Below are 56014 nucleotides of genomic sequence, written 5' to 3'. Positions count from 1 at the left end.
TATCGCATCCGATGACGCGCGCCCTGCTGCAGCCGGGCGCGCGGTCCTTCCGGGGTCCGCATCGGTTCCTCCCTGGCGGCACCGCCCGCATGACCCGATGCGAGACGGCGGCGCTATTTGGTTTCCATGTATTTCACCGCGCTTTCCATGAACATCGCGCGCGCGGCGATCTGCTTCATCGTGCAATTGGCAGCGGCGGTCATCCGGTAGGGCGTGCCGCGGCGCATCATCGCCTCGACCCAGCAGCGGGTCTTCTGCCAGGTATCCCATTGCTCCTGCTCGTTCTTCAGGTCGTTGACCATGGTCGCATGCAGCGGTTCGTTCTGGGTTTTCGCAAAGTCCTTGTCGGCGGTCTCGGCCAGGCCGAGCAGTTTCTCGAAGGCACTGTCCATGCGCGCCTTCCAGTATTCGCCTTCAGCCTGCTGGCAGGCGGCGATGTCGCTGACAGCGGGCGACTTCATCTTCTGAAAACAGGCGCGCGCGGATTCGCCCACGCAGGCGATGTCGGCGCCGGGCATCTTCTGCTTGTCCATGCAGGCCAGCGTCGCATCGGGCTTGAAGTCGTATTGCTGGGCCAGCGCGGGGGTGGCCGCGGCCAGCGCGGCGGCGAGGATCAGGGACAGTCGCATCTGCGTCACCTTCTAAAGTTGAGTCTATGACTCGCATTTAGTCCATCGCCTTCATCAATTCACGCCCCACCAGCATCCGCCGGATCTCGGATGTGCCTGCGCCGATCTCCATCAGCTTGGCGTCCCGGAACAGCCGCGCGACCGCGCTGTCGGCCAAAAATCCAGCACCGCCCATGGCTTGCACGGCCTGGTGCGCCTGTTTCATGGCCTCCTCGGACGCATAGAGAACGCAAGCCGCCGCATCCTGCCGCGTCACCTGGCCGCGATCACAAGACCGTGCGACGGCATAGACATAGGCGCGTGCCGAATTCATCGCCGTGTACATGTCGGCAATCTTGCCCTGCATCAGCTGAAAGCTTCCGATTGGCTGGCCGAACTGCTGGCGGTCGCGCAGATAGGGCATGATCTCGTCGAGACAGGCCGCCATGATGCCGGTGCCGATCCCCGCCAGCACCACGCGCTCGTAATCGAGCCCTGACATCAGAACCCGGACGCCCTTGCCCTCTTCGCCAAGGACATTCTCGAAGGGCACCTCGACATCCTCGAAGATCAGCTCGGCCGTGTTCGACCCGCGCATGCCGAGCTTGTCAAAATGGCGCGAGGTCGAAAACCCGGTCATGGTCTTCTCGACGATGAAGGCGGTGATGCCCTTGGGGCCGGCCTCGGGGTCGGTCTTGGCATAGACGACCAGCGTGTTGGCATCGGGGCCGTTGGTAATCCAGTATTTGGTGCCGTTGAGGCTGTAATAGCCGTTCCGTTTCTCGGCCCGCAGCTTCATCGAGACCACATCCGATCCGGCGCCCGCTTCGGACATCGCCAGCGCGCCGACCTGCGCGCCGGAAATCAGCCCAGGCAGGTATTTGCGCTTTTGCGCATCGGTGCCGTTCAGCTTGATCTGGTTCACGCAGAGGTTCGAATGGGCGCCATAGCTCAGCGAGACGCTGGCGGAGGCGCGGGCGATTTCCTCGACCGCGATGGTATGGGCCAGATAGCTCATGCCCGCGCCGCCGTATTCCTCTGGCACGGTGATGCCCAGAAGGCCCAGATCGCCCATCTCGCGCCAAAGCTCGGCCGGAAAGACATTGTCGCGGTCGATCGCGGCGGCCATCGGCCGGACCCGTTCCTGCGCCCAGCGGTGCACCATGTCGCGCAGCGCGCGGGTCTCGTCGTCTAGATCGAAGTCCATTGTCGCGGTGAACATCGCCCGGGCTCCTCCTCCCCAGCTTATTGAACGCTTGTTCATTTCCTAGCATCGACAGGGGTGCGGCGTCAATCGCCGTGGCAATGGGCGCGCCGATGCCTACGTTTAACCGGTAGTCAGACATGAGGACCGTCCGATGACCCGCCCTGCCCTTCTTGCCCTGCTTGTCGCAGTCCTGCCCATAACCGTTCCGCTTGCCGCCCCGGCCGATGAGGTCGGACGCGTGGGGGTGGACTGGACCGGCAACGATATCGTGATCGAGGCGATCCAGGACCCCGAAGTGAAGGGCGTGACCTGCCATGTCGCCTATTTCTCGCGCTCGATGCTGGACCGGTTGAGCCAGGGCAACTGGTTCGAGGACCCCTCGAACGCCTCGATCGCCTGTCGCCAGACCGGACCGATCGAGATCGGCGATATCGACCGCAGCCCGGAGGGCGAGGAGGTCTTTCGCCAAAACCGATCGCTGGTTCTGAAATCCCTGCGGATCAAGCGGATCTTCGACGAAGCGAACCAGACGCTGATCTATCTGGCCCATGCCCGCGAGCTGACGCAGGGGTCGGCCAAGATGTCGATCTCGACAGTGCCTCTGTTCAATTCCGGCGCGAACTAGGCCGGGGCGCAGACTATGGCTGGAGCGTTGCGGCCAAGACCCGACCCCGCATTGACAGGGTTGGGCGCGATCTGAACGGTGCATTTCGAAGGCGAACCGGTGGTCGCCATGACACCGCCTCGGGGAAACGCGAGGCCGGACCGTTTTCGCTTCCTCGCAGCTCGAAAGGTGGCGGGCGGTGCTCGATTCCGTTTGTCTCGCAGATCGGATCGAAACGCATCTGCGTGTAGGAGCAGGAAGCGGACCTGTTCCTTGGCGGCAAGCCGCACTGGAGACCTCTCGCCATTGTGGCTCGAACTGATGGCGTTCCGATGGCTCTGTCGGTCGGGATGGCGTGGATCTGAGAGCGAGCCACCACCAGCAGGTGATCCAGGAGCGCCCACGCCGTCCGCCTGTCGGCCTTTTCACCCCGTCGAGTGACGGCGCGGTCCGGTCGATGGCAACGAAGAGGTTCGCCATGGTGCCCCCATTGGTCCGAGTGCAAAGGCGGACGCTTGCCCGCGACGGACTGCGCCATCTGTCCGCGGACACAGGCGAGGGCCGATGGAAAAGCGCTTGAAACGCTGACGCTTGGGCTTGTCCTTTTGGGCATCCGGTTCCCGAGAGCTGCATGCGCCATGGAGCTTGAACCAGTGGCACATCATGGCTCATCGCCGAAGACAGCGCTGAAGCGGGGCAGTTGATGGATCGGGAGTTCGAAAGCCTGGCGGCAATCGTCCAGGGGCAGCACTGTGTGCCGACGGACCGCACCCGCCCTCGCCTCCTCGGCCTCACGGAGAACGGTTGAGCGCGAGTCCTTCGGCCCGGTCTTGCGATCCTCTGCCGTTTCGCGCGTGCTCCACTTCGCGACGGTCTGCGGGAAACCGATTCACCGGATCGTTTTCCGCTCCTCCTAACGACCCATCTCCCGGCTCAGCGCCGCAGTCGAAGCTTGCAGATAGCTGTATTGCTGCTCTGACCGCGTGCGTGGTCGAGGCGCAGCCGTGAACAACCTGTGCCATGGTGCGACTTTCCATTCCAACGAATGGACCGAACCATCAAACCGTCGGCTGAAACACCAAAGCGGACACAGCGAGCGAGGGTGCATCCGCCCCCATCCACGAGGCGGTAGTGGCCTCCTCCTGAGTCCCCTGACCGCGCCTTAGCGGTAGAGCGAGGCCATCAACCGTTCGGGCGCGTCGATCGGACCCTCGCCGGTCAGCAGCTGCGCATAGGTCGGATTGCTCAGAAGGCTGGCCAGCGACACCGGGCGGCCGTTCAGGAACGCCGTCTGGCTGACCAGCCGCACGCCATGGCTGTAGTCGGAGTAATAGGCGCCATGCACGGTGCTGAGCGGCTGGATCGGACTGCCGTCGCGCTTGTGCCAGCCATAAATTGCCACGCGACCCGGATGGCTGCGCAGGCGGTTGGTCAGCACCAAATCCTTCTTCTGCCCGGCCGTCAGCTGGCCCTCGCGACCGCCGGTCTGTCCTTCGACGGTCCGGTTATGCTGCAGGAAATAGCCGGTCGAGCTCATCTGCGCCCCGGCCGCCATCGGACGGGGGTCGAGCCGAAGCCCGGCCTGCGAATAGATCGCATCGACCATCCGGGTCGTCGGCAGCAGGAAGCCGAACCGGTCGGCGATCCGCGCCGCGGCGGGCAGGCCCATGGGGACGCGCACGAAATCGGCATCGCTGCCCAAGGCCAGATAGTCGGGTGTCACGCAGATCGTCACGTCGGCGCGTCCCCCGCCGGACAGCGTGCCCGAGACTTTGACCGGGGTCAGTTCGCGGAGGAAATGCGGGATATTCCCGGCCAGCGCCTGTTGCACGATCAGCGAGTCGCGATCACCGCCATGCAGCCCGTTCATCCGCGAGCCGACCTCGCGCCCGTCGAGCGCGCCGCGCCCACGGTTCGGGATGCCCCGCGCCAGCCGCATCGAGCAGCCATTCGCGCCGCGGGCGATGTCGGTATGGGCGAACGGTTCGGCCCGGGGGGCCGTGCCGCGGCGCTCCTCGGGAAAAAGGGTGCCGCGCGCCAGACGGGCCAGCGCCGCCGGACGGGTCTGGGGCCGCAGCGAGGCTTTCAGCCCCTGTTCGGCCCCGGCGGCCGGCGCGGCATCGGGCACCGCCGCGTCCTCCGGTGCGGTCTCGGGTGGGACAGGGGCGGCTGCAAGCGCAATCCCGGCGGCGGGCATGAGACTGGCGGCATAGGCCGCCGCGGCCGGCGGGATCGGACGCGCCTGGGGACGAACGCTGTCGACCGCGACCGTCTGCGCGACAGCCAGGAGGACGGGCCCGGCCGGGGGACTTTGCGGATCGGTGCCGGTCGCCTCCGGCAGAGCGGTGGCCGCAGTGCCTGCGGCGGCCCGGGGACGGGCATGGGGGCGCGGTGCGGCCTCATCCGTCAGGCTTGCGACGACATCGGTCGTGGCGGCCGGGGCCTCGGCGGTGGGACGCGGACGCGGGCGCCGGGCATCGCCCAGGGGTCCCGCGTCGCCGCCCTCGGCCAGAGGGCGCGGATGCGGCCGAAGCTGCGCCAGCTGATCCTCGGGTGTCTCGGGATCGGCACCGGGTCTGGCCGGAGGCGCGACGTCGGGCGCGCCCGCATAGACATGAAGACCGTTCGGCAAGGCGGTTCCCCCGGGTGTCGCCGGATAGGCGGCCAGCATCAGCCGTGCGGCCTGTTGGCCTTGCGCGGCGCGGGCCTCGGCCACGGGATCGAGCCCATCCTCGGCGGCGCCCATCAGCGGGACCAGCGGCGCGGGCCGGGTGACCGGCGCCAGAGGCTCGGCGCGGGTGGCATCGGACCCGACCAGAAGCACCGAGCCCTCGACCGGCGTCGCATCGCGGCCCAAAGCCAGAGCCGCCTCGGGAGCCCGGCCTTGCGCGGGGGGCACAGCGGTCACGGCCAGAACCGAAACCAGCGCGGTCAGCGCGGCCCCTGCAACGGCCAGGGCAGGGAACACGCGGACCCGCGCCCGGACGCCGGGCGCCAGACGCGAGAATGACAGGGCCACATCCGAAGCGCGTCGGTGGATCGACGGTTCGGCCTTGCCCTTCTGGGTGTGATCGGGGGTCATGGCGATTCCCTAGCCGCAGTCTGGTTCACCGACAAGCTGGCCCATTGACCTTGAAACAGGGTAAACGGCTTCCGCGGCGAAAAACCGCCAAGATGGCTTGCCACCGACCCCATGACTGGCAGAAACGCGCCTGTTTTCCTGGGAAATTCCGGATCGGCGGGCCCCCGCCGACAGACGCCGATACGGACACGACGATTTACCAGACCTCAACCGGGCCAAGCTGCCGCCCGGTTCGGGGCTCGAAATTGCCCCTTCGCGGCCCTTGTTGCTCTGCGGATAAAGGGCGCGACCGCCGGGACGGACCTCAGAACTCGAAATCGGGCAGGCTGTCGAGCGCCGATTTCAGCTCTTCGCCCCAGCCGGTCGAGATCTGCTCGAAATAGGGGTCATGGGCACGGATGCGGATGCGGCGGCCCAGTTGCAGGCTGTCGGCCTCATAGACCTGCAGATCGAAGGGCATGCCGACCGACAGATTGGCCTTGAGGGTGGAGTCGAAACTGACCAGCATCAGCTTGACCGCCTTCTCGAAGCTCATCGCCGGGTCATAGGCACGCACCAGGATCGGGCGGCCATATTTGGTCTCGCCGATCTGGAAGAAGGGCGTGTCGTCGCCGGCCTCGATGAAATTGCCTTCGGGATAGATCAGGAACAACCGCGGCGCGCCGCCCTTGATCTGGCCGCCAAGGATCAGCGTCGCGTTGAAAGCGGCATCGGCGCGCTGGCCGACATCGGCATGGGCCGCAATCACATCCTTCAGCGTCCGCGCCACCAGCCGCGCCGCCTGAAACATCGAAGGCACCTCGAAAAGCGACGGATCGCGCTCGCCATGCGCCTTGGTGCGTTCGTCGAGGATCGAGACCACCGACTGCGTGGTGGCCAGATTGCCCGCCGTCATCAGCACCAGCGCGCGGTCGCCGGGCTTTTCCCAGGTGAACATCTTGCGGAAGGTCGAGATGTTGTCGACGCCGGCATTGGTGCGGGTGTCCGACATCATCACCAGCCCGCGCTCGAGCATCAAGCCCACACAATAGGTCATCGCCGTCCCAGCCCCCGCACCGGCGCGCCAGCGCTATTGCTGGGCCACCTCGATCTCGACCGACAGCGCCTCTCCGGTGCCGCCCATGCGCGACCCGGTCACCGGCGCGGCCTCGGCATAGTCGAGGCCGGTCGCGACGCGGACATAGCGCCCGTCCGGCGACATCTCGTTCGACACGTCGAACCCGACCCAGCCCAGACCTTCGACATGCGCTTCGGCCCAGGCATGACTCGCCTCGTGCTGAACGCGGTCGCCGGTCATCAGATAGCCCGAGACATAGCGGGCGGGAAAGCCCATCTCGCGGGCGCAGGCCACAAAGACATGCGCGTGATCCTGACACACCCCCTTGCCCGCCGCGACGGCATCCTCGGCGGTCCAGTCCGGACGCGATACCCCGATTTCATAACCGACAGCCTCGTGCACCACCCGCAAAAGCGCGTGCAAACGGTCCAGATCGCCCTCGCCCCTGACCTCGCGCAGCAGCGCCCGGCACCCCTGCCCGGCCCGGGTCCGGGGCGTCACCCGGCGGAAGAGCCACAGCGGCGAGGGCCCGCGATGCGGTCCGATCACGCCCGAGGTATCCAGCACCTCGACCTCGCCCTCGCAGCGTACGACCAGCTCGGTCACGTCCTTCTCGAAGCTGATCAGCTCGACCGTATTGCGGTGATGGTCCTCGAAGCTCAGTTCCTTGCGCCCGCCCTCGACGGTGGTCCTCCAAGCGATCACCCGCTGTTCGGGACCGTTCTTGGGGGTCTTGCGCAACTGCTGAAGCCCGTAGATCACCGGGTCGTCGAAGGCGTAGCGCGTGGTATGCCGGATCTTCAGCCGCATCGGATCACTCGTAGAATCTGTAGTCTTTCTCGATCTGCTGGCCCAGCTCGTTCAGCGAGCCCAGCACGTCCTGCAGGAATTCATGCAGACCGTAATCGAAGATGGCGTCGATGTCGTGGGCGGTAAAGCGCTGCTTCAGCGACTCGGCCAGCTCGTGCGAGCGGTGCCGTTCGCCATAATCGAGCGCGAGGTATTCGAGGTTGTCGCGGATCTTGGTGACCGAGAATTCGAGGCTTCGCGGCATCTTGCGGTCGAGCACCAGGAACTGGGCGATGTCGCGCGGGCTGGCCTGGCTGCCATGCACCATCCGGTAGCCGCCCCGCGCCGACACCGCGCGCAGGATCGTCTCCCACTGCACGTTGTCGATCGAGGACCCCACCGAATAGACCGAGGGCAGCAGCACGTAATACTTGACGTCGAGAATGCGCGCGATGTTGTCGGCGCGTTCGAGGAAGGTGCCGATCCGCGCGAAATTGAAGATGTCGTTTCGCAGCAGCGTGCCCTGGGTCGTGCCCCGGACCAGCGCGGTGCGCTCCTTGATCAGGTCGATCACGGCCGGAAGGTCGCGTTCGTTCACGCGCCGGGCCAGTACGTCCTTCAACGCCATGTAGCAGCCGTTCATCGCCTCCCAGACATCGTGGGTCAGCGCGGTCCTGACCACACGGGCATTCTGGCGGGCCGAGGAAATCGCCGACAGCACCGAAGAGGGGTTCTCCTTCGCGCGCAGCATCCAGTCGATGGCGGCTTCCTTGGTGACGGCGTCATGGCTGCGGTTATAGGCCTTGGCCACGCCCGCGGTCTGCATCACCGAATGCCATTCGTCATCGGGGCTGTCGAGCCGGGTCAGCGCGATGCGCTGGCCGGTCTCGACCAGGCGCGAGGTGTTTTCGGCCCGCTCGATGTAGCGGTACATCCAGAAGAGCCCGTTTGCGGTCTTGCCCAGCATCGCGTCAGTCCTCGAGCACCCAGGTGTCCTTGGTGCCCCCGCCCTGCGACGAGTTCACCACGAGCGAGCCTTTCTTCAGCGCCACCCGCGTCAGCCCTCCGGGGGTGATCTTGATGCCCGCGGGGCTGACCAGCACGAAGGGACGCAGATCCACATGCCGGGGCGCCAGACCCTTCTGGGTGAAGATCGGCACCGTCGACAGCGACAGCGTCGGCTGGGCGATGTAGTTGCCGGGCTTGGCCTTCAGCTTGTCCCGGAAGGCCGCGATCTCCTTCTTCGAGGAGGTCGGCCCGATCAGCATGCCGTAACCGCCCGAGCCATGCACCTCCTTCACGACGAGGTCGTGCAGGTTGTCCAGCACATAGGCCAGCGCCTCGGGTTCGGAACAGCGCCAGGTCGGCACGTTTTCCAGGATCGCCTTCTCGCCCGTATAGAATTCGACGATATCCGGCATGTAGCTGTAGATCGCCTTGTCGTCGGCGATCCCGGTTCCGGGCGCATTGGCGATGGTGATCCGGCCCGCGCGATAGACATCCATGATGCCCGGAATGCCCAGCGCGCTGTCGGGATTGAAATTCAGCGGATCGAGGAAATCGTCGTCGACCCGGCGATACAGCACGTCGATCGGCCGGTAGCCTTCGGTCGTGCGCATCGCGACCTTGCCGCCGACGATCCTGAGATCCTGCCCCTCGACCAGTTCGACCCCCATCTGGTCGGCCAGGAAGGCATGTTCGAAATAGGCCGAGTTGTGGATGCCGGGGGTCAGAACCGCGATGGTCGGTTTCTCGTCCACATCGCCTGGCGCGCAGGCCGCCAGCGACCGGCGCAGGTCCAGCGGATAGGTCTGCACCGGCTGGACACGGTTCCGCGAAAACAGCTCGGGGAACATCTGCAGCATGGTCTCGCGGTTCTCCAGCATGTAGCTGACGCCGCTGGGCGTGCGGGCATTGTCCTCTAGCACGTAGAATTCGTTGTCGTCGGTGCGCACCAGGTCGATGCCCACGATATGGGTATAGACGCCGCCCGGCGGCTTGACCCCGATCATCTGCGGCAGGAAGGCGTCGTTGCGCGAGATCATCTCTTGGGGGATGCGCCCCGCCTTCACGATCTCCTGCCGGTGGTAGATGTCATAGAGAAAGGCGTTGATCGCCTGCACCCGCTGCTCGATGCCCCGCGACAGCTTCTGCCATTCGCGCCCCGAAATGATCCTCGGGATGATGTCGAAGGGGATCAGACGCTCCTCGGCCTCGGCCCGTCCATAGACGTTGAAGGTGATGCCTGTCAGCCGGAACACCTCTTCGGCCTCGCGCTGCTTGGCGCGCAACCGGGCGATATCCTCGCCCTCGAACCACTCGTGAAACCGCTCGTAGGGGGAGCGCAGGACCTGTTCGCGGCCCCACATCTCGTCGAAGGTCTGGCTCTCGTTCATGGCCTTACGCTATTTCCGCCCCGTGGCAGCGGCAATGGTTTCCCATCATCGAACGCGCAACAGAAATGCGGATGCCCAAAATTTATGCAACAACATGAGCCGTTTTTCCCGGCTCTCAAGGACATAGCCGGGAAAAACGGGTTGTAAAAGGTGGAACAGGACACCCTCAGGGTGCCCTGCCCCGGTTCGAGGATCGCGTCAGTCGCGCCCGAGGCTGCCCAGACCGTGGCCCGAAAGCCCGCCCGACACTTCTTCGGTTGCCTCCGAGGCAAGCTCCTCGGGCAGGATCAGGTTCAGCACGATGGCGATCAGCGCCGCCGGCAGCAGCCCGCTCGTCATCAGGATCTGCACCGACTCGGGCAGGTATTGCACCGCCTTCGGTTCCAGTTGCAGGCCCAGCCCCACCGACAGCGCGATGGCGAAGATCACCATGTTGCGGCGGTTCCAGTTCACGTCCGACAGCATCGAGATGCCCGCGGCCACGACCATGCCGAACATGACGATCACCCCGCCGCCCAGCACCTCGATCGGGATCGTCGAGATCACCGCCCCAACCTTGGGCACCAGCCCGCAGAGGATCAGGAAGATCGCACCGATGGTCACGACATGCCGGCTCATGACGCCGGTCATCGCGATCAGCCCCACATTCTGGCTGAACGACGTGTTGGGCAGCGCCCCAAAGGCCCCCGCGATGGCGGTGCCCAGACCGTCGGCATAGGTGGCGCCCGCGATTTCCTTGTCGGTCGCCTCGCGGCCCGCGCCGCCCTTGGTGATCCCGGACACATCGCCCACGGTCTCGACCGCCGAGACGAAGGCCATCAGGCAGAAGCCGACGACGGCCGCGAGGCTGAAATCGAAGCCGTATTTGAAGGGCAGCGGCACCTCCAGAACAGCGGCGCGGTCCCAGCTGGTCTCGATCCCGCCGAAGGTCACCATGCCGGTCGCGAGCGCAAAGAGATAGCCCGCGACGATCCCGACCGCGACGGCTGACACCGACAGCAGGCCGCGCGCGAAGAACTTCAGCCCGAGCGTGACGAAGATCACGACCAGCGCCGCCGACCAGTTCAGCAGGCTGCCATATTCGGGCGTATTCATCGCCGGGACGCCGCCCGCCGCATACTGGATGCCGACCTTGACCAGCGCGAGCCCGATCATCGTCACCACGAGCCCGGTGACCAGCGGCGGCAAGGCAAAGCGGATCTTGCCGATCACCGTGCCCAGCGTCGCGTGGAAGAGCCCGCCGACGAACACCCCGGTGAACAGCATCGGCAGAGCCTCCACCCCCTTGCCCGCCACCAGCGGGATCATGATCGGGATGAAGGCGAAACTGGTGCCCTGCACGATCGGCAGCCGCGCGCCCACCGGACCGAAGCCGATGGTCTGGAAAAGCGTGGCGATGCCGGCAAACAGCATCGACATCTGGATCATGTATTTCATGTCCGGAAAGCCCTGCGCCCCAGCCTCGGACCCGAAGCCGAAGCCCGCCGCGCCCGCAACGATGATCGCGGGCGTCACGTTCGAGACGAACATCGCCAGAACATGCTGGATGCCCAGCGGCACCGCCTTGTGAAGCGCAGGTGTATAGTTCGGATCGCGCAGCTGCTCTGGCGTCCCGATGGAGCTGTCTACAGCCATCGTTCCATTCTCCCTGTTGTTTTTCTTCGCCTACCCCCCGGGGGCGAGCGTAACCGTCACCGGCTCGGGCAGCCGGACTTCTTCAAGATTGGCACCCGGTCCGATGCGGTCGACGACCGCGAACAGCCCGGACCCGGAAATCGGGCACAGGACCCCGTGCCAGACATTCCGGCCGATATTGACTCCTTGCCCCGACCCCGCAACGAAGGCCCGGGGCGCACCCGGCCGACCGCCTGCATCTGGTGCAACAATGACCAGAAATTCAGCATTCTGCATGGGAATAAAGCATTGCGAGCCCAGCGGATGCCGTTCCAGCAGGCCGCAGTCATAGGGAAGGCTGCGGATTTCGGCGTTGAAAAGGCTGATGCCGGGTTGCCCGTCGACGATGTCGAGCGTCGCGAGGTCGCTATAGCGGCGGCAGAAGCCGTCGTTGATGATCTTGAACGCGCCGCCCAGCTCGACGACCTCGCCGAAGGGGGCGAAGTCCTCGGCGGTGATCGGTGCCGCCGTCAGCATCACAGGGCGCCCAGCGTCAGGGCCGGATGCCGGTTGACGTCCTTGTACAGCAGATAGCGGAACCGGCCCGGACCGCCCGCATAGCAGGCCTGCGGGCAGAAGGCGCGCAACCACATGAAATCGCCCGCCTCGACCTCGACCCAGTCTCGGTTCAGCTTGTAGACCGCCTTGCCCTCCAGCACGTAAAGCCCGTGCTCCATCACATGGGTTTCCTCGAAGGGGATCAGCCCGCCCGGCTCGAAACTGACGATGTTCACATGCATGTCATGGCGCAGGTCGGTCGGGTCGACAAAGCGCGTCGTCGCCCAGCGCCCCTCGGTCCCTGCCATCGCCACCGGCGCGATGTCGGCCTCGTTGACAAAGAAGGCCTCGGGCGTATCGATGCCTTCGACTGCGGCATACCGCTTGCGCACCCAGTGAAAGCGCGCGGACGACTCGCCGGGGTTCAGCACCGTCCAGTCAGCCCCCGGCGGCAGATAGGCATAGCCCCCCGCCGTCATCAGATGCGGCAGGCCGTCGAGCCTGAGATCGAGCGCACCGTCGGTGACGAAGATCACCCCTTCGGCGCCCGGATCGGGCTCGGGCCGGTCCGATCCGCCGCCGGGACCCACCTCCATCACATATTGCGCGAAGGTCTCGGCAAAGCCTGTCAGCGGCCGCGCGATGATCCAGGCGCGGGTGCCCGTCCAGTGCGGCAGGTTGCTGGTCACGATGTCCCGCATCACGCCCCTGGGGATCACCGCATAGGCCTCGGTAAAGACAGCGCGACCGGTATGCAGCATGTCCTGCCCGGGATGGCCGCCGAGGTTCGAGAAATATCCGGTCATTGCGGCAGCATCTCCTTCAGGCGCAAAAGCGCGATCCGTTCCACCTGGGCGCAGGCCTCGGCAAATTCGGCCTCGGCGGAGTTTTCCAGCCGCCGCTCGAACGCCGCCATGATGCCCGCCTTGTCGTGATCCTTCACCGCGATGATGAAGGGAAAGCCGAAGCGGTCGGCATAGCGGCGGTTCAGGTCCTCGAACCGCGCCCGCTCGGCGTCGCTCAGAGTGTCGAGCCCGGCCGAGGCCTGTTCGGCCGTCGACGCCTCGGTCAGCCGTTTCGCGGCCGCAAGCTTGCCCGCCAGATCCGGGTGCGCCTTCAGCACCTCCAGCCGCTTTTCGGCATCGGCCGACCGGAAAACGCGCGCCAGCGCGTTGTGCAGCCCGACCGCGCTGTCATGGACCGGCCCAAGCTCCAGATCGAAGGCGCCGTCGGCAATCCAGGGCGAATGCTCGAAAACGCCGCCGAACCGCGCGACGAAGGTGTCACGGCCCATCTCGGTGGGCCGGTCCCAATCCACCGGCGGGTTGACCCGGGCCCAGTGTTCGGCGATGTCGAGCCGCCGCGCGACCCAGACCCCGTCGAAGCCCGAGATATAGTCGAGGAACCGTTTCAGCGCCGCCAGCCGCCCCGGACGCCCGGCCAGACGGCAATGCAGCCCGACCGACATCATCTTCGGCGCCCCCTCCAGCCCCTCAGCATAAAGCGTGTCGAAGCTGTCGCGCAGATAGGCGTAGAACTCGTCGCCGGACCCGTAGCCTGCCGCCACCGAAAACCGCATGTCGTTGGCATCGAGCGTGTAGGGGATCACCAGCTGCTGCCGGTCGCCTACCTTCTTCCAGTAGGGCAGATCGTCGTCATAAGTGTCCGAAACATAGGCAAACCCGCCCTCCTCGGCCGCCAGCTGCACGGTCTGCGCCGAACAGCGCCCCGTATACCAGCCGCGCGGCCGCGCGCCGGTGACCTCTTGATGCAGCCGGATCGCCTCGGCCATATGGGCGCGCTCGTCGGTCTCGGCATAGTCCTTGTATTCGATCCATTTCAGGCCGTGGCTGGCGATCTCCCAGCCTGCCTCCTGCATCGCGGCGACCTGTTCGGGCCCGCGCGCCAGCGCCGTCGCGACCCCGTAGACCGTGACCGGCATGTTTCGCGAGGTGAACAGCCGGTGCAACCGCCAGAACCCGGCCCGCGCGCCATATTCGTACATCGTCTCGATGTTCCAGTGCCGCTGGCCCGGCCAGGGCACCGCGCCCACGACCTCGGACAGGAAGGCTTCGGAGGCCGCATCGCCATGAAGGATGCAGTTTTCGCCGCCTTCCTCGTAATTGATGACGAACTGCACGGCGATCTTGGCGCCGTTCGGCCAGTGCGGGTGGGGCGGCGTCGCGCCATGGCCCCGGAGGTCGCGCGGATAGCGGGTCAAGGTGTCCTCCTTCGGAATACTTTCGCATAAACCAGGATGAACATGCCGTCTTTCAAGAATTGCCTGAAAGTCTTTCGGGGTCTTCCGTGGTTCCGGCCTTTCGGGCCATAAGTGATCTATCGGCCCGAAGCAGCGCGAGGACAAGATGCCCGGATATCTGACCACCCACGTCCTGGACACCGCCACCGGCGCCCCGGCCGCGGGGCTGAAGATCGCCCTTTACCGCGTCTCGGGCAATTCGCATTGCAAGATCGCCGAGACCGTGACCAATGCCGACGGCCGCACCGACGCCCCGATCCTGCCGCAGGACAGCTTCAAGGCCGGCACCTATGAACTGGTCTTCTTCGCGGGCGACTACCTGAAACGCGCGGGCCTCGCGGGGGGCGAGGTGCTTTTCCTCGACCAGATCCCGATCCGCTTCGGCATGGACGACCCGGAGGCGCATTACCATGTGCCGCTGCTGCTGTCGCCCTATGGCTATTCGACCTATCGCGGCAGCTGATAGATCCGGTTGCGGGCGCGCAGCGCCGTCTTGATCCGCCCGGCCATGAACTCGATGAACAGCCGGCTTTTCGGGTCCTGATTGCGCTTGTGCGGAAAAAGGCAGGCAAGCCGCGCATCGGGCGGCGGGGTCTCTTCGCAGACCGGGATCAGCGCGCCCGAGGCCAGATGCTCGGCCACGTCGAAGACGGGTTTCAGCACCACGCCGCGCCCGTCCAGCGCCCAGGCAGTCAGCACATCGCCGTCATCGCAGGCATAGGGCCCCTTGACGTTGAAGGCCTGCGGCCCCTCGGGCGTCTGCAACGTCCAGCGAAACTCGCGCGAGCCGGGAAAGCGCAGCAGCAGGCAGTCATGGCCCTGCCCGATCAGGTCGGCCCCGGTCCGCGGCAGACCCCGCCGCGCGATATAGGTGGGCGCCGCGCACAGCACCCGCGGGCAATCGCCAAGCGACCGGACCTTCAGCCCCGAATCCGGCAGATCGCCCAGCAGAAAACCGATATCGAGCCCTTCTCCCGTCAGATCGACCCGCCGGTCCGAAAGCCTTAGCCGCACATGGATGTCCGGGTACTGGTCCTGAAACAGTACCACATTGGGCGCGATCAGCCGCCGCCCAACCCCCAAAGGCGCCGAGACGTACAGCGAGCCCCGCGGGTGATGGGTGATTTCCTGCACCGCGGCCTCGGCCTCTTCCAGCGCCTCGAGCACCTGCACCGCCTTGGGATAGTAGATCCGCCCCTGTTCGGTCGGCTGGATCGAGCGCGTGGTCCGGGTGAACAGACGAATGCCCAGATGCCGTTCCAGATCCGCGACCCTGGAGGACGCCACCGCCGCCGAAACCTGCAGATCGCGCGCGGCCGCCGACATGTTGCCCAATTCGTAGACACGAACGAACATGCGGATATTGTTGATGCCGGCCACGCTCTATTCTTCGGGATTTCTTGAAACTGCTCGGGATAATCGGGAATTATCAGAAAGCCGGTCCCGCGTATAGCCTGCGGCCAACTCAGGGAGAACACCCATGTTCGACATCGCGCTGGTCTGGGACTGGCTGGAATTTGCCGTGCGCTGGCTGCATGTCATCGCCGGAATCGCCTGGATCGGATCGTCCTTCTACTTCATCGCGCTCGATCTGGGTCTGACGAAGGACCGCCCCCTGCCCGAGGGCGTTCTGGGCGAGGAATGGCAGGTTCATGGTGGCGGTTTCTACCATATCCAGAAATACACGGTCGCGCCCGCGCATATGCCCGAGCATCTGACCTGGTTCAAATGGGAGGCCTACTGGACGTTCCTGTCCGGGCTGATGCTGCTGGCGCTGGTCTACTGGATGGGGGCAGACCTCTTCCTGATCGACTATGACAAGATCCAGTGGGCGCCCTGGCAGGCCATCGCGCTGTCGGCTGGCTCGCTGACCATCGGCTGGATCTGCTACGACCTGCTCTGCCGCAGCCCGCTGGGCGGGCGGCCCACGGTGCTGATGCTGATCCTCTTCGCGATCATCGTGGCGATGGCCTGGGGCTACACCCAGATCTTCACCGGCCGCGCGGCGCTGCTGCATCTGGGCGCCTTCACCGGCACGATCATGGTGGCCAACGTCTTTCTGGTCATCATGCCGAACCAGCGCGTGGTGGTGGCCGATCTCAAGGCTGGCCGCACCCCCGACCCGAAATACGGCAAGATCGCCAAGCTGCGCTCGACCCACAACAACTACCTGACGCTTCCGGTCCTCTTCCTGATGCTGTCGACCCATTACCCGCTGGCCTTCGCAAGCGCCTATAACTGGCTGATCGCAAGCCTTGTCTTCCTGATGGGAGTCACGATCCGGCATTTCTTCAACACCAAGCATGCCCGGAAGGGCCGCCCCTGGTGGACCTGGGCCGCGACCGCCGCGATATTCCTTGCCATCGTGGCGCTGTCCCTGGTGCCGACAAGGACCGCGTCCGACGCCCCCGAAACCGCCACCCTTCCCGCGCCGCTGGCACGCGTTGCGGCGGCCGAAGGCTTCGACGAGGTCCGCGACATCGTCGAAAGCCGGTGTTCGATGTGCCATACGGCCGAGCCGCTCTGGCCCGGGCTCGGTCAGGCCCCGAAGGGGGTGCGGCTCGACAGCACTGGCGGGATCGCGCTCCATGCCCGCGACATCTACCGGCAAGCAGGGCTGACCCGGGCGATGCCGCCCGGCAACGTGATGATGATGGCCCCCGAGGAACGGGCCAGGATCGTCGCATGGTACCAGGGAATCGACCGGACACCCCGCTGACGCGACCGGTCTTTGACACCTCTCCACGCCACGCGCTTTGGCCTTGCGGCGCGCACACGACCGGACAGTCCGGCCCGGGAAGCCCGGGCCTAGAAGAACACGTCTTCCCCGCCGCTGGCCTGGGCGACGGCACAATCGGGCGGCGGGGCCCAGCACAACCGTTCGCATAAGTCGCGATGCAGCACGCGTTCCTCGTCCATCGTGTAAAGCTCCCAGGCAGTGCGCAGCACCTCGGGGTCAGGACTGGCCAGAGGTGCGGCCGCCTCGGCATCGGGCAGAGAGGCGGCGATCCGGCCTAGGACCGACTGCAGATCCTCACAGGTCTCGGGAATCTTGTCCCGCAGCGAGGTCAGCAAATGGCCCGTGCCCCGGCTGACAGCCTGCCCCGCGCTGAAGACCTCTTCCAGTTCGATGGCCATCTGAGAGCCGGAACTCTCGATCTCGGCGATGGCGGTCGCAAGCCGCGACCGGATCCCGTCAACCAACGCCGAAATCCGCTTGTCGGTCGCGGCAAGCGACTTCCAGACCATCCCGAATTCGCCAGCCGCCCCGGCGGCGAGATGACGCAACTGCGTCGCGATCTCGCGAAGCGCATCGCCGTCATCGCCCAGTTCGCCACAGGCCAGCACCGCATTGGTGCCCACCAGACGCAGATCCTCGGCCAGCGACGAGATGTCGTTCAGGACTTTTCGCAGCCGCTCCATCTCGGACAAGAGAAGCTCGGATGCCTCAAGCATGACCGTGCGCCGGTGGCGGATCTCGTCGACACGCGCCTCGACGGACCGGACCCGGTCGTGCATCATCCCGAACAGGTTCAGTCGATGCCGTTCCGAACCGGCACCGGAACTGCCGGCAATATCCTCGAAACGCGAGACCCCGTCGCGCAGGCCCAGCAGAATGCTGGCGGTTTCGGTCGCAAGGTCGGCATGAGCCCCGACAAGCTGAGCGCGCGCCAGTGGCGCCAGCGCCGGGTCGCCGCCCGGACCGTTGGCCATCTCGAGGATCTGGCCGGCGTGGTCGATCCGCTGACTGGCACGATCACCCGCCTGAAGGCTGACGATCAACTGGCCGAAATCGTCCTTCAGCCGCTCCATGGTCAGGGCCAGCGGACGCCCGAAAGCCGTTTCGTTGCGCCTTTCGCCCCGGAAGGCAGAGACCATCTGCCCGACCTCGACAAACTTTGGCAAAAGCGTCGCCACCTCGCGCCGAAGGCTGGGCAGGTCGCTATGGCCGAGAACCGCCAGACAGACCGAAATACGTTCGGTGACGGCCGCAACGTCGGAGACGATCGCGTCGGAATGACCCACAAGATCGCGGGCGCTTTCCGCAAAGGCTTCCAGACGCATATGCCGCGTGCTCAGCGAAAACACATAGATCCGCGCATTGGTGGCCACGAACTTCATCGTCTTCAGCTTGCGAGCTATGTCAGTGATCGTGGCGCCCAGCTTCTCGATCATGGAACGAAGTTCGGTCACGTTCCGGGCGCCGGCCAGCAGGTCGGCATCGAGGGCTCCGGCCGAGGTCTGCAGCCGGTCTGCATAGACTCCGACCGCGTCCAGCACGTCCGGAGCCCGGTTCACCAGATCGCCCAACGGCGCGGTCAGGGCCTCGATCTGTTCGTCCATCGACACCAGCGACCGGCCAGCCGCCAGAAACGCCGCCTCGACCTCGCGGCGCAGCACATGCACCTCGGCGCCGCCAGTATGGCGGGCCCCATGCTGGGAAAGAGTTCGCGAATGGGCAGTCACGGCAAGGCCTTTCTGTCTTCCCGGGTCACGCGGGCAGTAATCTCGCGGGCGATGTCACCAAGCGTGGCCACACGGTCGACCGCGCCTCGTTCCACGGCGGCCCGGGGCATGCCGTACACGACGCAGCTGGCCTCGTCCTGAGCCAGGGTCCAGGCGCCGGCCTGATGCAGCTCGGCCATGCCCTGGGCTCCGTCATCGCCCATGCCGGTCAGGATCGCCGCTACGGCTCCGCCCCCCGCGGCCTGCGCCACCGACCGGAACAGCACATCGACAGACGGACGATGGCGCGCCACACAGGGGCCGTCATGCAGTTCGACCCGGTAAAGCTTGCCGCTGCGCCGCAGGACCAGATGGCGGTGGCCGGGCGCAATCACCGCGACCCCCGGGGTCAGTACCTCGCCCGTCTCGGCCTCCTTGACGTGAAGGCGGCAGGTCAGGTTGAGCCGGTCGGCAAAGGCGCGGGTAAAATGCTGGGGCATGTGCTGCACGACCGCGATGGGCGGCAGCCCGGAGGGAAGCGCCTCCAGCACGACCTTCAGCGCTTCCGTGCCGCCGGTCGAGGCGCCGAGGGCGATCACCGGCGGCCCCGAGAACCCCGGCGCGGTCGCAATGCGCGGCAGGATCACATCGGCAGTGTGGCGTTCGCCGACCTGGATCGGCCCGGCTGCCGCGGCTGTCTTGGTCGTCCGGGCGCGCGGATGACGGGATTGCACCGCTGCCCGGATCGCGTCCGAGATCCGCACCGCCGCCTCGCGCCGCTCTTCGGGGGTGGCCACGCTGGGCTTGGCCAGAACTTCGGCCGCGCCAAGTTCGAGCGCCTTGAACGACGCCTCGGACCCCGACTTCGTGAAGGCGGAAATCACCACTACCGGCAGCGGACGCTGGCTCATGATCTTGCGAAGGAAGGTCAGCCCGTCCATCCGCGGCATTTCCAGATCCAAGAGCAAGACGTCGGGCAGGCGGTCGCGCATCATCTCGACCGCGACGAAGGGATCGGGTGCGGCGCCGATCAGGTCCAGCCCGGGATCTTCGGCGATCAGCTTCTTGAACGCTATCCGGATCGAGGCGCTGTCGTCGATCAGAAGAACGCGGATCGGGTCTGAGATCTCGGAACGCGGCATGTCACTCGGCCTTTACGAAGGTTGCAGGGCCGACCTGCCGGAGGTCGGAGCAGTGGGCCACCATCGATTCCGAATGGCCAAGATAAAGCGTACCGCCCGCCGCAAGATGCAGCGCAATATGGTCGATGAGGCGGGTCTGGTCCTCAGCCGAAAAGTAGATCAGCACGTTGCGCAGGAAGACCACGTCGATATCCGTGTCGATCGCAAAGTCGAAATCCATCAGGTTGAGTTGGCCGAAGCAGACCCGGCGGCGCAGTTCGGGTACGATCCGCCAGCTGCCCCTGAGATCGCCATGGCCCTGCATCATCCAGCGCCGGCGATCTTCCGGACGAAGCGGCCCCAGCATCGATTCGGGGTAGATCGCCCGGCGAGCGACAGCCAGAACCTCGGTGTTGATATCGGTCGCGAGGACCGCCCAGTTGAACGCCCCGTCCCGTTCGGCAAGCGAGGCCAGGCACATGGCGATGGACCAGGCCTCTGCTCCGGTCGAGGCGGCAGCGGACCAGACCTTTACGGGTTGACCGGTCCCGGAGCGCCGCGCAATCGCGGCGGGCGCGGCAACGTCCATCAGATGATCGAAATGGGCGGGTTCGCGGAAGAAATCGGTCTTGTTCGTGGTGACGGCATCGAAGATTGCCGTGCGTTCCTCATCGAGCGCGCCATCCTCGAAGAGGTGCCTGAAGTAGCCGTCGAGATCGGAAATGCCCAGCTGCGACATCCTCCGGCGCAGCCGGCCGTCCACCATCGTCCGTTTCGCATCCGACAGCCGCACGCCGATCTCGGCCTCGACGAAAGCCGCGAAGCGGGCAAAGTCGCTGGCGGTGCGGCGCGGCGCGCCGCGGCGCGCCGCGCCGTCCGGATCGTTGGCCTCATCGGCAGGGAACGGCGACAGGATCGACATCGGACCGGTCTCACCTCATGCGTCAAGCGGGTCGGCAGGCTGCGGCGCCGGGACCGCCTCGAACAGCCGATCGAGGTCGAGCAGCGTGACGAATTCGCCCTGACGCCGGCCGATCCCCGAAATCAGCCGCTTGTCCCAGTTGAGCAATTTCGCCTCTGGCACATCCTCGACCCGGTCGCCATCCAGCGCCGCCACCTCGAAGACCCGATCGGTCCGAAGCGCGACCTGCGCCCGACGCCCGCCGGTCTCGAGCCAGAGCACGACGATGCGCGTCGCGTCGTCCTCATCGGCGGCAGGCAGACCCAGAATCACACGCAGATCGACCACCGAAACGCCAGTGCCGCGCACGTCGATCACTCCCAGCACATGGGCAGGGGCATTGGGAATGCGCGCGATCCGGCGCCGGTCGAGGATCTCCTGGACGCGGGCCACCGGTACCGCGAACCGCTCGTCCCCCACACCCAGGGTCACGACCTGCCCGATGCCGCTCATGCCGCGCTGTCCTTCTTCCAGTCGCGCATGAACTTCGCGTCGAGCCCGTCATCCTCGCTGTCGAGATTGAAATCGAAGCCCAGCGCGGCGGTCCGGCGATCCTGGCGCGGCCTGCTGCGTGCCGGCGTCGGACGGGGGGCCGCACCGCCCTCGGCGAGGCGGAAATAACCGATGGCGGATTGCAGCTGTTCGGCCTGGCTGGCCAGTTCCTCGGCGGTGCTGGACAGCTCTTCGGAAGCCGAGGTGTTTTCCTGAGTGACCTTGTCGAGTTGCTGGATCGCAAGGTTGACCTGACCGGCACCGGTCGCCTGTTCCTGGGTCGAGCGCGAGATCTGGGTGACCAGTTCAGAGGTGCGCTCGATATCGGGAACCAGACTTTCCAGCATGGTGCCCGCCTCGCGCGCGGCCTTCACGGTGCTGCCTGACAGGGACGAAATCTCGCCCGCCGCACTCTGGCTGCGTTCGGCCAGCTTGCGGACCTCGGAGGCGACGACCGCAAAGCCACGCCCGTGTTCGCCCGCCCGCGCCGCCTCGACGGCGGCGTTCAGCGCCAGAAGGTCGGTCTGACGGGCGATTTCCTGCACCACCATGATCTTCTCGGCGATGGTCTGCATCGCCTCGACCGCCTCCTTCACCGCCACCCCGCTGACCCGCGCATCGCTTGCGGACTTGCGCGCCATCCGTTCGGTCTCGGCCGCATTCTCGGCGTTCTGCTGGATCGTCGCGGCAATCTCTTCCATCGAGGCGGAGGCCTCCTCGGTCGACGACGCCTGTTCGGTCGCGCCCTGACTGAGTTCTTCCGAGGTCACCGACATCTGCCCCGCCCCGGTCGAGACGTTGCGCGCGGCGGTGCTGACCTCGCCCACGACCGTGCGCAGCTTTTCGCACATGAGGTTCAGCGCCTTTAGCAGATCCCCCACCTCGTCATTGGTCGTCACCCGGGCACTTTGCGAAAGATCGCCCCCGGCGACGGCCCGCGCCAGACGGTTGGCCCCGGCCAGACCGTTGGAGATCGAGCGCAGCATCAGGATGGCCAGCACCGCACCGATGACGACCGCGCCGACGATCATCCCGATCGCCAGACGCCGGGCCTGTTCGAAGCGGTGCACACTGTCGGACGCGGCGGACAGCATCATCTCGTTGTTGCGCTCGCGGATGCCGATCAGGTTGGCCTCCATCTTCGACCAGATGACCGGCGCCTCCTCGGACAAGACGGCATAGGCGGCATCTTTCTGTCCCGCCTCGGCCAGCGACATCGCCTTGGCCGAGGTGCCGCGCAGCCCCTGGTAGAGTGCGCCATAGTCCTCAAGCGCGGCACGCCCCTCGGGTGTGCTGCGATCCTGCAGATCCGAAACGTATTCCTCGTGCAATGTGCGCGAAGCCGTCAGCGCCTGGGCCACCGCCTCGCGCTGCGCCTGGGTTTCCGCCAGAACGTATTCACGCACATCCATCTGCGCGCGCAACGCCTCGGCGGTGACAGCCAGCGTCAGTTCGACCCGTTTGGCCCCGTTATCGACAATATCCGTCAGCCGGCTGTTCAGAGCGGACATGTCGGACAGGGTGATGCCGATGCCCAGCGCCGACATGAGGATCAGCAGGACGAAAGCCCCGGCCAGTTTCAGCTTTATGGTCAGACGCATGACGAGGGGTCCTTTTCGAGGGAGAAATCCGCGCTGTCCTCCGACAGGGCGGCGGCATAGATCCGGGCGAGATCCGGAACGATCACAAAACCCTGGTCCGTTCGTGCGATCCCGGACAGGAATTCGGGGGGCCATCGCATGCCGACTTCGGGGATCTCTCCGACCGCGGCATCGTCGAGTTCGGTCACGTCGAGGACCCGATCGGCAATGACGGCGACGGTGGTCTCGGCGCCCGCGACCGGCACATCCAGCACCAGCATTCGGGTATTTTCGTCCGGCGGACGCGATGTCATGCCGAAGGCCACCCGCAGGTCGGTCAGCGGAACCACCGTGCCGCGCACATTGATAAGCCCGGTGGCGAAGGACCCGGCGCGCGGGACGCGGGTCACCGGAACCGGTTCGAGGATCTCATGCAGGATCCGTGTCGGAATCGCGAAAATCTCGTCGGAGAGGGTCAGGGTGACGGCCTGCATCATGCGGCTCCCTTCCGCTTGCGGGCCCGATCCTCGATCGCGGTGCCCAGCGCGATCAGATGGCCCACGTCAAGGATGAGCGCCACGGTCCCGTCGCCTAGGATCGTCGCGCCGGAAAAAGCCTTGAGCCCGGCATGGATGCAGGACAGCTGCTTGATGACGGTCTGGGCGTTGGCAACGATCCGGTCGACAACGAGCCCGATCCGGCCATGGCTGCCCGCCACGATCACCACTTTCTGGAAATCGGGCCGCGGCCCGGGGGTCTCGAACACCTCAGCCAGGCGCAGGAAGGGCACCAGATCGCCGCGGACGTTGAGGAAATTGGACCGCCCCGCCCCCAGAGCCAGGTCGGGCGGCAGTTCCACGCATTCCTCGACGGCCGCGACCGGGATCGAATAGCGTTCGCCGCCCACCTCGACCAGCAGCCCGTCGGTGATGGCCAGCGTCAGCGGCAGCCGCAGGGTCACGGTCGTGCCATGGCCTGGTTCGCTGTCGACATCGATCTGGCCGCGCAACCCCTGAACGACGCTGCGCACGACATCCATGCCGACCCCGCGCCCGGAAAGTTCCGTGACCGCCGGCGCGGTCGAAAACCCCGGCTCGAAGATCAGCCGGAAAAGTTCTGGGCCCGTGGCCTGGCTGTTGGCGGGCAGCAACCCGCGCTCGATCGCCTTGGCGCGCAGTTTCCCGGCATCGAGCCCCCGGCCGTCGTCACGAATGCGGATATGGACCTCGGCCCCGGCATGGGTCGCGCTCAGCGTGATCGTGCCCTGCCGCGGTTTGCCGACCGCAGTCCGCGCGGTGCCATCCTCGATCCCGTGATCGGCGGCGTTGCGCAGGATATGCACCAGCGGGTCGTTCAGCAGCTCGATCACGGTCTTGTCGAGTTCGGTCTCGCCGCCGGTGGTCACGAAATCGATGGGCTTGGCCAACTGGTCCGAAAGGTCGTGGACGAGACGGCGGAAGCGGCTGAAAAGATTGCCGATCGGCAGCATGCGGATCGACATTGTGGTTTCGCGCATGCCCGAAGTCAGGCGCCGGATATCCTCGGCCACCGCCATCAGCGCCGGGCTTTGGAGAGCCATCGAAAGATCATGCAGACGCGATTCCGCGATCACCAGTTCGCCGACGCGATCCATGATCTCGTCGAGCCGCTCGGTCGCGACCCGCATCGTCGAACGTTCGCGCTGACGCGTCGCGGTGCCCGGGACGGGCTCGGCCGGCGCGTCGGCAGAGGCCCCCGGCGGCGCCGCAGATACAGTTTGCGGGGGCGTCTCGGGGACGCGGTCCGGAGCGGACCCCGCGTCCGGCCCCGACAGCGGCGTCACGTCGAGCACAAGATCGTCGCGCAGGAACAGGAACACCTCGTCGATGCGCGCCCGATCAAGGGCGGCGGCGATTTCGACCGTCCAGGCGAAAGGCGGACAGGCCGGGTCGAGCGCGTCGAGCGCGGGCAAGGCTGCGGCCTCGCAGGTGATCCGCACCGCATCGGGGGCAAGGTCCGTCAGTTCGGCCAGCAGCGCCGGAACATTCACCCCAAGGCCAAGCGCCGTGGGACCGAGCGAAAACGAAATGCGCCATCCCTCTTCGGCCGGGGCCGCGGCGGGCATCGCGGGAGACGTGTCGGCAGGAGGGTCGGCGGCCGGTGCCGCCCCGCCAAGCGCGACGTCCAGCGCCTCGAGGATGCTGGCATTGCCCGCCCGGGCCGCGGCGGCATCGTCGAGAAGCGCTGTGATCTGGTCGCAGGCCCGAAGCGCCACGTTGATCAGCGCGTCGCTGGCGGTCCGGCCGGGTGCGCGCAGCGCCTCGAAGGCGGTTTCAAACCCGTGCAGGAAATGCGCAAGATCGACATGGCCGAACATCGCGCCCGACCCCTTGAGAGTGTGGATGTCGCGAAACAGCGCGTCGATCAAGGCGCGGTCCCCCGGTGCCGCCGACAGGTCGAGCAGATTGCGCTCGATCGCACCTTGCAGTTCGCGCGCCTCGATCAGGAAGACTGCCGCGCCATCGTCGTCGTCGATCATGTCCCCACCATTCGCTTGACCACGGTCAGAAGCTGCGCCTGGTCGAAGGGCTTCGACATCCAGCCCAGCGCCCCGGCGGCCTTGGCCTGCTGGCGCAGGTCGTCGCGGGTTTCCGTCGACAGAAAGACGATGGGCACGCCCATCCCGCCCGGCCGCCCCCGATAAGCGCGGATGAAGGACAGCCCGTCCATCCGGGGCATGTTCTGGTCGGTCAGGATCGCGTCGGGCCGCACCGAGGCAAGCAGCGACAGGGCCTCTTCGCCGTCGCCGGCCTCCATCACGTCATAGCCCGCCCCCGCAAGGGTCTTCTTCACCATCTGCCGCACCGACGGGGAATCGTCGACGATGAAGACCTTCTTCGCCATTTTGAACCTCCTGAGTCCTGGTCACAGCTGCGCGGACGCCACCGCGCCCGCACCGCGCAGCAGGGCCGGGTCGAGGCCGCAACCGCGCATGCACGTTTCGACCAGCCCATCCGACGGCAGGTCGATCTCGAGCGTTGCTCCCAGGGCGCTGGCGGTCTTCGCGGCGGACAGAAGCACCGCAACCCCCGACAGGTCGCAGCGCATCCATCCCGCCGTTTCGATCCGGTAGGTCCCCTCCGAGCGCAGGTCGGAGACAAGCCGGGCCCGCAGATCGTCGGCGACTTCAAGGTCGATCCCGTCGATTCCGTGAATCAGGCTTGTTGCCATCGTCGCCTCCTGTGATCTTCGACTCTCTCTAGCCCGAAAAACTTAACGCTACGTCAAGTTGTGTCGGAGGCTCGCCTTCGCAGGTGTGGGGATGCGTGAGAGCACGCCTGCCCCGGATCTCAGGGCTTTGGGACGACGTAAGGGCAAGCGCCCGATTTTTTGGGGGAACAAGCGGGTGAAATTGCATCGCCCCCCCGGACAGGGGATCCGCAGGCGCCAAACGGCCGGGCCGGAGCACGTGCCCCGCCCTGGCCTTGCGATCAGCTTTTTCCGAAGCCCAGCGCGGGTTCCAGCGCCTCCCAGCTTTCGTCCATGGCGAAAGCCGCAGAGAGATAAGGGATGCCGAGATGGCCATAGCGGAAAGAGAGCTGACCCTCGGCCTCGGCCTCGGACCCGCCCGAGAGGCCCGCGAGGTAGAGCGCGCTGACAAGCCCGGTCCGGTCGGCGCCCTGACGGCAGTGGATCAGGATCGGCTTGGGCAGGCGCCGCATCAGATCGAGCAGCGCCTCGGCCTCGCTGCCCGAAACGGGGCGGCTGGCGGACAACGCGAAATCGGCATGGACTGCCCCCGCCCGGCCCGTCGCGGCCAGTTCGTCGCGATACCAGCCATGGCCGGTGCTCGCCCCCCGGAGGTTCAGTACACTGCGGATGCCATGAGCCCGAATCGCCCGTTCAAGCGCGTCCGGGTCGAGCTGCGCCGACCGGAAAAGCTCCTGCGGGAGGATCTCGTGAAAATTGCCCATCGCCTGCAGATAGCCCGCCCAGCCGACCGCCGCCCCCAGCGCCAGAGCGGCGGCAAGGGCGCCCCGGCGGAGCCGACGCCCGAGACCCGCCCGGAACCGACGCCTCATGCGTCCTGCCCCGGTCGCCGCCGCTTGCGGCCGGTGACCATGGCACGCGCCAGGTTCTCGCGCTGACGCAGGCTTTCGACGATCACCCCGGTCACATGCAAAGCGACCAGCCAGAGGATGGCGATGGCGAAGCCTTCATGGATCTCCTCCATCGCGTCCGAGCCCCAGAAGGCATCGGTGGTCTGCAGCCAGCCGGTCAGCCCGGTCAGCGCGGTCACCGTCAGAAGCGCCAGGATCATCGCGCCCCCGGCCGGGTTGTGGCCCAGGTAATGCGGGGCGTGCCCGGCGATCAGGTGGCGCAGATACTGCAAGACCGCCCCCGGGCCGTGCAGGAAATCGGAAAACCTGGCATGGCGGGGTCCCACCAGCCCCCAGACGACGCGCGCGAGGATCAGGCCCGCCACCGCATAGCCCGCCGCCTCATGCCCCCATTTCCACCCGTCCGCGGTGATCCAGGCCGCCCCGATCAGGGCGGCCTGGCTCCAGTGATACACGCGCACGAACGGGTCCCAGACGACGGTCAGGACGGGTTCGGCGGCCTCAGTCATCCGAGCCGACCTGCTCGAAGGTCTTGGGATCGAAGAAGACCTCGACCCGTTTGCCCGAGGCGTCATGGGCATAGACCTCGTAGCAGCCATCCTCGACCTTGACATTGGCGACCTCCCAGCCCTGCGCGGTCAGCTCGGCGGTCAGGTCCTCGACCGGACGCCACTCGGCCTGCGGGACCGAACACAGATCCTTGGCCAAAGCCGGGCCGCCGACGAGGGACGCGGACAGGGAAAGCGCAAGCAGCGGAAGCACGAGACGCATCGGAAGACTCCTCCAAAAGGTGCGATGGCCCGCTATGCCCGCCCTGCCTTGCGCCTTGCTTACAGCGGATACGCGCGGGCCGCGCCGGGCCGGAACCTTTGCGGCGGGGCGCAAAAGCGGTTAGCTGGCGCCATGAGAGTGCTTGTCATCGAAGATACCGCCGATCTGGCCGAGGCGATCAGGACCTATCTGGGCCGCGAGGGCCATGCGGTCGACCTGGCGGCCGATTGCGCCGAGGCGGGGCTGGCGCTCGATCTGGCGGCCTATGACGGGATCGTGCTCGATCTGGGGCTGCCCGACGGATCGGGGCTCGACTTGCTGCGGCAGCGGCGGCGGGGCGGGTTGCGGACTCCGGTGGTGATCCTGACCGCCCGGGACCAGATCGGCGACCGGATCGCGGGGCTCGACAGCGGCGCCGACGATTATGTGGTCAAGCCGGTCGATCTGGGCGAACTGGCGGCGCGGCTGCGGGCCAATGCCCGTCGCTCCGAGGGCGATCCGGCGGCCGAAGTGCAGCTCGGACCGTTCCGGGTGGACCGCGCCCGCGCCCGGATCTGGCAGGGCCCCGACGAAATCCGGCTGACCGCGCGCGAATGGGCGGTGCTCGACGCCCTGCTGGCGGCGCGCGGACGGGTGCTGTCGCGGCAGGCGCTCGAGGACCGGCTCTACGATTTCGACGCAGCGGTTTCCGGCAATGCGGTCGAGGTCTATGTCTCGCGGCTGCGCACCAAGCTGGGGCGCGGGGTGATCGAGACCCGGCGCGGCATCGGATACCAGATCCCGTGAGCGGCTGGTCGCTCAGCGGGCGCCTGACCCGGCGCGTGCTGGTCCGGGTCGGGATCGGCTGGCTGCTGAGCCTCGCGGTCGGGCTTTGGGTCATCGCCCACGAGATGAACGAGCTTCTGGACCGCGGACTCGGGACCCAGGCCGATCTGGTGCTGGCACTGGTCGAGGCCGGCCGGCCCCTGCCCCGCCTGTCGCCCGAGCTGCATCTGCGGGTGCTGCGCGCGGGCCGCGCCGCCCCGCCCGCCCCCTGGCCCGATCTGACGCAAAGCGACCATGTCGAGACCGCCGACTGGCACGTCTTTCGCCGGGACAGTCCCGATGGGCGTCTGGCCGTGGAACTTGGTCAAGAGACCGGCTGGCGCCGGGACGAGCTGATGGAGGCTGCCCGGGCCTTTCTGGGGTTGATGGCGGCGGTTCTGCTGACGGCGGTGCTGACGATCCGACAGGGCACCCGCGCCGCACTGAAACCGGCGCGCGACTTCGCCGAGGCGATGGCCCTGCGGGACGCAACCGATCTGTCGCCGCTCTCGGCGCGCGACCTTCCGGCGGAACTCGCGCCGATCCCACGCGCGCTGAACGGCTATCTGGGGCGGATCGAGACCCTGCTTGAAACCGAACGCCGCTTTGCTGCCGATGCGGCGCACGAGCTGCGCACGCCCATCGCCAGCGCCGCCGCCCAGGCGCAACTGATCGCCGAGGGCAAGGCCGATCCGGCCGCGGTACCGCGCCTCAGGCAGGCGCTCGACCGGCTCGGGCGTCTTGTCGAGCGGCTCTTGCAACTCTCCCGCGCCGAGGCCGGGACCGGCCGGGCGGATGACCGCGCCGATCTGATCGCGGTGCTGCATCTGCTGATCCGCGACCGCCCGGGGGCCGCGATCCGATTCGACGACGCCGATATCGAGCGGCTAGATCTGGCGCTTTCGCCCGACAGCCTGGCGATCCTGCTGGCCAATCTCATCGACAATGCCCGCGACCATGGCACAGGGCCGGTCGAAATCGGGCTTTCGCCCGGGCCGGTGCTGAGCATCGCCAATCCCGTCGAGGGACCGGCCGATCTGACCTTCGAGCGATTTGCCAAGCGGCGGGGGTCTCGGGGCGCGGGACTGGGGCTGTCGATTGTCCGGGCCATCGCCGATCAGCACGGCATCGGGATTTCGCATGAGATGACAGGCAAGCGCATGACGATCCGGCTTGACCTCGCGGGCTGTGCAATTGTACCCGGCGCCTGAACTCGGGGGGCGTTGATGACGTTCCGCGACCGGACTACTGCGCGGCGGACTCCATCGCCGGCCGGATCGTGGCCTCGACGATTTCCGGGGTCAGCGGCCCGGGATGGCGCAAGAGGACCGTGCCGTTGCCGTCCAGGACGAAGGTCTCGGGCACCCCGTAGACGCCCCATTCGATGGCCGTACGGCCCGACGGGTCGGCGCCGATCGCGGCAAAGGGATCGCCAAGCTCGTCGAGGAAACGCCGCGCCTTCACCGGATCGTCCTTGTAGTTGATGCCATAGATCGGGACCCCGGCCTCGGCCAGAGCCTTGAGGTCGGGATGCTCTTCGCGGCAGGGCGCACACCAGCTGGCCCAGAAATTCACCAGCTTGACCTGGCCGTCCCGCAGCGTCTCGGCGGTGAAGGGCGCGGCGCCGCCCAGATCGGACAACACGAGCGCCGGGGCGGGCTTGCCGACCAGCATCGAGGGCAGCGCATCCGGATCGTCGCGGGTCATGCCGATGAAGAACAGCGCGGCCAGCCCGGCAAAGATCACCGGCGGCAGCAGCAGAAGCGGAGAGATCCCGCGTTTCTCAGACATCCGGCTTTCTCCTTGCCTCGACCTCGTCAAGCTGGCGCCGCACCCGCGCCGCGCGCCAGAGCGACAGCGCCACCAGCGCCGCCAGCAGCCCCAGGGTGACGCCGTAGGAGGACAGCACCGCGAGTGCGTATTTCCCCAGATCGGGCATCATGCCATCCGCTCCCGCGCGATCATCGCCCGGATGCGGCGGGCCCGGATCTCGGTCCGGGTGCGCAGCAGGACCAGCGCGACGAACAGGCAGACGAAGCCAGCGATGCAGAACAGAAGCGGAATGTAGAACACGTCGGCCACGTTTTCCTTCTTGTCGAGGCTGAGCGAGGCTCCCTGGTGCAGGCCCTGGCTCCAGAAGTTCACCGCATAGCGGCTGAGCACCGCGAAGACCGACCCCACGATGCACAGGACCGAGGTCAGGTCGGCGGCGGCATCGGGGTTCTCGATGGCCTCCCAGAGCGCGATATAGCCGAGATAGAAGAGAAACAGGATCAGGAACGAGGTCAGGCGCGGGTCCCAGACCCAGTAGGTGCCCCACATCGGCTCGCCCCAGATCGCGCCGGTGATCAGCGCGATCAGCGTCATGGTCATGCCGATGGGCGCGGCCGCCCGCGCCGCCAGCGCCGAGACGTGGTGGCGGCGGACCAGCCAGATCAGCGAAGTCACCAGCATCATCACCCAGGCGTTGATGGCCATCATAGCCGAGGGCACATGGATGTAGATGATCTTGACGGTGGAGCCGAAATTCTCGGCCTCGGGCGTCAGGAAGAAGCCCCAGACCAGCCCCACCCCCAGACAGATCGCCGCCGCCACCGAGAAGACCGGCAGCAGGACAGACGAGGTCCGCATGAATTTCTGAGGATTGGCATATTCCCAAAGCGACGACATGAGCGTGTTCCTAGTGGCGTTTCGGAAGGCCCTCAAGTGACGAGCGTGTGAGGCCCCTAGCGCAGATTGATACGGATTGCCGCAGCCGCGGCGAAGGGCAGCAGCGCCATGGCGGCAAGCGTGATCGCCGTCAGCATCAGAAGCGGCGTCCCGGTGTCGCGCCCGTCGATGCCGCGCGCCACCGCCTCGGCGCCGAAGATCAGCGTCGGCACGTAAAGCGGCAGCACCAGCAGCGACAGCAGAAGCCCGCCCCGCTTGAGCCCCACGGTCAGCGCCGCGCCGAAGCTGCCGATCATGCTGAGCGCGGGCGTGCCGAGCGCAAGGCTCGCGGCCAGCCAGCCATAGCCCGCCGCAGGCAGGTTCAGCAGAAGCCCGAGCCCCGGGGCCGCCAGCGTCAGCGGCAGGCCGGTCGTCACCCAATGCGCCGCCGCCTTCATCGCGACGACGCCTTCCAGCGGGATCGGCGCGGTCGCCAGCAGGTCGAGCGATCCGTCCTCGTGGTCGAGCGCGAAGATCCGGTCGAGCGACAGCAGGCAGGCCAGCAGCGCGCCGACCCAGAGGATGCCGGGTGCGATGGCCGCCAGCAGGGCACGGTCGGAGCCGACGCCGAAGGGCACCAGCACAACCACGATCAGGAAGAAGGCAAGCCCCAGACCGAAGCCGCCGCCCGCGCGGATCGCGAGCCTGAGGTCGCGCAGCAGGAGCGCGATCATGCGAAGGCCTCGTCGAAGCTGTCGATCCGGCGCGGGCGGGCGCGGAAGGCCGTGACGTCCAGCACGCCTGCCTCGAAGCCGAGGTCGATATGGGTCGCGATCAGGGCTGCGCCGCCCTGCGCGAGATGCCGGGCGACGGCGTGGCCGAACTGCGCGACCGAGGCCGCGTCGAGCGAGACGGTGGGTTCGTCGAGCATCCAGATCGGACGGCCGGTGACCAGAAGCCGGGCGAGGCCGAGGCGGCGTTTCTGCCCGGCCGACAGGTTCTGGGCCGGACGCCCGGCGAGATCCGCGAGATCGAAAGCCTCAAGCGCCGGGGCGATATCGGTCTGGCCGAAGATGCGGGCCCAGAAGGTCAGGTTTTCGGTCACGGTGAGGGTGGCCTTGAGCCCGTCGGCATGGGCGGCGTAGGCAATCGACTCGGGCGGCGCCGAGACGGTGCCCGCAAGCGGCGGCTGCAGCCCCGCGAGCGTACGCAGAAGCGTCGTCTTGCCGATGCCGTTCGGTCCGCGCAGCATCAGCGCCTGCCCGGCCGCGAGGGTGAAGCCCACCCCTTCGAGGACCGGCACGCCGCCGCGTGCGCAGGCCAGATCAGTGACCACCAGTTCCATGCGCCCCGCATAGCCGAAAGGGCGGCAGGCGGAAAGCGGGAAAGGGGCGGCTCCCGCCCCCGGCCGGCGCGGCGCTGGCGCGCCCGCTTGTCCGGCGTTGGGTCGGGCGCGCGCGTGCCGCGCGCGCGGCCTCCGGCGGGGGTATTGGGGCCAAGAAGAACGGAGGTGCCACGATCAAGGATGACTGCGGTTTTCAGGGCGACTGGCCGGGGCGGATCCCGAGGGCGCCCCCCCGGGCGGCGGATTACGGGATCGGGGCTGGCGCGGGTGTCCACCGCCAGGGAGCTCGCAGGGTTCAGGCCCGAACGACCCTTCCGGGCGTCCCAAGGCTCGCCTGCGTCAGAGGGAAGGTCGTCCGAGGCAGTCTAGACTCTCTTCCGGTCGGGCCGAATGGAGGGGCTGGCTCAAGACGGCAGGACGACCAGGTGAGTTCCAAGCGCAACGGCGTTCCGCGTTCGGCCAACCGTTCCCGGCATTGGACACCTGACACGGCGGAGAGATGCCTTCGATCCGGAGGCAGCAGGACCCGGCCGTCAGGCCTCGGGCGCGGGCATCGGCACCAGGGCGACGGCGATGCGGCGGCCCTCGGCCAGAAGCACGTTGTAGCTGCGCGCGGCCGAGGGGCTCGACATCAGCTCGACCCCGAGCCCGGCCGCCTCGAGCCGCGACTGCAACCGGTTGGGGAGCGGCACGAGGGTCGGCCCGGTGCCGATCAGCAGGATATCGACGCGACCGGCCAGCGCCATCAGGGGCGCCTCGTCCTCGGGACCGGCCCACCCCTCGATACGGCCGAGGGCCACGAGCGCCCCGCCCTCGCGGACCTCGCCGCCGATCCGGAAGAAGCCCGGGCCATAGCCGTCGATGGGCAGGCCCTCGGGGATGGTCATCTCGGTCAGTTTCATCGGGCTCTCCTGTCGCGTCACGAAGCCCGATCATGGCACGGGCGCCAGGCGGAGGAAACCGCCCGGCGCCCGAGATCTTCAGGTCAGTGCCCGCAGGGTCCGCTGCGGATCAGCCCTCGGCCTTGGCAAACTGGGTGCCCGCACCGCCGTCGCCATCCTTGGACCAGTCGCGCTTGACCCCCAGCATCAGCAGGATGTTCGAGGCCACGAAGATCGAGGAATAGGTCCCGACGATGATGCCCCAGGTCATCGCGAAGACAAACCCCCGGATCACGTCGCCACCCAGAACGATCAGCGCGATCAGCGCCAGAATCGTCGTGAAGGAGGTCATGGTGGTGCGCGAGAGCGTCTCGTTGATCGAGAGGTTCAGCACGTCCTTCAGGTCCATCTTCTTGAACTTGCGCAGGTTCTCGCGGACCCGGTCGAACACCACCACGGTGTCGTTGACCGAATAGCCGACGATGGTCAGAAGCGCCGCGATGATCGCCAGATCGAACCTCAGTTGCAGCCCGGCGAAGATACCCATGGTCAGCGTCACGTCATGGATCAGCGCGACCACGGCCCCAAGACCGAACTGCCATTCGAAGCGCAGCCAGATATAGACCAGCATGGCGAGGATCGAGAGGCTGACCGCGATGGCCGCCGACTGCACCAGCTCGCCCGAGACCTTGGGCCCCACGCTTTCGACCGAGGGGAAAGTGATCGAGGGATCGATCCCGGTCAGTGCCTCTTCCAGCGCCGCGATGGTCTCGGGAGTGACGCTTTCGGTGTCGCCCTGGGCCTGGATCCGGATCTGGGCCACGTTCTTCTCGGGGCCGAAGCTCGGGTCGAACACCTCGGTGATCGAGACGTCGCCCAGATCGAGCGCCGAGATCGCCTGGCGATAGGCGCCGACATCGACCGGCTGGCTGCTTTCGGTGCGGATCGTGGTGCCGCCCTTGAAGTCGATGCCGAAGTTGAGCCCCATCGTGAAGACCAGCACGATGGAGACCACCATCGCCAGCGCAGAAGCGCCAAGCGAGACATGCGAGAACTTGAAGAAGTCCCAGTTGGTATCGGAGGGAACGAGTTTCAGGCGCATGGATCTTCCCTCACAGCACGATGGTCTTGGGGCGGCGGCGTTCCATCCACATCACGATCATCAGCCGCGTGACGTAGATCGCGGCGAAGACCGAGGTGACGATGCCGATGGCCAGCGTCACGGCGAAACCGCGCACCGGACCCGAGCCCATGACAAACAGGATCACCGCCGTCAGGAAGGTGGTGATGTTGGCGTCGAGAATGGCCGAAAGCGCGCGCTGATAGCCCAGCTCGATGGCCCGCGCGGGCCCCTTGGCGGTTTTCAGTTCCTCGCGGATGCGCTCGAAAACCAGCACGTTGGCATCGACCGCCATGCCGATGGTCAGCACGATCCCGGCGATGCCCGGCAGGGTCAGCGTGGCGCCGATCAGCGACAGAAGGCCGAAGATCAGCCCGATATTGACGATCAGCGCGACATTGGCGAACAGCCCGAACAACCCGTAGCTGGCCCACATGAAACCGAGGACCAGCAGGAAGGCGGCGGCCGAGGCGATCTTGCCCGCCTCGATCGAATCGGCGCCGAGCTGCGGGCCGATGGTCCGTTCCTCGAGGAAGGTCAGTTCCGCCGGCAACGCCCCCGCGCGCAACAGAACCGCCAGATTGGTCGATTCCTCGACCGAGAAATTGCCGGTGATCTGGCCGGACCCCGACGGGATCGCCTCGCGGATCACCGGGGCCGAGATGACCTCGTCGTCCAGAACGATGGCGAAGGGCGAGCCGACATTCTCGGCCGTATACTGGCCGAATTTGCGCGCGCCCGACGGGTTGAAGCGGAAGGTGACCGAGGGCGCGCCGTTCTGGTCGAAGGCGGGCTGGGCATCGGTCAGATCCTCGCCAGAAACGACGGGCGTCTTCTCGATGATGTAATAGGTGCCCTTTTCGTCCATCGACGGCAGCAGGACATTGCTGGCGCCGGGCGCCTCGTTCGGGTTGGTGGTGCGCGAGACGACCGGGTTGAAGGTCAGCCGCGCTGTGGTGCCGATCAGCGCCTTCAGCTCGTCGGCCGAGCCGATGCCCGGCACCTCGATCAGGATGCGGTCCTCGCCCTGACGCTGGATCGTCGGCTCGCGGGTGCCGACCTCGTCGATCCGGCGGCGCACGATTTCCAGCGACTGGCGCAGGGTGCGGTCGATGGTGGCCTGCTTCTCGGGTTCGGACAGCTGCACGGTCAGCACCGCGCCCTCGCCCGAAACCTCGATATCCGAGGCGCCGACGCCGGTCAGGCTGACGATGGGCCGCGCGAGCGCCCGCACCGCCTCAAGCGCGGCGGCCATGCCCTCGGGCTCGCTCAGCCGTACCTGCAAAAGACCCGGCGTGCCCTCGATCCGACGGATCGGACCGACCTGGTCGCGGACCGCCCGCAGCGCGTCGCGAACATCGGGCCAGAGCGCATCCATGCGGTCGGCAAAGACGTCCTCGACCTGGACCTCGGCCAGCAGATGCGCGCCGCCGCGCAGATCGAGGCCCAGATTGACCAGCCCCGAGGGCAGCCAGCCGGGCCATCCGTCGCGGCTGGCGATCAGTTCAGGGGTCGCGCCCTGGGTCTCGATGGCCTTGAGGGCATCGTTATGCCCCTCGACCCGGGAGTAGAACACGTTGGGCGCGGCGAAGAGCAGCCCCAAAAGTACAAGCCCCCAGACCGTGGCCCGTTTCCAAAGCGCGAAATCCAGCATGGGCGATCAGGCCTTTTCCGCCGGCTCGGTCCGGTTCAGCACCTGAGCGATGGTCTGGCGCACGACGCGGACCTTGACGTTTTCGGCGATCTCGACCTCGACCTCGCCATCGTCCTTGACCTTGGACACCTTGCCGATCAGCCCGCCTTGGGTGATCACCTGGTCGCCGCGGCGCAGCGCATCGACCATCGCCTTGTGTTCCTTGGCTTTCTTCTGCTGCGGGCGGATCAGAAGGAAATACATGATCGCGAAGATCAGGATCAGCGGCAGGAACGAGCCGAAGGCGCCGACGGCGCCGCCGCCGGCCGCTTGCGCGAAGGCAGGCGTTGCAAACATATGGAAAATCCCCGTGTCCGAAGGGCGAACGGGCCGCCCGGTTTTCAGTCGCGGCGCACCCTATCCGTGGGTCTTCTGCTTGGCAAGGCGCTGCGCCGGGGCTTCAAATGGCGGCGCGAAGCAGGCATATCAAGGGCCATGCGACCTCCGATCCGCCCGCGTGCCGTGCTGCCCCTTCTCCTTGCCGTCGCGCTGGGGGCTGCGGCCCTGCCCGCTGCCCATGCCGCGGGCGCCCGGGACCGGGATCGCAACCGGGCCGAGCCGCTGGCCGAGGCGCAGCACCGCGCCTGGCGCGCCATCGGCCGGGTCAACGTGGCGGGCTTCGACACGGGAGGCTTCTGCACCGGCACGCTGATCGCGCCCGACCGGGTGCTGACCGCGGCCCATTGCCTTTACGCGCTCCGGGGCGGCACGAAGGCCCAGCCCGGTCAGGTGCATTTCCTCGCGGGCTGGTACAAGGGCACCTATGCCGCCCACCGCACCGCCAGCGCGATCCTGTCGAACCCGGGCTTTCATCCGGGAAAGAAACCGGATTCCCGCAGCTTGCGCGCCGATGTTGCGATCCTGGTTCTGGAAGTGCCGATCACGGACATCCCGCCCCTGCAGGTCGCCACGCCCGATCTGGTCGGCCCGAGCGTGACCGTGATCGGCTATCGCCGCGACCGGCTGAACGCCCTGACTCGGGTCGCGGATTGCCGGGTAGTGGTCCAGAGCCCCGGCATGGCCGGCCTCGGCTGCCCGGTCGTTCAGGGCACCTCGGGCGCCCCGGTTCTACAGCGCGAGGGGTCGCGCTGGTCGGTGGTGGGCGTCGTGTCGGCCTCGGTCAGCGGCGCGGGAGAGATCCACTCGGTCGCCGCCCGCCCCAGCGCCACCTTCCTCGCGGGCCGCTAGGCGCGCCGGACCGGGCCGCGCAAACCGGTTCCCTCACGCGCGCATTCCGGGCAGTCTGCGCTTGGACGCAGGAGAAAGCATCGTGCCCGACAAGCGACCGGACCTGATCGACTGGCTGGGCTATCGCAATCCGCCCGATTTCGCCGCCGCCCGCCGCTTCGGCCGGATCGTCGGCTTTGCGCTTCCGGTTCTCGCCCTGATACTTATCGCCGGGACGCTGATCGCCTTCGTCATCGCCCTGATCGGGCTTGGCGACTTCGCGGCCCCCGAACGCCATTCCGAGGCGATCCGCAATGTCGGCCTCGTGCTCGCGGGCCTCATCGGCGTGCCCTTTCTGGTCTGGCGCTCCATCGTCGCGCAAAAACAGGTGGACGTGGCCGAACAGGGCCTCATCACCGACCGCCTGAACAAGGCGGTCGAGGGGCTGGGCGCTGAAAAGACGGTCAAGCGGCGGCTGACGCATCCGGACGGCTCGACCGAGACCGAAGAGACGACCGAGCCCAATATCGAGGTCCGCATCGGCGCAATTTACGCGCTTGAACGCATCAGCCGCGACAGCGACCGAGACCATGTGAACGTCATGGAGATCCTCTGCGCCTATATCCGGCAGAACGCGCCGGCGTCCAGTGCAAGGAACCCGGAAGATGACGGAATTGCGCCCGTCGAAGACCTGCCCCAAGGTGCGACGCCCCATGAAATCGCAATACACCTGAAGATAGTAGACGAGCGCACTCAAAAGTTGAAAGACTGGGCAGCGAAAATCCCGCAACTACGCAACGACGTCCGAACTGCATTGGAGGTAATCGGTCGCCGTGACAAGGACCGAATTGCTCTCGAACGCTCCCCAGAAACTTATTCCAGCGCACAGACTTCCTATATACTTGACCTGCGCGAAACCAACCTCCAGCGCGCGAACCTCGAAAACTTGGATTTTTCCAAAGCGCTTTTCAATAGGTCACGGATGGAATCTTCAAATCTATTCCGGACAAATATCGCAGAGGCCAGGTTCTACAGGACCCGGATGGATATTGTATCCGCTCCGTTCGCGCGGATGCATCGCGCCGAATTCCAAAAAGCGCATTTGCATGGCGCGAACTTTCTTTTCGCTTTTGCAGACGGAGCCGATTTCTCTGCTTCGAGAATGGAAGCCGCCAATCTGACTCGTGCTAAAATTCAGGGCAGCAACTTCGACGACACACGCCTGACTTGCGCGCACCTTAAGACCTCAGAGACGGATGAAGAAACGTCTTTTGTTAGAACGCTTTTATTTGGAACAGCAGTCAAGTATGCCGACTTCTTAAGAACGCCATTGACGCAAGACCAGATCGACTCGACCTTCGGCGATGGCTCAACGTCTGTTGACAACGTGACGAGGCCCGCGCACTGGCCCGAGCAAGCTCTTGATCCCTCCAGATTCCGCGAGGAACTTCGCAAATGGCGCGCCGATCCGGCCTCTTACGTCCCTCCGCAAGATCGGGCATAACCGCCCCGAGACCAAGACCCAGACCACCCCGAGGACAAGACATGCACGACATCCGCGCCATCCGCGAGACCCCCGACGCTTTCGACGCCGCCCTGGCGCGCCGCGGGCTGGCGCCGGTCTCGCCCGCGATCCTTGCGCTGGACGAATCCCGCCGCGCCAAGATCTCTGCCGCCGAAGAGGCCCAGGCCGCGCGCAACGCCGCCTCTAAGGAGGTCGGCGCCGCCAAGGCCCGGGGCGACGAGGCCGAATTCGAACGCCTGCGCGCGCTGGTGGCCGAGAAGAAGGACGAAATCGCCCGGCTCGATGACGAGGCCAAGGCCGAGGATGCCCGCCTGCGCGAGATGCTGATGGGGCTGCCGAACCTGCCGCTGGCCGATGTGCCCGACGGGCCCGACGAGACCGCCAATGTCGAGCGGCACCGCTGGGGCACACCGCCCGAACTGAGCTTTCCGGCGAAAGAGCATTACCAGTTGCCGGGCGTTGCCGCGGGCATGGATTTCGAAACCGCGGCCAAGCTGTCGGGCGCGCGTTTCGTGGTGCTGAAAGGCGCGGTGGCCCGCATCCACCGGGCGCTGGCGCAGTTCATGCTGGATACCCACGTCACCGAGAACGGGCTGACCGAGGTCAACGCGCCGGTGCTGGTGCGCGAAGAGATGATGTACGGCACCGGCCAGCTGCCGAAATTCGGCGAGGACAGCTATCAGACCCGCGAGGGCTGGTGGCTGATCCCGACCTCGGAAGTGACGCTGACCAACACCGTCAACGACACGCTGCTGGACGAGGCCGACCTGCCCCGCCGGATGACCGCGCATTCGCTTTGCTTCCGGTCCGAGGCGGGCTCGGCGGGGCGCGACACGGCCGGAATGCTGCGCCAGCACCAGTTCGAGAAGGTCGAGATGGTGTCGATTGTGCATCCCGATCAGGGCCTTGATGAGCTGGAACGGATGACGCGCTGTGCCGAGGGGATCCTCGAAAAGCTCGGCCTGCCCTACCGGACGGTCGTGCTGTGCACCGGCGACATGGGCTTCGGCGCGCGGCGCACCCATGACCTCGAGGTCTGGCTGCCGGGACAGGCGACCTATCGCGAGATTTCCTCGGTGTCCTATTGCGGCGACTTCCAGGCGCGGCGGATGAATGCAAGGTTCCGGCCCGCGAGCGGCGGCAAGCCCGATTATGTCCACTCCCTGAACGGGTCCGGCCTTGCGGTCGGGCGCTGCCTGATCGCGGTGCTGGAAAACGGCCAGCGCGAGGACGGCTCGGTCGCCCTGCCCGAGGCGCTCGCCCCCTGGCTCGGCGGCAAGACGCTGCTGACAGTTGAAGGAGAACTGGCATGATCGACCCGGTCAAGGCGGTCCTCGTCTTCGTCGCCACCGTTTTCTTCGTCGCCTCGGCACTGATGCCGGGTGGGTTCTCTGGCTTCGAGCCCTCGCAATTCCCGATCCCGCAGGACCATCCGCCGGTGCAGCCCGCGGGCTATGCCTTCGCGATCTGGAGCGTGATCTATGTCTGGCTGGTGATCTCGGCCGGGTTCGGGCTGTTCCGCCGCGCCCGCGACGGCGCGTGGGAACGTTGCCGCCTGCCCTTGATCCTGTCGCTGGCCCCCGGTGCGGCCTGGATCGGGGTTGCGCAACTTTCGCCGGTCTGGGCGTCGCTGCTGTTGTGGTGGATGGCCGCCATGGCGATCTGGGCGCTGGTCGAGACGCCGCTGATCGACCGCTGGTGGCTGCAGGCGCCGGTCGGGCTTTATGCGGGCTGGCTGACTGCGGCCAGCTGGGTCTCGGTCGGCCTTCTGGGCGCGGGCCATGGCATTGTTTTCGGCGAGACCGCCTGGGCCCTGATCGCGCTTCTGGGCGCGCTCGCGACCGGCGCGGCGGTGCTTTTCCCGCTCGACCGCGCGCCCGCCTATGGCGTGGCATTGATCTGGGGGCTTGGCGGGATCGTCGTCGCGAACCTTTTCAGCGCGCCGCTCGTCGCCATTGCCGCGCTTGCGGGTGCTGTCGTGATCGGCTTTCTCACGGTGCGCGCCGCCACCTGAGGCGTGCCACCCTGACCCCATTGCGCGGCCTGCACCGGTTCATGGGTATTTAGGCCAAGAAGAAGAGACGGTCTGGGCTTCTTCTTGGTTGAAATACCCATGAAGCACCAGACGAAGAAGGACGCCGCCTCCAGGGCGGCGCCGGGCCGGATCAGCTGCCGGACTTCTTCTCAATGTGCTTCCTGAGCCGCGAGGGCGTCTTTTTCTTCTTGGCCCGGAACGGGTTGCGGTCGCCCTGGCCACGGAAGGTCAGCCGGATCGGGGTGCCCGGCATCTCGAAATCCTCGCGCAGACCGTTCACCAGATAGCGGCGATAGCTTTCCGGCAACTTTTCGGGAACCGAGGCCATCACCACGAAGGCCGGCGGCCGGGTCTTGACCTGGGTCATGTAGCGCAGCTTGATCCGGCGCCCGCCGGGCGCGGGCGGCGGGTGCATCTCAAGCATGCCCGCGAGCCAGCGGTTCAGCCGCGCGGTCGGCACCCGGCGGTTCCAGACCGTATAGGCCGAGATCACCGCGTCGTGCAGCCGGTCGAGCCCGCGCCCGGTCAGCGCCGAAACCGTCACCAGCGGCGCGCCGCGCAGCTGCGGCAGAAGCCGGGCGAATTCTTCCTTCAGCGCGATCAGCTTGTCCTGACGATCGGTCTCGAGATCCCATTTGTTGACGGCGATGACGACGGCGCGGCCCTCTCGCTCGGCCAGATCGGCGATCTTGAGGTCCTGCGCCTCGAACGGGATCTGCGCATCGAGCAGCACGACCACGACCTCGGCGAACTTGACCGCCCGGAGCCCGTCCGACACCGACAGCTTTTCCAGCTTGTCCTGGACCTTGGCGCGCTTGCGCATGCCCGCGGTATCGAACAGCCGGACCGGCGTGCCCTGCCAATCCATCGACAGCGAAATCGAATCGCGGGTGATGCCCGCCTCGGGGCCGGTCAGCAGCCGGTCCTCGCCGAGGATCTGGTTGATCAGCGTCGACTTGCCGGCATTGGGGCGCCCGACCACCGCGACCTGCAAAGGGCGCGCTGCGGTCGGCATCCGGACCGGCGCCTCCATGTCCTCGTCGTCATCCTCGTCGGACAGATCGACATCGACCTCGGGCGCGGCCTCGGCATCGAGCCGCGCCTCGGCAGCCTCGATCAGCGGGGCAAGAACGGCATGCAGCTCGGCCATGCCCTCGCCATGTTCGGCCGACAGCCTGAGCGGTTCGCCCAGCCCCAGCGCATAGGCCTCAAGGAATCCTGCATCGGCGGCGCGGCCCTCGGACTTGTTGGCCCCGAGGATCACATGGGCGGATTTCTTGCGCAGGATGTCGGCAAAGACCTCGTCGGCAGCCAGAACGCCCGCCCGCGCGTCGATCATGAACAGACAGGCATCGGCCATGCCCACCGCGCGCTCGGTCAGCTTGCGCATCCGGCCCTGCAGGCTTTCGTCGGTCGCCTCTTCCAGCCCGGCCGTGTCGACCACGGTAAAGCGCAGATCGCCCAGCCGCGCCTCGCCCTCGCGCAGGTCGCGGGTCACGCCGGGCTGGTCGTCGACCAGCGCCAGGCGCTTGCCCACCAGACGGTTGAACAGCGTCGACTTGCCGACATTGGGCCGGCCGACGATGGCCAGGGTAAAACTCATGGGTCTCTCCGAACCGGATCAGACCGCCCGCCTACACCATCCGGCGCCTAGCGGAAAGCCTCGAGTTCCCCGCGCTCGGACAGCACGTAAAGCGTGCCGCCCGCCACGACCGGCCGCGAGGCGGCGCCGCCGGGCAGGTCGATTTCCGCCAGCACCGCTCCCGACGCCGGGTCAAAGCCCCGAAGCCAGCCGTCATCCGAGGCGACCCAGATCCGCCCGCCCGCGAGGATCGGCCCGTAATGGGCATAGACGGCCTTGCGTTTCTTGGGTTTCTTCTTGGTGAAATAGGGCAGGTCCACCGACCAGATCCGGCTGCCGTCGCGGGCGTCGAGCCGCACCAGCTTGTCCTGATCGGTCATGAAGAACACCGAGCCGCCCACCGGCAGCATCGCGCCATAGGCGCCGTCCTCGGCGGTCCAGATCCGTTCGCCCGAATTGACGTCGAGCGCGACCGAGCGGCCCGACTGGTTGCCCGCGAAAAGCACGTTGCCCGCGACCACAGGATCGCCGGTGATGTCGGTCACCGAGGCATAGACCGCGCCGCGGCGCTGACCGGCGACCGCCGCGCCCCAGACGCGCACCCCGCTTTGGCGCAGGGCCGCGACCAGATCGGCCGAGCTGAACGGGAAGATCGCCAGCCGGTCGGTGACCGCAGGCGCGGCGCCCCCCAGCATTCCGGCGGGCGCGGGCGTGCCCGGGATCTGCCATTGCACCCGGCCGTCGGCGGCCGAAATGGCCCAGGCACGGTTGTCGCGGCTGACGAAATAGACGATGCCGTCGCGATAGGCGGGCGGACCCGAAATCGCGGCATCGGCCTTCTGGGTCCAGAGCTCGGCCCCGGTCGCGGGATCGAGCGCGATCAGCGTGCCATAGCCCGTGGTGGCGAAAAGCCGCCCGTCGCCATAGGCGAGCCCGCCGCCGCTGACATCCTTGCCGCGCTTGCCCTCGGGCCGCAGGTCGGCCTTCCACAGAAGCTTGCCGTCGGCCGAGACCGCCGCGGCCTGGCTGCGCGCGTCGAGCGTGTAGATCACGCCGCCTGCCACCACCGGCGGCGCCGTGATCCGGTAGCGGCGGCTGTTGCCCGCCCCGATCGAGGTCGACCAGATCCGCGCTGGCGTGGCCGAAAGCGCCGCATGGGGCGTCAGGTGTTCCGGGTTGCCGCCCAGTTGCGGCATGTCGGCCACCGCCTGCGGGGCCGGCAGCGCGATGTCGCGCGCCTCGGGCAGCTCGGGCTGCACCGTCTCGAGGCCCAGCGCCTCGCGCACGCCCAGCCGCTCACCCTGCAGGATCTCTTCCTTGTCGCCGCACCCCGCGACGAGGGCGACCAGCGCCAAGACGCTCGTTACATGGCCGAATTTCACTGTCGCTGTCCCCTCGATCCTGGGCTCGTCCCGTCTGGCCGCCCGGCCGCCTGCGCCCGCATCAGCCGGCGTCCGGCGATCCGCCGAGCGCCACAATCAACCGACTGGCGCGCTGACGCAAGTCCGCGCTGGCCTCGGCATCGTCAAGCAGGCCGCGCAGCCGATCCAGCGCCGCCTCGGTGCGGTCCGCGTCGATCTCGGCATAGGCCATCTGTTCCAGTGCCAGCGTCCGGAACGGCCGTCCCGGCGCCGCAAGCGGCTCGAGCGCGGCCAGCCGCGCCTCGGGCGCCATGTCGCTGCCCCGCATGAGAACAAGCTTCAGCGCCGCCAGATCCGACAGATAAGGCGGCAGGGAGGCATCGGCGGCAATGGCATCGAGCCGCTCGGTCGCGGCGATCCGCCCGGCGGCATCCGGCGCCTCGGCGGCGGCCAGAAGCGCCACCAGCGCCCCGGCCGGGCCGTCGGCACCGATCCGGCCCAGCGCCTCGGCGCGGGCCGCCGCATCGCGGATCTCGATCGCATCGAGAATGCTGTCGCCCAGTGCCTGCGCGGCGGCCTCCTGCCGGGCGATGCTCCATTCGCGCCAGGCGGCGGCGCCCACCAGTCCGACGATGATCAGGGCCGCGAGCCAGCCATAGCGGCGCATCCAGGCGAACAGGCGGTCGCGGCGGACCTCGTCGGTCACTTCCTGGATGAAACTGTCGGGATTGGTCATGGGCGTCTCGGCGGTCCGGCTGCTTGGGCTCTGCTGGCGCCCGTCTTAGCGCAGCGCTTGCCCCTTTGCAAAGCCCCGCGACCATGGCCGCCGCACGGCGCCGGAACGCTTGTACGCCCTGCCCGTTTGATCGTACCATCGCGGCATGGGTCAGGGCGGCCGGTCCGGGCTCGTCCCGCGCCGCCCCGCCTTGCCGGGACGACAGCGACCGGCCCCAAAGCGCGCGACGAGAAAGGCAAGGCAGTCCATGCGTTGGATCTCGATGCTCACCGCCCTGCTGGTGACGGTCAGCTTTTACCTGCTGATGATGGAACGGGACCGCGTGATGGTCTTTGCCGGGGTGGAACCCGCCCCAGCGCCAGCCGCAGATACCGGCGCCTCCGGACCGCAAAAAGTGTCGGTCGTTGTCCAGCGCAGCACGGCACAGCAGGTTCAGGGCGGCGTCCGGCTGCGCGGCGAGACCGAGGCCGCGCGCAGCGTCGAGGTGCTGGCCGAGACCGACGGCCGGGTGATCTCGGAGCCCCTCAAGAAAGGCAGTGCGGTCGCGGCCGGGCAGACCCTGTGCCGGATCGAACCGGGCACGCGGCCCTCGGCACTGGCCCAGGCCCGGGCGGTGCTGGCCGAATCCCGCGCCCGCCTGCCCGAGGCCCGCGCCGCCGTCGCCCAGGCCCGCGCCCAGCTGGAAGAGGCCCGGATCAACGACCGCGCCGCCCGGCGGCTGTCGCAAGAGGGCTACGCCTCGGACACGAGGGTCGCCGGCACCGCCGCCGCGGTCTCGACCGCCGAGGCGGCGGTGGCCTCGGCCACAGCCGGGCTCGAGGCCGTCGAGACCACACGCAAGACCGCCGAGGCCCAGATCGCCGCCGCCGAGATCGAGATCGGGCGGCTGACCATCGCGGCCCCCTTCGCGGGCATGCTGGACGAGGACACCGCAGAGCTGGGCACGCTGATGCAGCCCGGCTTGCTCTGCGCCAAGGTCATCGCGCTCGATCCGATCCGGCTGGTGGGCGCGGTGCCCGAAACCGAGGTCGACAAGATCCGCGTCGGCGCGCCCGCCGGGGGCAGGCTGCTCTCGGGGCGGGAGATCGCGGGCCGCGTCACCTTCGTCGCGCGCACGACCGACCCCGCCACCCGCACCTTCCGCGTCGAGGTCGAGGCCCCCAATGCCGACGGGGCGATCCGCGCCGGGCAAAGCGTCGAGATCGGGATCGCCGGCCCCGCCCGCAGCGGCCATCTGGTGCCGCCCTCGGCGCTGACGCTGGACGATGCCGGGCGGCTGGGACTGCGCTATGCAGATGAAACCGGCCATGCCCGCTTTGCGCCCGTCGAGGTGATCCGCGACGCCCCAGAAGGCATCTGGGTCGCGGGCCTGCCCGACAGCGCCGATGTGATCGTGGTCGGGCAGGAATTCGTGTCGGACGGCACCCCGGTCGAGGTCAGCTATCGCGAGACGCCGCAATGACCGGTCTTGTCGACTGGGCCGCCGCGCGGGCGCGCATGGTCGTGGCTTTCGTGCTGATGTCGCTGGTCGCGGGCGCGCTCGCCTATATCGAGCTGCCCAAGGAGGGCGAGCCCGATATCGAGATCCCGGCGCTGTTCATCTCGGTCCCCTTCCCCGGCATCTCGGCCGAGGATGCGGAAAAGCTGCTGATCAAGCCGATGGAAACCGAGCTGTCCGATCTCGACGGGCTCGATTCGATGACCGCGACGGCGCGCGAGAACTATGCCGGGGTCGCGCTGGAATTCGACTTCGGCTGGGACAAGACCAAGATCCTGGCCGATGTGCGCGACCGGATGAACAAGGCCGAGGCCGATTTTCCCGACGGCTACGAGAAATACACGATCTCCGAGATCAACTTCTCGGAATTTCCGATCCTCGTCGTGAACCTGTCGGGCGAGGTGCCGGAACGGACGCTGGTGCGCGCGGCCAAGGATCTGCAAGACCGGCTCGAAGCGCTCGACCCGGTGCTCGAGGTGTCGATGGCGGGCCAGCGCGACGAGATGCTCGAGGTGATCCTCGATCCGCTGAAGCTCGAATCCTACAACGTGACGGCGCAGGAACTGGTGAATGTCGTCACCGCCAACAACCAGCTGATCGCGGCCGACGAGGTCGAGACGGCGAACGGCGCCTTCGCGGTCAAGATCCCGGCCTCCTTCGACGATCCCTCGGACGTCTACGACCTGCCGGTCAAGGTCAATGGCAACCGGGTGGTGCGGCTGGGCGATCTGGCCGATATCCGGCTGACCTTCGAGGACCGCAGCTCGACCGCGCGCTTCAACGGCGAACCGACGCTGGCGCTGCAGGTGGTCAAGCGCAAGGGCTTCAACATCATCGACACCTCGCGGCTGGTGCGCGAGGAGGTCGACAAGGCCCGCGCCGACTGGGCGCCCGAGCTGCGCCAGGCCATCGTGGTCACGACCTCGAACGACCAGTCGACCAATGTGGAATCGATGGTGCGCCAGCTTGAAGGGTCGGTTCTGACCGCCATCGCGCTGGTGATGGTGGTGGTGCTGGCCTTTCTAGGCACCCGCTCGGCGCTGCTGGTGGGCTTCGCGATCCCGACCTCGTTCCTCTTGTGCTTCGTGCTGCTGGCGATCCTCGACGTCACCGTGTCGAACATCGTCATGTTCGGGCTGATCCTTGCGGTCGGCATGCTGGTCGACGGCGCCATCGTGGTCGTCGAATATGCCGACCGCCGCATCGCCGAGGGCACCGGGCCGATGCATGCCTTCGCCGATGCGGCCAAGCGGATGTTCTGGCCCATCGTCAGTTCGACCGCGACCACGCTTTGCGCCTTCCTGCCGATGCTGTTCTGGCCCGGCGTCGCGGGCGAGTTCATGGGGCTTTTGCCGGTCACGCTGATCTTCGTGCTGTCGGCAAGCCTGGTGGTCGCGCTGGTCTACCTGCCGGTGGTGGGCGGGGTCGCGGGCCGGTTCTCGCGGGTGCTCTGGCGCGTCACCGAGCGACTGAGGCCCGTGCCGAAGGGCTTGCGTCTCGGGCTGATGGCCCTAGCGCTGGCAACGGCCTTCCTCGGCGCGATGCGGATGCTGAACCCGGCCTGGCCCGCACCCGGCCCGGCCAGTTCCGGGCCGCTCGAGATGCTGCCGGGGCTTGTGCTGTTCACGCTGGGCCTGATCGGCTGTTCGCTGGCGGTGAACGCGCTGCGGGACCCGCAGCCCGAGCCGGTCAAGGCGGGCTACCGCCCGACCCTCTTCGGTCGGCTGATCCGCGCCATCGCGGGCAATCCGGTGATGCCGCTGGTCACCGCCGGGGCCGTGATCGCCTTCGTCGCCGGTGTCTTCGTCTATTACGGCAAGCACAATAACGGGGTCGAGTTCTTCGTGAAGACCGAACCCGAACAGGCCATCGTCTATGTCCGGGCACGGGGCAACCTGTCGATCGACGAGAAGGACGCGATGGTGAAAGCGGCCGAGCGCATCGTGCTGGCCGAACCCGGGGTCGAAAACGTGTTTTCATTCGCGGGCGAAGGCGGTCTGAGCCAGAACACGGGTGGCGCACAGCCGCCGCTCGACACCATCGGTCAGGTCCAGATCGAGCTGATGCCCTGGCAGGAGCGCGCCGCCGACCCCGATCTGCATGGCGGCCTGATCCTCGCCCGGATCGAACGCAAGCTGGCCCAGATCCCCGGCATCCGGACCGAGATCCTGAACCTGTCGGATGGCCCCGCCTCAGCCAAGCCGGTGCATCTGCGGCTGAAGGGCGACAATTGGGACGATCTGTCGGCCGCCGCCCAGATCGCCCTCGACCGGTTCGAAGCGACCGAGGGGCTCCGCGACGTCGAGGATACCCGCCCCCTGCCCGGCATCGACTGGCAGGTCGATGTCGATACCGAAGAGGCCGGACGTTTCGGCGCCTCGGCGGTGCTGGCCGGGCAGATGGTCCAGCTGGTCACCCGCGGCATTCTGCTCGACACGATGCGGGTGCCCTCCTCGGACGAGGAAATCGACATCCGCGTGCGCCTGCCCGAACGCGACCGGCTGCTGTCCACGCTCGACACGCTGAAGGTGCGGACCGAGGTCGGGCTGGTGCCGCTGTCGAATTTCGTGACGATCACGCCGGTGCGCAAGATCGGGCGGATCAACCGGGTCGACGGCAAGCGCTATTTCGACGTCAAGGCGGCGGTCGCCGACGGGCTCAAGACAGCCGAGGGCCAGCCGATCAACGCCAACGAGCGGATCGCGACCCTGACCCGCTGGCTCGACACGGGGCCGTTTCCGCAGGGCATCAGCTGGGAATGGACCGGCGATCAGGAGGATCAGGAGGAAAGCACCGCCTTCCTGTCGAAGGCCTTCACCGCGGCGCTGGGGCTGATGTTCATCATCCTGCTGGCGCAGTTCAACAGCTTCTACAATTCGGTGCTGGTGCTGCTGGCGGTGGTGCTGTCCTCGGCGGGCGTGCTGATCGGGATGCTGGTGATGGGCCAGCCCTTCTCGATCATCATGACCGGGACCGGGGTCGTCGCGCTGGCCGGGATCGTCGTGAACAACAACATCGTGCTGATCGACACCTATCAGGACTATGCCCGCTACATGCCGCGGATCGAGGCCATCGTGCGCACCTGCGAGGACCGCATCCGTCCGGTCTTCCTGACCACGGTCACGACCATGGCGGGCTTGCTGTCGATGATGCTGGGAGTCAGCTTCGACTTTGCCAATGGCGGCTATACCCAGGGCAGTCCGGCCTCGCTGTGGTGGACCCAGCTGGCGACGGCGGTGGTCTTCGGGCTGGGCGTGGCGACCGTGCTGACGCTGGTCTTCACGCCCTCGCTGCTGGCATTGCGCGAATGGGTGCGGGCGGGCGCCTACGGATCGGTCCGCCGTCTGGCTGCGCTCAGCGCGGGCCCCGACAGCCGCGCCGCCCGCGACCTCGCCCTGACCCGCGCCGCCGCGCGGCTCGACGCGCCCGAGATCGTCTGGACCGAGGCCCCGGAGCCGCGACAGGCCGACGGCGAATCCAAAGGCAAGCCGGACGGCCTTCGCGCCGCCGAATGACCGCGCTCCCTGCCCCGGCGCGGGGCCATGTGGCGAACCGGGGCGCCATGGGTATTTTTGCCAAGAAGAAGACTGCAGGTGGGAGGGCTCGGCCGGGGTCTGGGTCCGGGCGGATGGTTTGGCGAGGCCCCGCCGAAGCCGGGCGCAGTCACTCGGCGGCGATGTCGTCGTCCTCGCCCGCCTGCTGGCGCTGCCACATGGCGGCATAGCGGCCGCCGCAGGCCAGAAGCGCCTCATGCGTGCCGCGTTCGATCACATGGCCGTCCTCCAGCACCACGATCTCGTCGGCATCGACGATGGTCGACAGCCGGTGCGCGATGGCGATCACCGTGCGGCCCTCGCCCATCGCCTTGAGTTCGGACTGGATGCCCGCCTCGGTCTCGGAATCGAGCGCCGAGGTGGCCTCGTCGAGCAGCAGGATCGGCGGGTTCTTCAGAAGCGTCCGGGCGATGCCCACCCGCTGTTTCTCGCCGCCCGACAGCTTGAGCCCGCGTTCGCCGACCAGCGTCTCATAGCCCTTGGGCAGGGCCGTCACGAAGTCGTGGATCTTGGCGGCGCGGGCCGCTGCCTCGATCTCGGCGGGGCTCGCGTCGGGGCGGCCATAGGCGATGTTGTAAAGGATGGTGTCATTGAACAGAACCGTGTCCTGCGGCACGACGCCGATGGCGCGGTGCAGGCTGTCCTGGGTGACCTCGCGCAGGTCCTGCCCGTCGATGGTCACCGCGCCGCCGGTCACGTCGTAGAAGCGGAAGAGAAGCCGCCCGATGGTGGACTTGCCCGCCCCCGACGGCCCGACGATGGCGACCTTGCGCCCCGCCGGAACGGTGAACGAGACGCCCTGCAGGATCGGTCGCTCGGGCTCGTAGCCGAAGCGCACGTCGCGGAACTCGACCGCGCCGCCCGTCACCTTCAGCGCAGGCGCGCCGGGCCGGTCGGTGACCTCGGCGGGCTGTTCCAGAAGCGCGAACATGTCGCCCATGTCGATCAGGCTTTGCCGGATCTCGCGATAGACCGCGCCGAGAAAGTTCAGCGGCATGGTGATCTGGATCATGTAGGCGTTGACCATGACGAAATCGCCCACCGTCAGCTGGCCCGCCTGCACCCCCATCGCGGCCATGACCATCACCGCGATCATGCCCAGCGTGATGATGAAGGCCTGGCCGAAATTAAGCAGCGCCAGCGAATAGGAGGTCTTGATCGCGGCGTCCTCATAGCCTTCCATCGCGCGGTCGTAACGGTCGGCCTCGCGCGACTCGGCGCCGAAATACTTGACCGTCTCGAAGTTCAGCAGGCTGTCGATGGCCTTCTGGTTGGCGTCGGTGTCCTGGTCGTTCATCCGGCGGCGGATCTTCACCCGCCAGTCGGTGACGACGAAGGTGAACTTGAAATAGACCGCGATCACCGCCGCCACGACGCCGAGATACCACAGATCGAAGGCCAGCGCGAAGACGACGCCCACCATCGCAAGTTCGACGATCAGCGGGCCGATGCTGAACAACAGGAACCGCAGCAGGAACTCGACGCCCTTCACGCCCCGCTCCATCACCCGCGACAGCCCCCCGGTCTTGCGCGAGATGTGATAGCGCAGCGACAGCCGGTGGATATGGGTGAAGGTTTCCAGCGCCAGCCGCCTCAGCGCACGTTGCCCGACCCGGGTGAAGATCGCGTCGCGCAGCTGCTGAAAGCCGGTATTCATCAGCCGCGCCATGCCATAGGCGACGGTCAGACCGACCGCCCCCACGGCCAGCAGCAACGTGTCGTCGCGGGTCTCGCCGGTCAGGCTGTCGACGGCAGCCTTGTAGAGAAAGGGCGTGCCGACCGAAACCACCTTGGCCAGCAGAAGGGCGGCCAGCGCCAGCACGACCCGGCGCTTGACCCAGCCCTGACCCGGGGGCCAGAGATAGGGTGCGACCTTGCGGATCGTGCGCATGCCCTGCTCGCGGTCGAACTGCGACAGGTCAGCGGTTGTGGGGCGTTTGCCACGGCGCATCGGACGGCCTTCCTAAGGGGAGCGTCGAAGACCCTAGCGCCCAAGGCCGGAAAAGGCCAGCGACGCGGGGATCACTCGGTGCGGGGAAGATCGAAGATCTGGCCGGGATAGATCAGGTCGGGGTCGCGGATCTGGCCGCGATTGGCCTCGAAGATCTTCACGTATTGCATGCCCCGGCCATAGGCGCGGTCGGCGATGCCCCACAGCGTGTAACCCGGTTGCACGGTGATCACCCGAACGCCGGTCGCGCCCCCGGGCCCCGCGGGCGGCGCGGCGGTGGCGGCGATTTCGGCAGGAGCCTCGCGGTGGAAGGGCGTCTCGAAGCGCGCGGCGACGCTGCCATCGGCGGCCAGCAGATCGGCCCGCAGCGCATAAAGCCCGGCGGCGATCTCGGGCGCGCGCAGCGTCCAGCGTCCGGTACCGTCGATGCCGGTCTCGGCCAGCGGCGCGTTGTCGAGATAGATCCGCAACTGGCCCCCGGGGCGGCCGCGCCCGGCAAGGTGCACCGCGCCTCCCCCATCGTAGGTGATCGCGTCGAGCGTCACGCCCGAAACCGGCGCGGCGTCCCCGTCCTGCGGCGGTTCGACAAGGCGCACGCCCTCGGCATCCGAGATCAGGATTGCGGGCGCGGCGGGCGGGGCCTCGATCACCGGCCTGTCTGTCGGGGCGGTCGCAGAGGTGCCGTTGTCCGACAGGCCCTCCGCCACCGCCGGTTGGGGAGCCGGCGCGCCGCTATCTGTCGCCTGATCTGCCACCTGTTCGTCCGCCTGCGCGCCCCCGGCCGCAGGTTCGGCCTCGACGGCGGGCGGAACCGGGAACGGCCCTTGAGACGGATCGGGCGATGGGGCGAGGATCACCGTGGCCTCGGACGGGGTCGTGCGCCCGTCGGCGCTAAGCATCGAGAGCGAGATCCGGCGCGGATCTTCGCTCTGGTCCAGATCGAACAGCACCGCGAAATCGCCATCGGCACCGACCTCGGTGCGGGCAGCCTCGCGGCCCTCGACCAGGATCGCGACCGAACTGCCGACTTCGGCACGACCCGCGATCAGGGCGTCGCCCTCGGGGCTGACCCGCACCACGTCGAAGGCGGGCGCGGCGGCATCCGGCGGCGGCGCTATATCCGAGCGGTCGCCCCGGGGCGCGGCCCCGGGCGGGACGTGACCGGCGGCCTGTCCGGCTTCGGGGTCGGCGTCAGGGGCCGCAACGTCAGGGGGTGAAGAGTCCGGGCTGCCGTGGGACGGTGCCGCAGAAGGGCCGGTCGACCGATCAGTCGACGGGCCAGATTGCGGAACGGCCGACGGGGCTGCGACGGGCGCCTGCGCGTCGGCCTTGCGGTCGTCGTCGCGGTCGAGGAACCATGCCACGACCATCAGCACCAGAAGCGCCTCGCCGCCGAGGATCGCCCAGGTCCAGACCGACCGCTTGCTCTCCGACATCGCCTTCCCCATCTGCGCGCGTCCCCGCCAGGCGAGCGCCTTGCGAGACCATACCAACCCCGGTATCACGGGTCCAGAAAACCGATCCCGCAGGCGCCCCATGACCCTTCAAAACCCCTCGATCTGTGTCTTCTGCGGCTCACGCGACGGCACGCGCCCCGACTATGCCGAAGCCGCCGACGCGCTCGGCCATGCGCTGGCCGAGGCGGGCTGGCAACTTGTTTATGGCGCGGGCGATGTCGGATTGATGGGCCGGGTCGCGCGGGCGGCGCAGGCCTCGGGCGGGCGGACCTTCGGGGTGATCCCCGTGCACCTGCTGGACCGCGAGGTCGGCAAGCGCGATCTTTCGACCTTCATCGTGACCGAGAACATGCACGAGCGGAAGAAAGTCATGTACATGAATTCCGACGCGATCGTGGTGCTGCCGGGCGGCGCCGGGTCGCTGGACGAGTTCTTCGAGGTGCTGACCTGGCGCCAGCTGGGGCTGCACGCCAAGCCGATCTATCTGCTGAACACGGCGGGCTTCTGGAACCCGCTGAGCGCACTGATCCATCATTTCATCGACGAGGGTTTCGCCGAACCCTCGCTTGCGGCCTATGTCCGGGTGGTTCCGGACGTGCCCGCCTTGATGGCGGACCTGCGCGAGGCCCTGTCCTGCCGCAGGCTTTCGGCCGAATAAAGCGCCAGCGCCGTCCAGATCAGGGCGAAGGCCAGGATGTGCCAGCCGGTGAAGGGCTCGCGGAAGACCAGCGTCGCCACCATCACCTGCAGCGTGGGGTTCAGGTACATCACCAGCCCCACGGTGGCGAAGTTCACCCGCTTGGTGGCATAGCTGAACAGCATCAGCGGCAGAGCCGTCAGCGGCCCGGAAAAGATCAGAAGCAGGCTGTCGCCAAGATCGTGGCCAAAGGCGCCCAGCGCCCGGCCGGTCAGCCCGGTCCAGCCCGCGACATGCACCCCCCAGAGCCAGACCACCGCCAGCGGCAACAGCAAGACGACTTCGGCGGTGACCGACACGACCGGCCCGGCGGGCACGCCGCGCTTGGCCAGTCCGTACAGCGCGAAGGTTCCCGCCAGCGCCAGCGACACCCACGGGGCGACGCCGAGCCCCCAGGTCAGCAGGGTGACCGCCACGGCGGCGATGCCCACCGCGCCCCATTGCAGGGCGGTGGGCCGTTCGCCCAGTGCCGCGAAGCCCACCGCCACCGCGACCAGCGGGAAGATGTAATAGCCAAGGCTCGATTCGACCGCATGGCCGATCTGGATCGCGTAGATGAAAAAGAACCAGTTGGTCGAGATCATCACCGCCGCCGCCGTCACCAGCCAGAGCGCCCGGGCCTGACCGAAAAGCCGCCAAAGCTCGGCCAGCCGCCCCTGCACCGCCAGCACCAGCCCGAAGAAGACCAGCGACCAGATCGTCCGGTGGCTCAGCACCTCGAGCGGCGGCACATGGGCCAGCAGCTTGTAATACATCGACGACAGGCCCCAGATCGTCGAGGCCCCCACCATCGCCAGAACGCCCTTCGCGGCCGGGCTGAGCGGGCTCATCGCGCCGCCATGAAACGGGCGAGACGGGCCAGACCTTCCTCGATATCCTCGGTCGAGCGCGCATAGGAAAAGCGCAGCGTGCCCGCCCCCCGGTCCTGATCGAAATCGAGCCCCGGCGTCACCGCCACCCCGGCCTTTTCAAGGATCTCGGCGGCAAAGGCGCGGCTGTCGGTCGTCAGGTCCGACACGTCGGCATAGACGTAGAAGGCACCATCGGGCGGCGCGATCCGGGTGAAGCCCGCCTTTGGCAACCCCTCCAGCATCAGCGCGCGGTTCTTGCGGTAGACTTCCAGGTTGGCCTGCAGCTCGTCGCCGCAATCGAGCGCCGCCAGCGCCGCGATCTGGCTGGCATGGGGCGCGCAGATGAAGAGGTTCTGCACCAGCCGCTCGACCCGGCGGACATGATCCTCCGGCACGACCATCCAGCCGACGCGCCAGCCGGTCATCGAGAAATACTTGGAAAACGAGTTGATGACATAGGTCTCGTCGGCGATCTCGAGCGCACTCACGGCTTTGCGGTCATATTCGATGCCGTGATAGATCTCGTCCGAGATGAAGGCCGCGCCGCGGGCCTCGGCCGCCCCGATCAATGCGGCCAGCGCATCGCGGTCGAGCATCGTGCCCGAGGGGTTGGCGGGCGAGGCCACAAGCAGCCCGTCGAGATCTTGCGGCAGGTCGCCCGGCACCGGCTGCAGCCGGTGCTGGGTTTCGGTCCGGATCATCACCGGCTCCAGCCCCAGCGCCTTGAGGATCGCCTTGTAGGACGGATAGCCCGGCGCGCCGATCCCGACGCGCGCGCCGACATCGAAAAGCGAGGTGAAGGCCAGCGTGAATCCGCCCGAGGACCCCGGCGTCACCACCACCCGGTCGGGGTTCAGATCGACCCCGTACCACTCGCGGTAAAGCCCCGCGATCCGGGCGCGCAGCGCGGGCAGACCAAGACCCACGGTGTAGCCCAGCGGCCCCTCTTCCATCGCGCGGGCCAGAGCCTTCCGGGCCCCGGCGGGGGCGGGCGTGCCGGGCTGGCCCACCTCCATGTGGATGATGGTGCGCCCCTGCGACTCGGCTCGGGCGGCGGCCTCCATCACATCCATCACAATGAAGGGATCGACCTCGCCCCGGCTTGAAACCTTCATGCCCGTCTCCTTAGGGTGCCTGCCAGTTGCAGGCTTTCTTCCAGCCGAGAGGGGCGAGGTCAATGGCAGCCATGACAGGACTGGCGCGCGGCCTGGCGGGCCTCGCCCTGGCGCTGATCGTCCTGCTCGCGCCGCTGGCCGCGCGGGCGCAGTCGCTGATCCGCGACGCCGAGATCGAATATGCGCTGAAACGCCTGACCCAGCCGCTGGCGGTCGCCGCCGGGCTGAGCCCGCAGCGGGTGCGGGTGATGGTTTTGCAGGATTCGAGCCTCAACGCCTTCGTGCTGGATGGCCAGACCATCATGATCCATTCGGGGCTTCTGCTGCGGCTGGAAAGCGCGGCCGAG

53 protein-coding genes (1 of these 53 running past the window's edge) are annotated in these 56014 nt (G+C 67.3%); 13 read left to right on the top strand and 40 right to left on the bottom strand.

Translation table 11 applies throughout. The annotated features are described in order from the left end of the window. Positions 1–113: 113 nt before the first annotated feature. Together C8N38_RS09870 and C8N38_RS09865 are read right to left on the bottom strand one after the other, a co-directional pair. Positions 114–629 carry a lysozyme inhibitor LprI family protein gene (locus C8N38_RS09870; protein ID WP_108026811.1) on the bottom strand — a complete coding sequence of 172 codons (516 nt, stop codon included), beginning with the start codon at positions 627–629 and terminating at the stop codon, positions 114–116. A gap of 37 nt (positions 630–666) precedes the next feature. Beyond that, positions 667–1830, bottom strand: a complete 1164-nt coding sequence (locus tag C8N38_RS09865; protein ID WP_108026809.1) for an isovaleryl-CoA dehydrogenase — start codon at positions 1828–1830, stop codon at positions 667–669. Between the two features lie 136 nt (positions 1831–1966). Between C8N38_RS09865 and C8N38_RS09860 the strand changes: the two genes are divergently transcribed. Further along, positions 1967–2440, top strand: a complete 474-nt coding sequence (locus tag C8N38_RS09860; protein ID WP_108026807.1) for a CreA family protein — start codon at positions 1967–1969, stop codon at positions 2438–2440. 1141 nt (positions 2441–3581) lie between these two features. On the opposite strand, the gene C8N38_RS09855 is transcribed toward C8N38_RS09860, so the two are convergent. The 9 genes from C8N38_RS09855 to puuE all read right to left on the bottom strand — a co-directional run bounded on the left by C8N38_RS09855 (position 3582) and on the right by puuE (position 14136). Beyond that, positions 3582–5501 carry a hypothetical protein gene (locus C8N38_RS09855; protein ID WP_108026805.1) on the bottom strand — a complete coding sequence of 640 codons (1920 nt, stop codon included), beginning with the start codon at positions 5499–5501 and terminating at the stop codon, positions 3582–3584. 304 nt (positions 5502–5805) lie between these two features. Further along, positions 5806–6537, bottom strand: coding sequence for a proteasome-type protease (locus tag C8N38_RS09850; RefSeq protein ID WP_108026802.1), 732 nt, complete (start codon positions 6535–6537; stop codon positions 5806–5808). 33 nt (positions 6538–6570) lie between these two features. Next, entirely contained in the window at positions 6571–7368 is a 798-nt protein-coding gene (locus tag C8N38_RS09845) for a transglutaminase family protein (RefSeq protein WP_108026800.1), read from the bottom strand. Positions 7369–7372: 4 nt separating this feature from the next. Then, on the bottom strand, positions 7373–8314 hold the full coding sequence (locus tag C8N38_RS09840; RefSeq protein ID WP_108026797.1) for an alpha-E domain-containing protein: 942 nt from the start codon (positions 8312–8314) through the stop codon (positions 7373–7375). Between the two features lie 4 nt (positions 8315–8318). After that, positions 8319–9743, bottom strand: a complete 1425-nt coding sequence (locus C8N38_RS09835; protein WP_108026794.1) for a circularly permuted type 2 ATP-grasp protein — start codon at positions 9741–9743, stop codon at positions 8319–8321. Positions 9744–9941: 198 nt separating this feature from the next. Continuing rightward, a complete protein-coding gene (locus tag C8N38_RS09830; RefSeq protein ID WP_108026791.1) occupies positions 9942–11378 on the bottom strand; it encodes a uracil-xanthine permease family protein in 1437 nt (478 codons plus the stop codon). 30 nt (positions 11379–11408) lie between these two features. Further along, positions 11409–11894, bottom strand: coding sequence for an ureidoglycolate lyase (locus C8N38_RS09825; RefSeq protein WP_108026789.1), 486 nt, complete (start codon positions 11892–11894; stop codon positions 11409–11411). Next, positions 11894–12721 carry a bifunctional allantoicase/(S)-ureidoglycine aminohydrolase gene (locus C8N38_RS09820; RefSeq protein ID WP_108026786.1) on the bottom strand — a complete coding sequence of 276 codons (828 nt, stop codon included), beginning with the start codon at positions 12719–12721 and terminating at the stop codon, positions 11894–11896. The genes C8N38_RS09825 and C8N38_RS09820 overlap by 1 nt, the downstream gene beginning before the upstream one ends. Then, positions 12718–14136 (bottom strand): allantoinase PuuE, encoded by a 1419-nt coding sequence (gene puuE, locus C8N38_RS09815; RefSeq protein WP_108026783.1) that lies wholly within the window; start codon positions 14134–14136, stop codon positions 12718–12720. Before puuE ends, C8N38_RS09820 begins: the two co-directional genes overlap by 4 nt. A gap of 145 nt (positions 14137–14281) precedes the next feature. Here puuE and uraH point away from each other — a divergent pair, with 145 nt between their 5' ends. Continuing rightward, positions 14282–14638, top strand: a complete 357-nt coding sequence (gene uraH, locus C8N38_RS09810; protein ID WP_108026780.1) for a hydroxyisourate hydrolase — start codon at positions 14282–14284, stop codon at positions 14636–14638. Here the strand turns inward: uraH and C8N38_RS09805 are convergent. Continuing rightward, a complete protein-coding gene (locus tag C8N38_RS09805) occupies positions 14623–15555 on the bottom strand; it encodes a LysR family transcriptional regulator (protein WP_108026777.1) in 933 nt (310 codons plus the stop codon). The two genes, uraH and C8N38_RS09805, sit on opposite strands and share 16 nt — an antisense overlap. A 100-nt stretch (positions 15556–15655) precedes the next feature. Between C8N38_RS09805 and C8N38_RS09800 the strand changes: the two genes are divergently transcribed. Beyond that, positions 15656–16894, top strand: a complete 1239-nt coding sequence (locus C8N38_RS09800) for a urate hydroxylase PuuD (protein WP_108026774.1) — start codon at positions 15656–15658, stop codon at positions 16892–16894. 89 nt (positions 16895–16983) lie between these two features. Here C8N38_RS09800 and C8N38_RS09795 read toward each other — a convergent pair whose 3' ends face one another. The 12 genes from C8N38_RS09795 to C8N38_RS09740 all read right to left on the bottom strand — a co-directional run bounded on the left by C8N38_RS09795 (position 16984) and on the right by C8N38_RS09740 (position 27646). Continuing rightward, positions 16984–18642: a hypothetical protein gene (locus C8N38_RS09795; RefSeq protein WP_108026771.1), complete on the bottom strand. Its 1659-nt coding sequence runs from the start codon at positions 18640–18642 to the stop codon at positions 16984–16986. Further along, complete coding sequence (locus tag C8N38_RS09790; RefSeq protein ID WP_108026755.1) at positions 18639–19763, bottom strand: protein-glutamate methylesterase/protein-glutamine glutaminase; 1125 nt, start codon at positions 19761–19763, stop codon at positions 18639–18641. Before C8N38_RS09790 ends, C8N38_RS09795 begins: the two co-directional genes overlap by 4 nt. Position 19764: 1 nt before the next feature. Further along, positions 19765–20664: a CheR family methyltransferase gene (locus C8N38_RS09785; RefSeq protein ID WP_108026743.1), complete on the bottom strand. Its 900-nt coding sequence runs from the start codon at positions 20662–20664 to the stop codon at positions 19765–19767. A gap of 15 nt (positions 20665–20679) precedes the next feature. Further along, on the bottom strand, positions 20680–21156 hold the full coding sequence (locus tag C8N38_RS09780) for a chemotaxis protein CheW (protein ID WP_108026738.1): 477 nt from the start codon (positions 21154–21156) through the stop codon (positions 20680–20682). Next, complete coding sequence (locus C8N38_RS09775; RefSeq protein ID WP_108026735.1) at positions 21153–22796, bottom strand: methyl-accepting chemotaxis protein; 1644 nt, start codon at positions 22794–22796, stop codon at positions 21153–21155. Before C8N38_RS09775 ends, C8N38_RS09780 begins: the two co-directional genes overlap by 4 nt. Further along, positions 22787–23269, bottom strand: coding sequence for a chemotaxis protein CheW (locus tag C8N38_RS09770; protein ID WP_108026732.1), 483 nt, complete (start codon positions 23267–23269; stop codon positions 22787–22789). The genes C8N38_RS09775 and C8N38_RS09770 overlap by 10 nt, the downstream gene beginning before the upstream one ends. After that, entirely contained in the window at positions 23269–25293 is a 2025-nt protein-coding gene (locus C8N38_RS09765) for a chemotaxis protein CheA (protein WP_108026730.1), read from the bottom strand. The genes C8N38_RS09770 and C8N38_RS09765 overlap by 1 nt, the downstream gene beginning before the upstream one ends. Next, positions 25290–25658, bottom strand: a complete 369-nt coding sequence (locus C8N38_RS09760) for a response regulator (protein WP_075785150.1) — start codon at positions 25656–25658, stop codon at positions 25290–25292. Before C8N38_RS09760 ends, C8N38_RS09765 begins: the two co-directional genes overlap by 4 nt. Positions 25659–25679: 21 nt before the next feature. After that, a complete protein-coding gene (locus C8N38_RS09755) occupies positions 25680–25985 on the bottom strand; it encodes an STAS domain-containing protein (protein ID WP_108026729.1) in 306 nt (101 codons plus the stop codon). A gap of 260 nt (positions 25986–26245) precedes the next feature. Next, a complete protein-coding gene (locus C8N38_RS09750) occupies positions 26246–26836 on the bottom strand; it encodes a tyrosine-protein phosphatase (RefSeq protein ID WP_108026727.1) in 591 nt (196 codons plus the stop codon). Beyond that, positions 26833–27384, bottom strand: coding sequence for a cytochrome b/b6 domain-containing protein (locus C8N38_RS09745; protein ID WP_108026725.1), 552 nt, complete (start codon positions 27382–27384; stop codon positions 26833–26835). The genes C8N38_RS09750 and C8N38_RS09745 overlap by 4 nt, the downstream gene beginning before the upstream one ends. After that, on the bottom strand, positions 27377–27646 hold the full coding sequence (locus C8N38_RS09740; protein ID WP_108026722.1) for a PepSY domain-containing protein: 270 nt from the start codon (positions 27644–27646) through the stop codon (positions 27377–27379). Before C8N38_RS09740 ends, C8N38_RS09745 begins: the two co-directional genes overlap by 8 nt. 132 nt (positions 27647–27778) lie before the next feature. Here C8N38_RS09740 and C8N38_RS09735 point away from each other — a divergent pair, with 132 nt between their 5' ends. Next, on the top strand, positions 27779–28432 hold the full coding sequence (locus C8N38_RS09735) for a response regulator transcription factor (protein ID WP_108026719.1): 654 nt from the start codon (positions 27779–27781) through the stop codon (positions 28430–28432). Beyond that, positions 28429–29661 (top strand): histidine kinase dimerization/phospho-acceptor domain-containing protein, encoded by a 1233-nt coding sequence (locus C8N38_RS09730; RefSeq protein WP_108026716.1) that lies wholly within the window; start codon positions 28429–28431, stop codon positions 29659–29661. Before C8N38_RS09735 ends, C8N38_RS09730 begins: the two co-directional genes overlap by 4 nt. Positions 29662–29695: 34 nt before the next feature. On the opposite strand, the gene C8N38_RS09725 is transcribed toward C8N38_RS09730, so the two are convergent. The 9 genes from C8N38_RS09725 to yajC all read right to left on the bottom strand — a co-directional run bounded on the left by C8N38_RS09725 (position 29696) and on the right by yajC (position 36435). Next, positions 29696–30241 carry a DsbE family thiol:disulfide interchange protein gene (locus C8N38_RS09725; protein WP_108026713.1) on the bottom strand — a complete coding sequence of 182 codons (546 nt, stop codon included), beginning with the start codon at positions 30239–30241 and terminating at the stop codon, positions 29696–29698. Beyond that, entirely contained in the window at positions 30234–30392 is a 159-nt protein-coding gene (gene ccmD / locus C8N38_RS09720) for a heme exporter protein CcmD (protein WP_108026710.1), read from the bottom strand. Before ccmD ends, C8N38_RS09725 begins: the two co-directional genes overlap by 8 nt. Beyond that, a complete protein-coding gene (locus tag C8N38_RS09715; protein WP_108026707.1) occupies positions 30389–31120 on the bottom strand; it encodes a heme ABC transporter permease in 732 nt (243 codons plus the stop codon). Before C8N38_RS09715 ends, ccmD begins: the two co-directional genes overlap by 4 nt. A gap of 56 nt (positions 31121–31176) precedes the next feature. Beyond that, on the bottom strand, positions 31177–31833 hold the full coding sequence (ccmB, locus tag C8N38_RS09710) for a heme exporter protein CcmB (protein WP_108026703.1): 657 nt from the start codon (positions 31831–31833) through the stop codon (positions 31177–31179). After that, entirely contained in the window at positions 31830–32444 is a 615-nt protein-coding gene (gene ccmA / locus C8N38_RS09705; RefSeq protein ID WP_108026700.1) for a heme ABC exporter ATP-binding protein CcmA, read from the bottom strand. The genes ccmB and ccmA overlap by 4 nt, the downstream gene beginning before the upstream one ends. A gap of 533 nt (positions 32445–32977) precedes the next feature. Beyond that, entirely contained in the window at positions 32978–33346 is a 369-nt protein-coding gene (locus C8N38_RS09700) for an Mth938-like domain-containing protein (RefSeq protein ID WP_108026697.1), read from the bottom strand. A gap of 109 nt (positions 33347–33455) precedes the next feature. Then, positions 33456–34427, bottom strand: a complete 972-nt coding sequence (secF, locus tag C8N38_RS09695) for a protein translocase subunit SecF (protein ID WP_108026694.1) — start codon at positions 34425–34427, stop codon at positions 33456–33458. A 10-nt stretch (positions 34428–34437) separates the two neighbouring features. Continuing rightward, the gene (gene secD / locus C8N38_RS09690) at positions 34438–36099 is read right to left on the bottom strand and encodes a protein translocase subunit SecD (protein ID WP_108026691.1); all 1662 of its coding nucleotides are present in this window, start codon (positions 36097–36099) and stop codon (positions 34438–34440) included. Positions 36100–36105: 6 nt separating this feature from the next. Continuing rightward, positions 36106–36435 carry a preprotein translocase subunit YajC gene (gene yajC, locus C8N38_RS09685; protein ID WP_108026688.1) on the bottom strand — a complete coding sequence of 110 codons (330 nt, stop codon included), beginning with the start codon at positions 36433–36435 and terminating at the stop codon, positions 36106–36108. A 138-nt stretch (positions 36436–36573) separates the two neighbouring features. Here yajC and C8N38_RS09680 point away from each other — a divergent pair, with 138 nt between their 5' ends. From C8N38_RS09680 to C8N38_RS09665, 4 genes are all read left to right on the top strand, one after another. Further along, positions 36574–37326, top strand: a complete 753-nt coding sequence (locus C8N38_RS09680; protein WP_146176252.1) for a trypsin-like serine peptidase — start codon at positions 36574–36576, stop codon at positions 37324–37326. Between the two features lie 82 nt (positions 37327–37408). Beyond that, positions 37409–38809: a pentapeptide repeat-containing protein gene (locus C8N38_RS09675; RefSeq protein ID WP_108026682.1), complete on the top strand. Its 1401-nt coding sequence runs from the start codon at positions 37409–37411 to the stop codon at positions 38807–38809. Positions 38810–38850: 41 nt separating this feature from the next. Continuing rightward, positions 38851–40143, top strand: coding sequence for a serine--tRNA ligase (gene serS, locus C8N38_RS09670; RefSeq protein ID WP_108026679.1), 1293 nt, complete (start codon positions 38851–38853; stop codon positions 40141–40143). Then, on the top strand, positions 40140–40844 hold the full coding sequence (locus tag C8N38_RS09665; RefSeq protein ID WP_108026676.1) for a hypothetical protein: 705 nt from the start codon (positions 40140–40142) through the stop codon (positions 40842–40844). Before serS ends, C8N38_RS09665 begins: the two co-directional genes overlap by 4 nt. Positions 40845–40995: 151 nt before the next feature. On the opposite strand, the gene der is transcribed toward C8N38_RS09665, so the two are convergent. The 3 genes from der to C8N38_RS09650 form a co-directional block, all read right to left on the bottom strand. After that, positions 40996–42468: a ribosome biogenesis GTPase Der gene (gene der, locus C8N38_RS09660; RefSeq protein WP_108026673.1), complete on the bottom strand. Its 1473-nt coding sequence runs from the start codon at positions 42466–42468 to the stop codon at positions 40996–40998. A gap of 47 nt (positions 42469–42515) precedes the next feature. Next, positions 42516–43829: a PQQ-like beta-propeller repeat protein gene (locus C8N38_RS09655; protein ID WP_108026670.1), complete on the bottom strand. Its 1314-nt coding sequence runs from the start codon at positions 43827–43829 to the stop codon at positions 42516–42518. Between the two features lie 61 nt (positions 43830–43890). Next, complete coding sequence (locus C8N38_RS09650) at positions 43891–44544, bottom strand: tetratricopeptide repeat protein (protein WP_108026667.1); 654 nt, start codon at positions 44542–44544, stop codon at positions 43891–43893. A gap of 247 nt (positions 44545–44791) precedes the next feature. Between C8N38_RS09650 and C8N38_RS09645 the strand changes: the two genes are divergently transcribed. Both C8N38_RS09645 and C8N38_RS09640 read left to right on the top strand, forming a co-directional pair. Further along, a complete protein-coding gene (locus tag C8N38_RS09645) occupies positions 44792–46006 on the top strand; it encodes an efflux RND transporter periplasmic adaptor subunit (RefSeq protein WP_108026663.1) in 1215 nt (404 codons plus the stop codon). After that, the gene (locus C8N38_RS09640) at positions 46003–49557 is read left to right on the top strand and encodes an efflux RND transporter permease subunit (RefSeq protein WP_108026660.1); all 3555 of its coding nucleotides are present in this window, start codon (positions 46003–46005) and stop codon (positions 49555–49557) included. The genes C8N38_RS09645 and C8N38_RS09640 overlap by 4 nt, the downstream gene beginning before the upstream one ends. A 148-nt stretch (positions 49558–49705) precedes the next feature. Here C8N38_RS09640 and C8N38_RS09635 read toward each other — a convergent pair whose 3' ends face one another. Both C8N38_RS09635 and C8N38_RS09630 read right to left on the bottom strand, forming a co-directional pair. After that, the gene (locus C8N38_RS09635; protein WP_108026657.1) at positions 49706–51547 is read right to left on the bottom strand and encodes an ABCB family ABC transporter ATP-binding protein/permease; all 1842 of its coding nucleotides are present in this window, start codon (positions 51545–51547) and stop codon (positions 49706–49708) included. A 71-nt stretch (positions 51548–51618) separates the two neighbouring features. After that, a complete protein-coding gene (locus C8N38_RS09630; protein ID WP_158272333.1) occupies positions 51619–52983 on the bottom strand; it encodes a LysM peptidoglycan-binding domain-containing protein in 1365 nt (454 codons plus the stop codon). 100 nt (positions 52984–53083) lie between these two features. On the opposite strand from C8N38_RS09630, the gene C8N38_RS09625 reads away from it, so the two are divergent. After that, positions 53084–53662, top strand: coding sequence for an LOG family protein (locus C8N38_RS09625; protein WP_108026639.1), 579 nt, complete (start codon positions 53084–53086; stop codon positions 53660–53662). On the opposite strand, the gene rarD is transcribed toward C8N38_RS09625, so the two are convergent. Further along, positions 53578–54531 carry an EamA family transporter RarD gene (rarD, locus tag C8N38_RS09620; protein ID WP_108026636.1) on the bottom strand — a complete coding sequence of 318 codons (954 nt, stop codon included), beginning with the start codon at positions 54529–54531 and terminating at the stop codon, positions 53578–53580. The two genes, C8N38_RS09625 and rarD, sit on opposite strands and share 85 nt — an antisense overlap. Then, positions 54528–55667: a pyridoxal phosphate-dependent aminotransferase gene (locus tag C8N38_RS09615; protein ID WP_108026633.1), complete on the bottom strand. Its 1140-nt coding sequence runs from the start codon at positions 55665–55667 to the stop codon at positions 54528–54530. Before C8N38_RS09615 ends, rarD begins: the two co-directional genes overlap by 4 nt. Positions 55668–55729: 62 nt before the next feature. On the opposite strand from C8N38_RS09615, the gene C8N38_RS09610 reads away from it, so the two are divergent. Then, positions 55730–56014: the beginning of a M48 family metalloprotease gene (locus tag C8N38_RS09610; RefSeq protein ID WP_245895655.1), read on the top strand. It continues 1059 nt past the right edge of the window; 285 of the gene's 1344 nt are visible here — the first part of the coding sequence; it begins with the start codon at positions 55730–55732; its stop codon lies off the right edge, out of view.

Source organism: Rhodovulum kholense (assembly GCF_003053725.1).
GTDB classification, from domain to species: domain Bacteria; phylum Pseudomonadota; class Alphaproteobacteria; order Rhodobacterales; family Rhodobacteraceae; genus Rhodovulum; species Rhodovulum kholense.
The sequence above is the reverse complement of the archived record's forward strand: the minus strand, read 5'-3'. Positions and strand labels throughout refer to the sequence as shown.

Excerpts from the sequence above, each read along its gene's own strand:
- C8N38_RS09760 (WP_075785150.1), bottom strand. The coding sequence starts at position 25,658 with ATGGCGAAGAAGGTCTTCATCGTCGACGATTCCCCGTCGGTGCGGCAG.
- C8N38_RS09840 (WP_108026797.1), bottom strand. The coding sequence starts at position 8,314 with ATGCTGGGCAAGACCGCAAACGGGCTCTTCTGGATGTACCGCTACATC.
- C8N38_RS09865 (WP_108026809.1), bottom strand. The coding sequence starts at position 1,830 with ATGTTCACCGCGACAATGGACTTCGATCTAGACGACGAGACCCGCGCG.
- C8N38_RS09700 (WP_108026697.1), bottom strand. The coding sequence starts at position 33,346 with ATGAAACTGACCGAGATGACCATCCCCGAGGGCCTGCCCATCGACGGC.
- C8N38_RS09860 (WP_108026807.1), top strand. The coding sequence starts at position 1,967 with ATGACCCGCCCTGCCCTTCTTGCCCTGCTTGTCGCAGTCCTGCCCATA.
- yajC (WP_108026688.1), bottom strand. The coding sequence starts at position 36,435 with ATGTTTGCAACGCCTGCCTTCGCGCAAGCGGCCGGCGGCGGCGCCGTC.
- C8N38_RS09850 (WP_108026802.1), bottom strand. The coding sequence starts at position 6,537 with ATGACCTATTGTGTGGGCTTGATGCTCGAGCGCGGGCTGGTGATGATG.
- C8N38_RS09615 (WP_108026633.1), bottom strand. The coding sequence starts at position 55,667 with ATGAAGGTTTCAAGCCGGGGCGAGGTCGATCCCTTCATTGTGATGGAT.
- C8N38_RS09750 (WP_108026727.1), bottom strand. The coding sequence starts at position 26,836 with ATGAGGCGTCGGTTCCGGGCGGGTCTCGGGCGTCGGCTCCGCCGGGGC.
- C8N38_RS09745 (WP_108026725.1), bottom strand. The coding sequence starts at position 27,384 with ATGACTGAGGCCGCCGAACCCGTCCTGACCGTCGTCTGGGACCCGTTC.
- C8N38_RS09665 (WP_108026676.1), top strand. The coding sequence starts at position 40,140 with ATGATCGACCCGGTCAAGGCGGTCCTCGTCTTCGTCGCCACCGTTTTC.
- uraH (WP_108026780.1), top strand. The coding sequence starts at position 14,282 with ATGCCCGGATATCTGACCACCCACGTCCTGGACACCGCCACCGGCGCC.
- secF (WP_108026694.1), bottom strand. The coding sequence starts at position 34,427 with ATGCGCCTGAAACTCGTTCCCTCCGATACCAACTGGGACTTCTTCAAG.
- C8N38_RS09755 (WP_108026729.1), bottom strand. The coding sequence starts at position 25,985 with ATGGCAACAAGCCTGATTCACGGAATCGACGGGATCGACCTTGAAGTC.
- C8N38_RS09635 (WP_108026657.1), bottom strand. The coding sequence starts at position 51,547 with ATGCGCCGTGGCAAACGCCCCACAACCGCTGACCTGTCGCAGTTCGAC.
- C8N38_RS09870 (WP_108026811.1), bottom strand. The coding sequence starts at position 629 with ATGCGACTGTCCCTGATCCTCGCCGCCGCGCTGGCCGCGGCCACCCCC.
- C8N38_RS09855 (WP_108026805.1), bottom strand. The coding sequence starts at position 5,501 with ATGACCCCCGATCACACCCAGAAGGGCAAGGCCGAACCGTCGATCCAC.
- ccmD (WP_108026710.1), bottom strand. The coding sequence starts at position 30,392 with ATGATGCCCGATCTGGGGAAATACGCACTCGCGGTGCTGTCCTCCTAC.
- C8N38_RS09715 (WP_108026707.1), bottom strand. The coding sequence starts at position 31,120 with ATGTCGTCGCTTTGGGAATATGCCAATCCTCAGAAATTCATGCGGACC.
- rarD (WP_108026636.1), bottom strand. The coding sequence starts at position 54,531 with ATGAGCCCGCTCAGCCCGGCCGCGAAGGGCGTTCTGGCGATGGTGGGG.
- C8N38_RS09625 (WP_108026639.1), top strand. The coding sequence starts at position 53,084 with ATGACCCTTCAAAACCCCTCGATCTGTGTCTTCTGCGGCTCACGCGAC.
- C8N38_RS09765 (WP_108026730.1), bottom strand. The coding sequence starts at position 25,293 with ATGATCGACGACGACGATGGCGCGGCAGTCTTCCTGATCGAGGCGCGC.
- C8N38_RS09845 (WP_108026800.1), bottom strand. The coding sequence starts at position 7,368 with ATGCGGCTGAAGATCCGGCATACCACGCGCTACGCCTTCGACGACCCG.
- C8N38_RS09645 (WP_108026663.1), top strand. The coding sequence starts at position 44,792 with ATGCGTTGGATCTCGATGCTCACCGCCCTGCTGGTGACGGTCAGCTTT.
- C8N38_RS09650 (WP_108026667.1), bottom strand. The coding sequence starts at position 44,544 with ATGACCAATCCCGACAGTTTCATCCAGGAAGTGACCGACGAGGTCCGC.
- C8N38_RS09775 (WP_108026735.1), bottom strand. The coding sequence starts at position 22,796 with ATGCGTCTGACCATAAAGCTGAAACTGGCCGGGGCTTTCGTCCTGCTG.
- der (WP_108026673.1), bottom strand. The coding sequence starts at position 42,468 with ATGAGTTTTACCCTGGCCATCGTCGGCCGGCCCAATGTCGGCAAGTCG.
- C8N38_RS09770 (WP_108026732.1), bottom strand. The coding sequence starts at position 23,269 with ATGCAGGCCGTCACCCTGACCCTCTCCGACGAGATTTTCGCGATTCCG.
- C8N38_RS09735 (WP_108026719.1), top strand. The coding sequence starts at position 27,779 with ATGAGAGTGCTTGTCATCGAAGATACCGCCGATCTGGCCGAGGCGATC.
- secD (WP_108026691.1), bottom strand. The coding sequence starts at position 36,099 with ATGCTGGATTTCGCGCTTTGGAAACGGGCCACGGTCTGGGGGCTTGTA.
- ccmA (WP_108026700.1), bottom strand. The coding sequence starts at position 32,444 with ATGGAACTGGTGGTCACTGATCTGGCCTGCGCACGCGGCGGCGTGCCG.
- serS (WP_108026679.1), top strand. The coding sequence starts at position 38,851 with ATGCACGACATCCGCGCCATCCGCGAGACCCCCGACGCTTTCGACGCC.
- C8N38_RS09835 (WP_108026794.1), bottom strand. The coding sequence starts at position 9,743 with ATGAACGAGAGCCAGACCTTCGACGAGATGTGGGGCCGCGAACAGGTC.
- C8N38_RS09790 (WP_108026755.1), bottom strand. The coding sequence starts at position 19,763 with ATGCCGCGTTCCGAGATCTCAGACCCGATCCGCGTTCTTCTGATCGAC.
- C8N38_RS09725 (WP_108026713.1), bottom strand. The coding sequence starts at position 30,241 with ATGTCTGAGAAACGCGGGATCTCTCCGCTTCTGCTGCTGCCGCCGGTG.
- C8N38_RS09630 (WP_158272333.1), bottom strand. The coding sequence starts at position 52,983 with ATGTCGGAGAGCAAGCGGTCGGTCTGGACCTGGGCGATCCTCGGCGGC.
- C8N38_RS09740 (WP_108026722.1), bottom strand. The coding sequence starts at position 27,646 with ATGCGTCTCGTGCTTCCGCTGCTTGCGCTTTCCCTGTCCGCGTCCCTC.
- C8N38_RS09780 (WP_108026738.1), bottom strand. The coding sequence starts at position 21,156 with ATGAGCGGCATCGGGCAGGTCGTGACCCTGGGTGTGGGGGACGAGCGG.
- C8N38_RS09820 (WP_108026786.1), bottom strand. The coding sequence starts at position 12,721 with ATGACCGGATATTTCTCGAACCTCGGCGGCCATCCCGGGCAGGACATG.
- C8N38_RS09785 (WP_108026743.1), bottom strand. The coding sequence starts at position 20,664 with ATGTCGATCCTGTCGCCGTTCCCTGCCGATGAGGCCAACGATCCGGAC.
- C8N38_RS09830 (WP_108026791.1), bottom strand. The coding sequence starts at position 11,378 with ATGGCTGTAGACAGCTCCATCGGGACGCCAGAGCAGCTGCGCGATCCG.
- C8N38_RS09640 (WP_108026660.1), top strand. The coding sequence starts at position 46,003 with ATGACCGGTCTTGTCGACTGGGCCGCCGCGCGGGCGCGCATGGTCGTG.
- C8N38_RS09800 (WP_108026774.1), top strand. The coding sequence starts at position 15,656 with ATGTTCGACATCGCGCTGGTCTGGGACTGGCTGGAATTTGCCGTGCGC.
- C8N38_RS09680 (WP_146176252.1), top strand. The coding sequence starts at position 36,574 with ATGCGACCTCCGATCCGCCCGCGTGCCGTGCTGCCCCTTCTCCTTGCC.
- ccmB (WP_108026703.1), bottom strand. The coding sequence starts at position 31,833 with ATGATCGCGCTCCTGCTGCGCGACCTCAGGCTCGCGATCCGCGCGGGC.
- C8N38_RS09825 (WP_108026789.1), bottom strand. The coding sequence starts at position 11,894 with ATGCTGACGGCGGCACCGATCACCGCCGAGGACTTCGCCCCCTTCGGC.